Source organism: Neobacillus bataviensis LMG 21833 (assembly GCF_000307875.1).
GTDB classification, from domain to species: Bacteria; Bacillota; Bacilli; order Bacillales; family Cytobacillaceae; genus Neobacillus; species Neobacillus bataviensis.
Window position 1 is genome coordinate 1 of record NZ_AJLS01000059.1, and the last position, 55858, is coordinate 55858.

72 protein-coding genes and 1 other annotated feature (1 of these 73 cut by a window edge) are annotated in these 55858 nt (G+C 40.9%); of the genes, 7 read left to right on the plus strand and 65 right to left on the minus strand.

Annotated elements, in window-relative coordinates; genetic code table 11:
* Positions 1-230 precede the first annotated feature (230 nt).
* On the minus strand, positions 231-461 hold the full coding sequence (locus BABA_RS10905; protein ID WP_007085241.1) for a hypothetical protein: 231 nt from the start codon (positions 459-461) through the stop codon (positions 231-233).
* 141 nt (positions 462-602) lie between these two features.
* Between BABA_RS10905 and pdaB the strand changes: the two genes are divergently transcribed.
* Positions 603-1355 carry a polysaccharide deacetylase family sporulation protein PdaB gene (gene pdaB, locus BABA_RS10910; protein ID WP_007085242.1) on the plus strand — a complete coding sequence of 251 codons (753 nt, stop codon included), beginning with the start codon at positions 603-605 and terminating at the stop codon, positions 1353-1355.
* A gap of 26 nt (positions 1356-1381) precedes the next feature.
* Here the strand turns inward: pdaB and BABA_RS10915 are convergent, their stop codons facing one another.
* Positions 1382-2056, minus strand: a complete 675-nt coding sequence (locus BABA_RS10915; protein WP_007085243.1) for a KinB-signaling pathway activation protein — start codon at positions 2054-2056, stop codon at positions 1382-1384.
* Positions 2057-2206: 150 nt separating this feature from the next.
* Here BABA_RS10915 and gerD point away from each other — a divergent pair, with 150 nt between their 5' ends.
* The gene (gerD, locus tag BABA_RS10920; RefSeq protein WP_040346013.1) at positions 2207-2812 is read left to right on the plus strand and encodes a spore germination lipoprotein GerD; all 606 of its coding nucleotides are present in this window, start codon (positions 2207-2209) and stop codon (positions 2810-2812) included.
* A gap of 49 nt (positions 2813-2861) precedes the next feature.
* Here gerD and BABA_RS10925 read toward each other — a convergent pair whose 3' ends face one another.
* From BABA_RS10925 to BABA_RS10950, 6 genes are all read right to left on the minus strand, one after another.
* Complete coding sequence (locus tag BABA_RS10925; RefSeq protein ID WP_007085245.1) at positions 2862-3914, minus strand: Mrp/NBP35 family ATP-binding protein; 1053 nt, start codon at positions 3912-3914, stop codon at positions 2862-2864.
* 125 nt (positions 3915-4039) lie between these two features.
* The gene (gene cwlD / locus BABA_RS10930) at positions 4040-4741 is read right to left on the minus strand and encodes an N-acetylmuramoyl-L-alanine amidase CwlD (protein ID WP_268870156.1); all 702 of its coding nucleotides are present in this window, start codon (positions 4739-4741) and stop codon (positions 4040-4042) included.
* 99 nt (positions 4742-4840) lie between these two features.
* Complete coding sequence (locus BABA_RS10935) at positions 4841-5284, minus strand: YbaK family protein (RefSeq protein ID WP_007085247.1); 444 nt, start codon at positions 5282-5284, stop codon at positions 4841-4843.
* Positions 5285-5373: 89 nt separating this feature from the next.
* Positions 5374-6489, minus strand: coding sequence for a Ger(x)C family spore germination protein (locus BABA_RS10940; protein WP_007085248.1), 1116 nt, complete (start codon positions 6487-6489; stop codon positions 5374-5376).
* Entirely contained in the window at positions 6486-7586 is a 1101-nt protein-coding gene (locus BABA_RS10945; protein WP_007085249.1) for a GerAB/ArcD/ProY family transporter, read from the minus strand. The genes BABA_RS10940 and BABA_RS10945 overlap by 4 nt, the downstream gene beginning before the upstream one ends.
* Entirely contained in the window at positions 7583-9124 is a 1542-nt protein-coding gene (locus BABA_RS10950; RefSeq protein WP_007085250.1) for a spore germination protein, read from the minus strand. Before BABA_RS10950 ends, BABA_RS10945 begins: the two co-directional genes overlap by 4 nt.
* Before the next feature lie 187 nt (positions 9125-9311).
* On the opposite strand from BABA_RS10950, the gene BABA_RS10955 reads away from it, so the two are divergent.
* From BABA_RS10955 to BABA_RS10980, 5 genes are all read left to right on the plus strand, one after another.
* Positions 9312-10025, plus strand: coding sequence for an SDR family NAD(P)-dependent oxidoreductase (locus BABA_RS10955; protein WP_007085251.1), 714 nt, complete (start codon positions 9312-9314; stop codon positions 10023-10025).
* A 4-nt stretch (positions 10026-10029) separates the two neighbouring features.
* A complete protein-coding gene (locus BABA_RS10960; RefSeq protein ID WP_007085252.1) occupies positions 10030-11061 on the plus strand; it encodes an S-adenosylmethionine:tRNA ribosyltransferase-isomerase in 1032 nt (343 codons plus the stop codon).
* A 13-nt stretch (positions 11062-11074) separates the two neighbouring features.
* Positions 11075-11425 (plus strand): VOC family protein, encoded by a 351-nt coding sequence (locus BABA_RS10965; RefSeq protein WP_007085253.1) that lies wholly within the window; start codon positions 11075-11077, stop codon positions 11423-11425.
* Positions 11426-11762: 337 nt separating this feature from the next.
* Positions 11763-12881 (plus strand): GAF domain-containing sensor histidine kinase, encoded by a 1119-nt coding sequence (locus BABA_RS10975; protein ID WP_007085255.1) that lies wholly within the window; start codon positions 11763-11765, stop codon positions 12879-12881.
* Between the two features lie 13 nt (positions 12882-12894).
* Positions 12895-13524 (plus strand): response regulator, encoded by a 630-nt coding sequence (locus BABA_RS10980; RefSeq protein ID WP_007085256.1) that lies wholly within the window; start codon positions 12895-12897, stop codon positions 13522-13524.
* 59 nt (positions 13525-13583) lie between these two features.
* Here BABA_RS10980 and dcm read toward each other — a convergent pair whose 3' ends face one another.
* The 57 genes from dcm to cysE form a co-directional block, all read right to left on the minus strand.
* On the minus strand, positions 13584-14948 hold the full coding sequence (dcm, locus tag BABA_RS10985; protein ID WP_007085257.1) for a DNA (cytosine-5-)-methyltransferase: 1365 nt from the start codon (positions 14946-14948) through the stop codon (positions 13584-13586).
* A gap of 165 nt (positions 14949-15113) precedes the next feature.
* A complete protein-coding gene (rpsI, locus tag BABA_RS10990; protein WP_007085258.1) occupies positions 15114-15506 on the minus strand; it encodes a 30S ribosomal protein S9 in 393 nt (130 codons plus the stop codon).
* A 20-nt stretch (positions 15507-15526) separates the two neighbouring features.
* Positions 15527-15964, minus strand: a complete 438-nt coding sequence (gene rplM, locus BABA_RS10995) for a 50S ribosomal protein L13 (protein ID WP_007085259.1) — start codon at positions 15962-15964, stop codon at positions 15527-15529.
* Between the two features lie 255 nt (positions 15965-16219).
* Entirely contained in the window at positions 16220-16960 is a 741-nt protein-coding gene (gene truA / locus BABA_RS11000; RefSeq protein WP_007085260.1) for a tRNA pseudouridine(38-40) synthase TruA, read from the minus strand.
* 15 nt (positions 16961-16975) lie between these two features.
* Complete coding sequence (locus BABA_RS11005; RefSeq protein ID WP_040346022.1) at positions 16976-17773, minus strand: energy-coupling factor transporter transmembrane component T family protein; 798 nt, start codon at positions 17771-17773, stop codon at positions 16976-16978.
* A complete protein-coding gene (locus BABA_RS11010) occupies positions 17770-18639 on the minus strand; it encodes an energy-coupling factor ABC transporter ATP-binding protein (protein ID WP_007085262.1) in 870 nt (289 codons plus the stop codon). The genes BABA_RS11005 and BABA_RS11010 overlap by 4 nt, the downstream gene beginning before the upstream one ends.
* Entirely contained in the window at positions 18615-19454 is an 840-nt protein-coding gene (locus BABA_RS11015; protein WP_007085263.1) for an energy-coupling factor ABC transporter ATP-binding protein, read from the minus strand. The genes BABA_RS11010 and BABA_RS11015 overlap by 25 nt, the downstream gene beginning before the upstream one ends.
* 339 nt (positions 19455-19793) lie before the next feature.
* Entirely contained in the window at positions 19794-20156 is a 363-nt protein-coding gene (gene rplQ, locus BABA_RS11020; protein ID WP_007085264.1) for a 50S ribosomal protein L17, read from the minus strand.
* Positions 20157-20211: 55 nt separating this feature from the next.
* Positions 20212-21156 (minus strand): DNA-directed RNA polymerase subunit alpha, encoded by a 945-nt coding sequence (locus BABA_RS11025; protein WP_007085265.1) that lies wholly within the window; start codon positions 21154-21156, stop codon positions 20212-20214.
* A 178-nt stretch (positions 21157-21334) separates the two neighbouring features.
* A complete protein-coding gene (gene rpsK, locus BABA_RS11030) occupies positions 21335-21724 on the minus strand; it encodes a 30S ribosomal protein S11 (protein ID WP_007085266.1) in 390 nt (129 codons plus the stop codon).
* Positions 21725-21746: 22 nt separating this feature from the next.
* The gene (gene rpsM, locus BABA_RS11035; RefSeq protein WP_007085267.1) at positions 21747-22112 is read right to left on the minus strand and encodes a 30S ribosomal protein S13; all 366 of its coding nucleotides are present in this window, start codon (positions 22110-22112) and stop codon (positions 21747-21749) included.
* A gap of 23 nt (positions 22113-22135) precedes the next feature.
* Positions 22136-22249 (minus strand): 50S ribosomal protein L36, encoded by a 114-nt coding sequence (rpmJ, locus tag BABA_RS11040; RefSeq protein WP_000868344.1) that lies wholly within the window; start codon positions 22247-22249, stop codon positions 22136-22138.
* A 36-nt stretch (positions 22250-22285) separates the two neighbouring features.
* Positions 22286-22504: a translation initiation factor IF-1 gene (infA, locus tag BABA_RS11045; protein WP_007085268.1), complete on the minus strand. Its 219-nt coding sequence runs from the start codon at positions 22502-22504 to the stop codon at positions 22286-22288.
* A gap of 292 nt (positions 22505-22796) precedes the next feature.
* The gene (locus tag BABA_RS11050) at positions 22797-23447 is read right to left on the minus strand and encodes an adenylate kinase (protein WP_007085269.1); all 651 of its coding nucleotides are present in this window, start codon (positions 23445-23447) and stop codon (positions 22797-22799) included.
* A gap of 66 nt (positions 23448-23513) precedes the next feature.
* Entirely contained in the window at positions 23514-24809 is a 1296-nt protein-coding gene (gene secY, locus BABA_RS11055; RefSeq protein WP_007085270.1) for a preprotein translocase subunit SecY, read from the minus strand.
* On the minus strand, positions 24809-25249 hold the full coding sequence (gene rplO, locus BABA_RS11060) for a 50S ribosomal protein L15 (protein WP_007085271.1): 441 nt from the start codon (positions 25247-25249) through the stop codon (positions 24809-24811). The genes secY and rplO overlap by 1 nt, the downstream gene beginning before the upstream one ends.
* A gap of 32 nt (positions 25250-25281) precedes the next feature.
* Complete coding sequence (gene rpmD, locus BABA_RS11065; protein WP_007085272.1) at positions 25282-25461, minus strand: 50S ribosomal protein L30; 180 nt, start codon at positions 25459-25461, stop codon at positions 25282-25284.
* Between the two features lie 13 nt (positions 25462-25474).
* Entirely contained in the window at positions 25475-25975 is a 501-nt protein-coding gene (gene rpsE / locus BABA_RS11070; RefSeq protein WP_007085273.1) for a 30S ribosomal protein S5, read from the minus strand.
* A 24-nt stretch (positions 25976-25999) separates the two neighbouring features.
* Positions 26000-26362 carry a 50S ribosomal protein L18 gene (gene rplR, locus BABA_RS11075; protein ID WP_007085274.1) on the minus strand — a complete coding sequence of 121 codons (363 nt, stop codon included), beginning with the start codon at positions 26360-26362 and terminating at the stop codon, positions 26000-26002.
* A gap of 33 nt (positions 26363-26395) precedes the next feature.
* Positions 26396-26932, minus strand: coding sequence for a 50S ribosomal protein L6 (gene rplF, locus BABA_RS11080; RefSeq protein ID WP_007085275.1), 537 nt, complete (start codon positions 26930-26932; stop codon positions 26396-26398).
* A 33-nt stretch (positions 26933-26965) separates the two neighbouring features.
* On the minus strand, positions 26966-27364 hold the full coding sequence (gene rpsH, locus BABA_RS11085) for a 30S ribosomal protein S8 (RefSeq protein ID WP_007085276.1): 399 nt from the start codon (positions 27362-27364) through the stop codon (positions 26966-26968).
* 29 nt (positions 27365-27393) lie between these two features.
* Positions 27394-27579 carry a 30S ribosomal protein S14 gene (gene rpsN, locus BABA_RS11090; RefSeq protein WP_007085277.1) on the minus strand — a complete coding sequence of 62 codons (186 nt, stop codon included), beginning with the start codon at positions 27577-27579 and terminating at the stop codon, positions 27394-27396.
* Positions 27580-27603: 24 nt separating this feature from the next.
* Positions 27604-28143: a 50S ribosomal protein L5 gene (rplE, locus tag BABA_RS11095; RefSeq protein WP_007085278.1), complete on the minus strand. Its 540-nt coding sequence runs from the start codon at positions 28141-28143 to the stop codon at positions 27604-27606.
* 27 nt (positions 28144-28170) lie between these two features.
* Positions 28171-28479 carry a 50S ribosomal protein L24 gene (gene rplX / locus BABA_RS11100; RefSeq protein ID WP_007085279.1) on the minus strand — a complete coding sequence of 103 codons (309 nt, stop codon included), beginning with the start codon at positions 28477-28479 and terminating at the stop codon, positions 28171-28173.
* Positions 28480-28515: 36 nt separating this feature from the next.
* Positions 28516-28884 carry a 50S ribosomal protein L14 gene (rplN, locus tag BABA_RS11105; RefSeq protein ID WP_007085280.1) on the minus strand — a complete coding sequence of 123 codons (369 nt, stop codon included), beginning with the start codon at positions 28882-28884 and terminating at the stop codon, positions 28516-28518.
* A 39-nt stretch (positions 28885-28923) separates the two neighbouring features.
* Entirely contained in the window at positions 28924-29187 is a 264-nt protein-coding gene (gene rpsQ / locus BABA_RS11110) for a 30S ribosomal protein S17 (RefSeq protein ID WP_007085281.1), read from the minus strand.
* Positions 29188-29210: 23 nt separating this feature from the next.
* Complete coding sequence (rpmC, locus tag BABA_RS11115; RefSeq protein WP_007085282.1) at positions 29211-29411, minus strand: 50S ribosomal protein L29; 201 nt, start codon at positions 29409-29411, stop codon at positions 29211-29213.
* Complete coding sequence (gene rplP, locus BABA_RS11120; protein WP_007085283.1) at positions 29401-29835, minus strand: 50S ribosomal protein L16; 435 nt, start codon at positions 29833-29835, stop codon at positions 29401-29403. The genes rpmC and rplP overlap by 11 nt, the downstream gene beginning before the upstream one ends.
* A gap of 2 nt (positions 29836-29837) precedes the next feature.
* Positions 29838-30494 (minus strand): 30S ribosomal protein S3, encoded by a 657-nt coding sequence (gene rpsC / locus BABA_RS11125; protein WP_007085284.1) that lies wholly within the window; start codon positions 30492-30494, stop codon positions 29838-29840.
* 3 nt (positions 30495-30497) lie between these two features.
* Positions 30498-30839 carry a 50S ribosomal protein L22 gene (gene rplV / locus BABA_RS11130; protein WP_007085285.1) on the minus strand — a complete coding sequence of 114 codons (342 nt, stop codon included), beginning with the start codon at positions 30837-30839 and terminating at the stop codon, positions 30498-30500.
* A gap of 17 nt (positions 30840-30856) precedes the next feature.
* Positions 30857-31135 (minus strand): 30S ribosomal protein S19, encoded by a 279-nt coding sequence (rpsS, locus tag BABA_RS11135; protein WP_007085286.1) that lies wholly within the window; start codon positions 31133-31135, stop codon positions 30857-30859.
* Between the two features lie 60 nt (positions 31136-31195).
* The gene (rplB, locus tag BABA_RS11140; RefSeq protein WP_007085287.1) at positions 31196-32026 is read right to left on the minus strand and encodes a 50S ribosomal protein L2; all 831 of its coding nucleotides are present in this window, start codon (positions 32024-32026) and stop codon (positions 31196-31198) included.
* Between the two features lie 29 nt (positions 32027-32055).
* Positions 32056-32340 carry a 50S ribosomal protein L23 gene (gene rplW, locus BABA_RS11145; RefSeq protein ID WP_007085288.1) on the minus strand — a complete coding sequence of 95 codons (285 nt, stop codon included), beginning with the start codon at positions 32338-32340 and terminating at the stop codon, positions 32056-32058.
* Complete coding sequence (gene rplD, locus BABA_RS11150) at positions 32340-32963, minus strand: 50S ribosomal protein L4 (protein WP_007085289.1); 624 nt, start codon at positions 32961-32963, stop codon at positions 32340-32342. The genes rplW and rplD overlap by 1 nt, the downstream gene beginning before the upstream one ends.
* A 29-nt stretch (positions 32964-32992) precedes the next feature.
* Entirely contained in the window at positions 32993-33619 is a 627-nt protein-coding gene (gene rplC, locus BABA_RS11155; RefSeq protein WP_007085290.1) for a 50S ribosomal protein L3, read from the minus strand.
* 39 nt (positions 33620-33658) lie between these two features.
* Positions 33659-33967, minus strand: a complete 309-nt coding sequence (rpsJ, locus tag BABA_RS11160) for a 30S ribosomal protein S10 (protein WP_007085291.1) — start codon at positions 33965-33967, stop codon at positions 33659-33661.
* A gap of 958 nt (positions 33968-34925) precedes the next feature.
* On the minus strand, positions 34926-36113 hold the full coding sequence (gene tuf / locus BABA_RS11165; protein ID WP_007085292.1) for an elongation factor Tu: 1188 nt from the start codon (positions 36111-36113) through the stop codon (positions 34926-34928).
* Positions 36114-36241: 128 nt separating this feature from the next.
* Complete coding sequence (gene fusA / locus BABA_RS11170) at positions 36242-38323, minus strand: elongation factor G (RefSeq protein WP_007085293.1); 2082 nt, start codon at positions 38321-38323, stop codon at positions 36242-36244.
* A 50-nt stretch (positions 38324-38373) separates the two neighbouring features.
* The gene (rpsG, locus tag BABA_RS11175; protein ID WP_007085294.1) at positions 38374-38844 is read right to left on the minus strand and encodes a 30S ribosomal protein S7; all 471 of its coding nucleotides are present in this window, start codon (positions 38842-38844) and stop codon (positions 38374-38376) included.
* A gap of 39 nt (positions 38845-38883) precedes the next feature.
* Positions 38884-39306: a 30S ribosomal protein S12 gene (rpsL, locus tag BABA_RS11180; protein WP_007085295.1), complete on the minus strand. Its 423-nt coding sequence runs from the start codon at positions 39304-39306 to the stop codon at positions 38884-38886.
* A gap of 104 nt (positions 39307-39410) precedes the next feature.
* The gene (locus BABA_RS11185) at positions 39411-39659 is read right to left on the minus strand and encodes a 50S ribosomal protein L7ae-like protein (protein ID WP_007085296.1); all 249 of its coding nucleotides are present in this window, start codon (positions 39657-39659) and stop codon (positions 39411-39413) included.
* A gap of 160 nt (positions 39660-39819) precedes the next feature.
* Entirely contained in the window at positions 39820-43419 is a 3600-nt protein-coding gene (rpoC, locus tag BABA_RS11190; protein ID WP_007085297.1) for a DNA-directed RNA polymerase subunit beta', read from the minus strand.
* Positions 43420-43516: 97 nt separating this feature from the next.
* Positions 43517-47077, minus strand: a complete 3561-nt coding sequence (gene rpoB / locus BABA_RS11195) for a DNA-directed RNA polymerase subunit beta (RefSeq protein ID WP_007085298.1) — start codon at positions 47075-47077, stop codon at positions 43517-43519.
* A gap of 257 nt (positions 47078-47334) precedes the next feature.
* Positions 47335-47934: a class I SAM-dependent methyltransferase gene (locus BABA_RS11200; protein WP_007085299.1), complete on the minus strand. Its 600-nt coding sequence runs from the start codon at positions 47932-47934 to the stop codon at positions 47335-47337.
* A gap of 109 nt (positions 47935-48043) precedes the next feature.
* On the minus strand, positions 48044-48406 hold the full coding sequence (rplL, locus tag BABA_RS11205; RefSeq protein WP_007085300.1) for a 50S ribosomal protein L7/L12: 363 nt from the start codon (positions 48404-48406) through the stop codon (positions 48044-48046).
* Positions 48407-48459: 53 nt separating this feature from the next.
* Positions 48460-48960: a 50S ribosomal protein L10 gene (rplJ, locus tag BABA_RS11210; protein WP_007085301.1), complete on the minus strand. Its 501-nt coding sequence runs from the start codon at positions 48958-48960 to the stop codon at positions 48460-48462.
* Between the two features lie 33 nt (positions 48961-48993).
* Positions 48994-49137: a sequence feature (ribosomal protein L10 leader region), on the minus strand.
* Between the two features lie 53 nt (positions 49138-49190).
* Positions 49191-49889, minus strand: a complete 699-nt coding sequence (gene rplA / locus BABA_RS11215) for a 50S ribosomal protein L1 (protein ID WP_007085302.1) — start codon at positions 49887-49889, stop codon at positions 49191-49193.
* Positions 49890-49990: 101 nt separating this feature from the next.
* Positions 49991-50416: a 50S ribosomal protein L11 gene (gene rplK / locus BABA_RS11220; RefSeq protein WP_007085303.1), complete on the minus strand. Its 426-nt coding sequence runs from the start codon at positions 50414-50416 to the stop codon at positions 49991-49993.
* 182 nt (positions 50417-50598) lie between these two features.
* A complete protein-coding gene (nusG, locus tag BABA_RS11225; RefSeq protein WP_007085304.1) occupies positions 50599-51132 on the minus strand; it encodes a transcription termination/antitermination protein NusG in 534 nt (177 codons plus the stop codon).
* Positions 51133-51410: 278 nt separating this feature from the next.
* Positions 51411-51593: a preprotein translocase subunit SecE gene (gene secE / locus BABA_RS11230; protein WP_007085305.1), complete on the minus strand. Its 183-nt coding sequence runs from the start codon at positions 51591-51593 to the stop codon at positions 51411-51413.
* Positions 51594-51644: 51 nt separating this feature from the next.
* On the minus strand, positions 51645-51791 hold the full coding sequence (rpmG, locus tag BABA_RS26505; RefSeq protein ID WP_007085306.1) for a 50S ribosomal protein L33: 147 nt from the start codon (positions 51789-51791) through the stop codon (positions 51645-51647).
* A gap of 164 nt (positions 51792-51955) precedes the next feature.
* Positions 51956-52606 carry an RNA polymerase sporulation sigma factor SigH gene (sigH, locus tag BABA_RS11240; protein ID WP_007085307.1) on the minus strand — a complete coding sequence of 217 codons (651 nt, stop codon included), beginning with the start codon at positions 52604-52606 and terminating at the stop codon, positions 51956-51958.
* Between the two features lie 69 nt (positions 52607-52675).
* Positions 52676-53185, minus strand: a complete 510-nt coding sequence (locus BABA_RS11245) for an NYN domain-containing protein (RefSeq protein WP_007085308.1) — start codon at positions 53183-53185, stop codon at positions 52676-52678.
* A gap of 3 nt (positions 53186-53188) precedes the next feature.
* Positions 53189-53932 (minus strand): 23S rRNA (guanosine(2251)-2'-O)-methyltransferase RlmB, encoded by a 744-nt coding sequence (rlmB, locus tag BABA_RS11250; RefSeq protein ID WP_007085309.1) that lies wholly within the window; start codon positions 53930-53932, stop codon positions 53189-53191.
* Positions 53929-54354, minus strand: coding sequence for a Mini-ribonuclease 3 (locus BABA_RS11255; RefSeq protein ID WP_007085310.1), 426 nt, complete (start codon positions 54352-54354; stop codon positions 53929-53931). The genes rlmB and BABA_RS11255 overlap by 4 nt, the downstream gene beginning before the upstream one ends.
* Positions 54355-54357: 3 nt before the next feature.
* Positions 54358-55755, minus strand: coding sequence for a cysteine--tRNA ligase (gene cysS, locus BABA_RS11260; RefSeq protein WP_007085311.1), 1398 nt, complete (start codon positions 55753-55755; stop codon positions 54358-54360).
* Positions 55736-55858, minus strand: the end of a protein-coding gene (gene cysE / locus BABA_RS11265; RefSeq protein WP_007085312.1) for a serine O-acetyltransferase. The gene runs 546 nt beyond the window's last position; only the last 123 of its 669 coding nucleotides appear in the window; its start codon lies off the right edge, out of view; the stop codon is at positions 55736-55738. Before cysE ends, cysS begins: the two co-directional genes overlap by 20 nt.

Sequence of the window (55858 nt, forward strand, 5' to 3'; positions counted from 1 at the left end):
TACGTTGGCTTAGTTTCTTAATAGAAACTAAAAATATTGTTTGTTGACGTTTTTGTTTGTTTAGTTTTCAAAGATCAATTTCTCAATCGCCTAAAAGCGACTTTCATAATATATCATCTACAAATCGTAATGTCAACAACTTTTTTTAAGTTGTTTTTGTTACTGTCAGCAGCGACGTTTATTACTATAACAAGATAATAAATATATGTCAACGGTATTTCAAAAAAAGATTACCCCTTTTTTCTATCTTTCTTACCTCGTCTCATATATTTCAAACATTCATTTGGTGAGGCCACTCTTTTAAATAAGGTAAAAAGGATCTTATATCTTTCTTCCATTGCCCTTTTGACAATATGTTCAATCCGCTCATCTTTTAAATCAAATAATATTTCGTCCATTTCCCTTTTAATTAGGTATTCCATTTCTTTTACTTCCCTGTCGTTTATAAGAAGCCCATGCATTGAATTACCTCCGCAAAATTCCTAGTTATAGTAGTCTTTTCCAATTATTGAAATTTTATAATAAAATTTTTAGTTCATATTTAGAAAAATACAAGCATAGGTATGAAGACAAGGAAAGTTTTGGACGAGGTGGGTGCCGTTATGAATTTCTTCTTTATTTTAAATGGAAAGTCTTTGAAAAATGTTTCACTTATATTAATTGCCGCTTTTTTTACAGCATGGTTTCTCTATATAGAGAACCTGTCGCAGATTCCAGTCTTTTCAACGAAAGACGGGGCCAAAGCAATTTATCGAGGTGAAAAGGATCTTGCCCTCACATTTAACATTGGCTGGGGGGATGAAAAGGCAGAGCCGATCTTAGATACATTGAAAAAGGAGAATATTAAGTCAGCTACTTTCTTCCTTGCTGGGTCGTGGGCTGAACAGCACCCTGACATAATCGCTCGAATTGTAAAAGAAGGCTATGAAATCGGGATGCTGGGCTACGATTATGTGGATTACATGGATTTAGAGGATGCTAAGATTTCTAGAGATATCTCCAAAGCCCAAGAGGCCTTTAAAAAGTTAAATGTAAAGGATATAAAGCTTTTACGTGCACCAACAGGACATTTCGATGAGCGTACCTTAAAAATCGCAAAACGGTATGGGTATACCGTTGTTCATTGGAAAATCGATTCTAAGGATTGGCAAAATCCCGGGGTAGCAAAAATTGTGGAAAATGTAAAAAAGGCGGAAAAGGGAGATATTGTTCTTCTGCATGCCTCCGATTCTGCTAAACAAACAGCAAAAGCTTTGCCGCTAATTTTGGAGGATATTCGCCAAAAGGGCTTAAAGCTTGTGTCAGTTTCAGAAATGATTACAAACGGAGAAGTTCATTCTGAAGAAGTAAGATAGTCAGTCTAGAGACGAAAAACCGCCCCTTATTGGGACGGTTTCTTCTTGTTTTTTTTATTTGCCTTAGAACCGGATTGGCTTAAACGTCTTTGTCTATCCTGTTCCGATTGCGCATTCAATTTATGAAGGATTAATATTTGATAGGCATTGCATGCTAGTAAAGCAAACGCCATTGGATAGAACCAGTGCTCCGCATTTTCTCTTAAAACTGGTACCCACTCCACTAACGTGGCAACTATCATAAAGAAAACAGCCGGAATAAATGCTTCGCGGTTGGTTTGCCTGCTTTTTAGCCATGCTACTGTCAGCCCGACGACTAATAGAAACAGGGCAGGTATTAAATAAGGCAGAAAAGAATCGCCTGTTTTCGCAAAGTTTGTATATCGTAAGTAAATGAGATCAAATAGGCCAAAGAGAATAAGGACAATTTGAACAGCATTCCAAAGGGAAACCGATTTAAAAATCCCTAATCCAAAACGATGGATCGTTAAATACGCAAAAAAGCCCATTTGGCTAATCACGCTAAAGAGAAAGCCCATTACCATTAACCAAATTATTGCAGAAATAATATCAATTATTTTAAAGTCAATAAAAAAAGGCTGCAACTCATGCCAGCGTACAAACAGTCCCACAATTATTGTCGTGACCCCGCCAACTAATAATGTATTCCTAAATAATTTCACCAAATTACGGCTTGTCACACTAGAAACCTCCAACAAACAAAAATAAATTCCAACCTGATTGTACCAATCAAAAGATGAAAAATCCATAATTTGATTTACAACGAATAATCTCGCTTGATTTTCTTCATCCTAAAATTAAGGATATATATGTGAAAGGAGCTTTTTGAAATGAGAAGGAAAAGTAGGTTGCTCCTCCTGCCCATCATGTTGTTTCTGACAAGCTGTTCTGCAGATGATACAAGCAGCGGAGGGCAAATTGATTATGATCAAACAAAAAAAATGGTCGTGGATATTCTCAAGACAGATGATGGTAAAAAGGCCATTCAAGATGTGATGTCCGATGATAAGATGAAGGAAAAGCTTGTGATGGATCAGCAGGTTGTTGCTACCACCATTGAACAAACCTTAACATCGGATAAAGCAACGGAGTTTTGGAAAAAGACATTTAGCGATGCCAAATTTGCCAAAGGCGTTGCTAAAAATATGCGTTCCGAGAATGAAAAATTATTAAAGGATTTAATGAACGACCCTGAATATAGAGGTATGATGATTGAGGTTTTTAAAGAACCTGAAATTCAAAAAGAATTGGCGGACGCCTTAAAAAGTAAAGAATACCGTGAACATCTGCAAAAGGTCATTTCCGAAACGATTGACAGTCCGCTTTTCAAAGCGAAAATGGAAGAATTGCTCTTAAAAGCAGCCGAGGAAACAAAAAATAAGGCCAGTGGTAAGGATGAAGGCGGCGACCAAAATAAATCGGGCAGCAGTAGCTAATCTAAAATAAGAATGGCCTCTTCCTAAATAGAGAAGAGGCCTTTTATCCTTACTTCTCGAGCAAGCTAGACATTTTTTCAGCAATTTCTAAATATATTTTTCCAATCTGATGATCTTCCTGGTAGATGGATGGCGCAAAATCTTCATCATTCCAGTCAGGCTGATTTAGCGGTAAGCGGCCAAGAACTTCCGTATTTAACTCTTCGGCTAACTTATCTCCGCCGCCACGGCCGAAAACATATTCCTTTTCGCCGGTAAGCTTACTTTCAAAGTAGGCCATATTTTCAATAACACCCAGCACTTCATGCTCAGTCCGTAATGCCATTGCACCTGCACGTGCGGCAACAAAGGCCGCTGTTGGATGCGGGGTAGTGACGATAATTTCCTTACATGCAGGAAGCATCGTATGCACGTCTAGGGCAACATCCCCTGTGCCTGGCGGTAAGTCTAATAGTAAATAATCAAGATCTCCCCACTCTACTTCATTGAAGAAACTGTTTAACATTTTTCCAAGCATTGGGCCGCGCCATATAATTGGAGCATTATCCTCAACAAAGAAGCCCATCGAAATAACCTGAACGCCAAAACGTTCTACAGGGATAATCTTTTCGCCGCGGACAACCGGGCGTTGTGTAATCCCCATCATATCAGGAACGCTGAATCCGTAAATATCCGCGTCAATAAGGCCGACCTTTTTTCCTAAACGGGCTAATGCAACGGCTAAGTTAACGGAAACGGTTGATTTCCCTACCCCGCCTTTTCCACTAGCAATCGCAATAAAGGTGGTATCTGTCGAATTGAGAAGATTCTTCTCTTTTTCAGGTTCTGCCTGACGATTTGCTGCTAACACTGCTTCAGGAAGCTCACTAAACCGAATTCCTACTGTTGCTGCTCCAGCTTCTTTTAAAAGATTAACGATTTGAGTTTGCAGCTGCAGCTGTTCGCTTGTACCTGTTCTGGCGACCTGCACCTTCACACTAACGTGGTTTTTTTCTTCTTTAATTTTAACTTCCTCGATTGCATTTAATTCTGCTAAAGTCTTATGTAAAAATGGTTCTTTGAGGCCACCAAGAACCTCGCGGATTCTCACTTCTGTTAACATAAAAAAGACACCTCACCTTTTGAATTCGTTTCCATCTCTAAGTATACCATAACCCGCAAATGAAACAGTTATTTGAATCACACTGTTGTCGATGAACATAAAAATGGAAGGTGTTCCCACCTCCCTTAATCTGTTTCTTTTAGCTCTTTTTCATTCGTAAAATAACGCATAATTCCAATATTTATGGATGCGGCTACTTTTTCCTGATAGGAATCCTTTTTTAATAATGCTTTTTCTCCCGGGTTGGAGAGAAAGCCAACCTCCACTAACACCCCTGGTTTTTTGGCATTTTTTAAAATATACACCTGATTAATTGGCTTCGCTTTACGATTTGTATTTTCCAAATTCCTTCTCAGCTCTTCTTGAATAAATTTAGCCGCCCTAGCATTTTCCTTATGCTGTGGTGCATAAAAGGTTTGAGCCCCGCTCCATCTTGAGGAAGGAATGGCATTTAAATGGATACTGACAAAAAGGTCATTATCGGTGCCATTGATCATTTTTAATCTCTTTTTCAAATCCTCTACTTTTCTGCGGCTATAGCCTCTCGTCCCAGGGTCGGCTAAATCTTCATCCTTTTCCCTTGTCATGATGACCAACGCCCCTTGCCCCTGAAGATAATCCCGGACTTTCTTGGTAATTTCAAGGGCTATATCCTTTTCCAAGGTTTCACCTGTTCCTGCTCCGCCATCCGGACCACCATGACCTGCATCTAACAAGATTATTTTCCCAGACAATGGGATGTTCCATGTTTTCGATGAGTCATTCTCAATAAAGTCGTGTTGCAGTATGAAAAATAACGCAAGTAATCCCGCAATAAAACTGATCATTTTCCATTTACGCTTTAACACCCAGATCATCCTTCCCGCTCGTCCATGTTCAATAAAATATATGGGACAGGAAGGGTATTTAGAACTGTAGAATAGATGTTAGTGAAGTCGAAGCTTATGGCGCATCTGGCCTTTTTCGTAGCCCTCGCGCCACCAAACGTGGATATATTGTTCACATAAATAATAAAGCGATTCGCTCATCGTTCCCTCTTCCCCATTTCCCCAATAGAGGAAAAAGTTATAAAGCGTATCAATGAGGTGTTTTTCTTCTCTAAAGCAGCGCAAGCGTACTGCTTCCATATCCTCACCATGATAGCCAAACTTACTGAATTTAGCGCCAAGAAGGAAGGCTTCAAGGGCAACATCATAACACGCCTCTTCTATTCCTGTATTCATGACAAAGCTCGAAGTAATTTTCGTGGAGCCAAAGTATTGTTTTACCCGCTCTTTTAATGTAGTAATCGATAACTCCTTTAGTACGGAGCGTTCGTATTTTATTTGTTTTTCCCGTCTTTTTTCTTTAAAGGTTGTAATCACAGTCACTTCATCTTCACCTCTTAAGAATAGTCTTTATCCGGGGTTCTGAAGAAATGCAAACGTCGTGACTATTTTCATTGCCAATTTTTATATACTTATCTAACAGCTCCATCCGAGTTTAATTTTACGTTGACAGATACATGGATAACGGAATCAGCAAGTGCATTCCCCCAGTCGTTATCCACCTTTTTAAATTGCTCATATTGGTATGCACGTGCATAAAGACCAAATCCGATTGGGTCAATTTTATTTTTTTGAATTTTTTTAAGAAGGGCCTCGAATTGATCTTGCAGTTCTTTTTCCATCAACTTTATTAACTCAGCTTTTTTAACTCTATCCTCCGGAAATATACGTTCTACAATATTTGCCGTCATATTGACTTTAATATCAAAATGAAATTTATTTTGTTTAAATCCCGTTTTTATCTTTGTCTTTACTCTACTAGCATCGAAACTCATCAGGTTTTCATGGAAAATGTTACGTTCCTTTTCCGGTGAGAAAATCGGAATGGTCAGGGTGACTTCACGTCTCTTTTCATTCTTTAACACAAGAAGTAAAGTTGATTCAGGAACATCCAGTGAGGCAGCATATTTCCCTTTATTATAAAGGAGAGTCATTCCCGCTAATTCCAGCTTTTTACCCTTTTTCACTTCGGAAATAGTGGGAGTCAATCCCTTTTCGTAGACCTCTCTGTGTAATTCTTGAAGCGTGCCTTTTACCGCCCTTGTTCGATCATAGCTTTTATCAATCACTGCTTTCAAATGTAAGGATAACTGCGGTTTTTCTCCAGGATTGTAAAATATGACATCCGAGACAGGACCTTTAACCGCTACGACTCTTGTGTTCATGGAAAAATTCGGATTTCGGTACACTGTATCTAAAATAGAAAACCAGCCCGCATGACCCAAGACACGTTTGCCAACAAGTAATACTTGAATTTTTCCAGCGGCTACTTCTCCAGTCGTTAATCCGTCAAATAATCTTCTGGAATCTCGAATTGTTTTTGCCTTTACCTCATATGCCTCATTTCCTTTCTTGGCACCTTTATTAAATACAGGATTTAATTCATAAAAGATTAGATTATTTTCATCATCTAAGTCCACACCAAGGATTAAGGCAAGTGTCAAATCCTCTAAAGGAGCTTTACTACCGCAACTAGAAAGGATGAAGACTAGGAGGATAGACAACAACACAGGTAACCAACGTTTCATAAATGGGCTCTCCTTTTAACGAGATCACGAAGCCAAACATACACCAATAAACAAAACGGAAAAATGTAGGCAAGAGCTATTGTTAATGGCTGAACTAGTTTTTGAAGCTGATCATTTCTATCAAACGATGGTGAAGTAAACAAAAGATACACAAGATTTAGAAGGAGATACCAACCCACATATTTACTGTGATTTTGTGAACCAAATAATTGACTGAAACAAAAAACAGTTGAATACATTAAAGGCAGGACAGTCGTAGAGATGACAAATACATAAAAGGACAAAAAGACAATTTCAATTCTTTCTAAAAACTTAAACTCAACGATTTTTAGCACACTAATGGTCGGTTCTTTAAATTGAGTAATTTCGTCAGGACTAAAAAAGGCGAAAATGACAATCGTTATGGTCAAAAATACAAGTAGTGTAAGTGTATTTGCAATAATCAACCCGCTTGCTGCTTTTTGTTTTTCCTTTAGTGAAGGATAGAGAAAGTAGACTATTTCAAAGCCTGTAAAGGAAAAAATCGTTATCTTAACTGCAATAAAAATGGGGTTCCAGCCTTCTTTTACAATTGGAAGGAGATGGAGCCAGTGTGCCTCCTTTAAAGGCGAAAAATAGAAGAAAACTAACCATATAGTCATAAAAAATACCAATTCGGAGTACCTGGCTAATACCGTAATATTATTCCGCACAATAAGGTAAGTCGGGATGGATAATAATAACATCAAAATAATCAAACCTGTTTGTGGTAAAATCCAAAATTGGATAAAGAGACATTCCCTAACAAAAATGATGGATGCCAAAAAAGCAAAATACAATCCAAAAACGAAAGCAGCCATCTTTCCGACCCACTTTCCAAAACAATGGGTTAGTAGATCAAGAATGGTCCCATTTGGGTATTTTTTCATTACCTGAACAATGAGTAAGCCAGCCAATGTAGATAAGAACCAGCCAATAATTATGGAAATCCAACCGTCCGTCCCTGCTTTTTCAGCTAACTCACTTGGAAGTGTTAATAATCCGACCCCCGCTTGCACACCATGAATTAAAAGAATATATTGCATAAATGTAATTTGGTTCTTTTTATGCTTTATCACTGTTTATCACCTTCAGGACGACGAGAATTTGCCTTTTTCCTTTGAATGGGTTTCGTACTCTCAGGACGCTTTACGATAGACCAGAGTGGAAATCGAATAAATAGATCCTTCCAATCCGTAAATCGTAATGGAGCCATTGGACTGCCATATGGTGTACCCAAGGATTCAAGGGCAACAAAATGGACAATTAAGGTCATTAACCCCACTGTAAGTCCCACGAATCCGAATAATGAAGCGGCAATCATCATCGGAAATCGGAGCATCCTTATCGCTGAACCCATATCATAATTGGGGATTATAAAAGAAGCAATTGCTGTCAGGGCTACGACAATTACCATGATATTACTAACAATACCTGCTTCAACAGCTGCTTGACCAATGACAATACCTCCAACAATGCCAACTGTCTGGCCAATTTTTGCCGGGAGGCGTATTCCCGCCTCGCGAAGCATTTCCAATGTGATCTCCATTATGATCGCTTCAATGAAAGGCGGAAATGGAACTCGCTCTCTCGAGGCACCAACAGATAAAAGCAGCTTTAATGGAATGATTTCAAAGTGAAAGGAAATCACAGAAATATAGGTAGCCGGTAGAAAGATGGCAACTAAAAATCCAAAATACCTCATAAGCCGTAAAAAGGAGGCAGCCATCCAACGAACACTATAATCATCCATACTCTTGAAAAAGGTTTCAAATGTTGCCGGGCCAATGAGGACATTGGGTGATCGATCGACAACGATAACGATCCGCCCTTGAAAAATTTCTGACGCTGCAAAATCAGGACGTTCTGTTATAAATAATTGCGGGAACGGCGAGTACGGGTTGTCCTCAATGTATTCTGCCAACGAAGCCGTATTTAAAAGGCAATCGATTTGCAATTTGTTAATCCGGTCAATTAGCTCTTGCAATACTTCAGGATTGGCAACATCGGCTAAATACATAATGGTAAGCTTCGTTTTTCCTCTTTCACCAATTTTCATTTCTTTTATTTTCAATTCACGGTTTGGAATATGCCTGCGGATTAAGGCAATATTCGTGCTGCCTGTTTCAACAAACCCTTCATGTGCCCCACGTAAAGAAGACTCGATCGACGTATCTTCGATTCCCCTTTGAGGCCATCCTTGTGTATCTAATTGGTAAGCCACTGGCTGCCCATCTATAAATAAGACACTGCATCCTTCTAAAATAGTATCTTCCAATACCGACCAAATGTTACTTTCCTTTATTGAACCCAATGATACCTTTACATCAAAATCCTTGTCCAAATCAGCTTCAAATAATAGTGGCTTTAATACATCATTATTTATCGTTTCTTTATCCGAAAGTCCATTTAAATAAACAAGCGATGCTTGGTTCATTGTTTGTTTTATCAAAAAGTTCTTTATTACTAGATCAGGTGTATCGCTAAATATATCCTGAATAACCGCAAGATTCTCCATTAATTCCGCACTTATAAGCTTTTGACTTAAGATTTTTTGCTGTTTTTGCAATAAAGGTTGATGCTTTTTTTCTCGAGTATATTTTTGAAAAAAAGGCATGGAGGAATCCCACCTATTATGGAATTTGATAGGATAGTTTGTGTTTTTAAATGGATGGATATACCACTCCTAAAAACCCCTTTTTTCAGCCAAAAGTTGTAGATAAAGTTCAAGCTTTTTTCTGAGGAAGGATTTGGAAAGAACCGGTATGCTTAAGACATCAAGTAATGAATGGGAGATGACATTTATGAAAAATAAAGTAGTAATGATAACTGGAGCCTCAAAAGGTTTGGGCAAAGCGTTAACGTTGGCATTCGCAAAAGAAGGAGCAGTGCTAGCGATTTGTGCCAGGACAACGGAAGGCTTGCTAAAGGTAAAGAAAGAGGCTGCTGATTTAGGTGCTGAAGTGCTGGCAGTAACGGCTGATATTTCCAAGTCAAGGGATGTGGAGCGATTCGTTGCAATGGCAGAAGAAGAATTTGGCCATATCGATGTTCTCATTAATAACGCCTCAATTTTAGGGCCCAGCCCCATGCCGTTGCTGCTTGATTACCCTGAAGACGATTTTGACGAAGTGCTCCGGGTAAATGCAGTTTCGCCATTTCTCGTCACAAGAAGGGTTATTCCGGGAATGCTTGAGCGTAATGTTGGCTCCATAATCAATGTGACTTCCGAAGCTGGTCATACGGGCTTCGCCGGTTGGGGCGCCTATGGAATTTCAAAATTTGCTGTTGAGGGTCTTACCCAAACGTGGGCAGATGAATTAAGCGAGACGAATGTTAGGGTCAACATGGTCGATCCAGGAGAAATGGATACAGACATGCATCAATTGGCTGTTCCCTATTGTGATTATCCATTGGCGAAACCGGAGGAGATTGTGGACATATTTTTATACCTGGCTTCCAATCAGGCTGCAGGCATTAATGGACAGCGTTTTGCGGCTCAATCAGAGGAGGTGTAAGGAAATGGCGGCGACTAAAGCGTTGGACTTTTACCTGCCGGATGAACTAAATGCCTCCCATCCTCCTGAAAAACGAGGCTTACGAAGGGATCATGTCCGGATGATGGTTCTAGACCGGTCTATGGGAGATGTACGGCATGACTGTTTCTTTCACTTGGCAGATTATCTCGAGTCAGGTGATCTCGTTATATTAAATAACAGCCGAACGATCCCTGCAGTTTTATATGCAGAATGGTACCGAAACACCGTTCAACTAGCACCTAAAGTTGAGATTCGCTTGGCAAGGCGCCGCGGTGAGGATACTTGGGATGCGCTCGTTGTTGCAAGCCCTGTAATGACGGGCGACAGCTTGCACCTTTCACCTGAATTATCAGCCACTGTACTAGGTGAAAAGGAGAATTCCCCACTAAAGCTCATTCAGTTTTCTAAAAAAGGGGCGGATCTATTCAATATCATCTATGCACTAGGCGAACCGGTACGATATGAATATATTGAACAACCATGGGACTTAGATTTCTATCAAACGGTTTTCGCCAGTCATCCGGGTTCAGTGGAGATGCCTTCTGCTGGCAGGGCATTTAGCTGGGAACTGCTATTTAATTTAAAGCGGAATGATATTCAGGTTGATTATATCCGGCTGCATACGGGATTAAGCTATTTATTAGATGATCAATGGATCCAGACACCCGAAGAGAATGAGGAGGAGTATCATATCTCTGACGGTACAATGGCGCGAATTATTGAAACAAAAGCAGCCGGAAAAAGGGTAATCGCGGTTGGTACGACGGTGGTTAGGGCACTTGAGACTGCAGCTAAGAACGGAGCGCTATCTGGAATGACCAATCTCTATATTAATCAACATTATCCGTTAAAAATAGCTGATGGTATCATCACTGGTTTGCATGAACCAAAGGCCAGCCATCTCGATATGCTATCCGCCTTTGTATCCGAACACCATTTGCTTAAGGCCTATGGTCAAGCAATCGATACCGGTTATTTGTGGCATGAATTTGGAGATATGAATCTTATTTTATGATTGGAGGCACCCCATGCGATTCCACCATTATGCATTAGAGGTGAAAAATATCGAGGAAGCCATCTCATTTTATAAAAGATACTTGGGTTTTCAGGAAGAAAATCGAATGTTGTTCATGGAAGAAGAGATTGTGTTTCTGGTCATGGGTGACTTTAGACTGGAGTTAATTTCCGGTCGACAAGCGGTTGAGCAAATGGCTCACATTTGCTTTGAGGTAAGCAGTCTCTGTGAAGTGATGGATCGGTTCGCTGACGTTCGAAAAATAGAAGGACCCTATGAGTTGGATAATGGCTGGAATACCGTTTTTTATGAAGGGCCCAATCGGGAGATTATTGAGTTTTTGCAGACTAAACCAAATACGTGAGGCTGACTGCTTGTTATGAAGGACGTTTCTCTTGCTCCATTCAGGAGTTTTGGTCTTCATCGGCTTTATGAAGACCTCTTTTTCCGGGTTTTTTAGAGTTTTGGTCTTCATTAGCATTATGAAGACCTTTTTTCCCGGATTCTTTAGAGTTTTGGTCTTCATCGGCTTTATGAAGACCTTTTTTCCCGGATTCTTTAGAGTTTTGGTCTTCATCCGTAATATGAAGGACGTTTCTCTTGGTTCCATTTTAAAATCTGTCCTTCATAAAGAGTGGGAGTCTGAAAATTGTAAATAAGCTATAATAATATATAGAAACTCACTTCGGAGGGGAAACTGGATGTCTGTAGGAACTGGATATGAAGAAATTGGCATCTTAAAGGAAATCGCGGAGCTTTTAAATGAAGGAACGGACACCAAGGATGTGCTTTCTGGTGTACTCAAAAGACTTCTCCATGTAACCGGACTGCAAACTGGTTGGATTTTTCTAATCGATGAAAAAGGTGTGCATCGGCTTGTAGCGGATGAAGCCTTGCCGCCCGCTTTGGCCAATGACCATAAACAGCGGATGTGCCAAGGTAAGTGCTGGTGCGTCAATAAATACAACAATCGACAACTTACAAAAGCATCAAATATTATGGAATGTAAACGAATTGAAGATGCCATTGAAGAGAGAGCCGGAGAAACATGCGGCCTGACTCATCATGCCACCGTCCCGCTTAGGGCCGGACAGGAACGGTTCGGGATCTTAAATGTAGGCTCGCCAAACAAAACCCACTTTGAGAAAAATGAACTTGCATTACTTGAAGCGGTTGCCTTTCAAATCGGCACAGCATTGAAACGAATAAAACTAACCCAGCGGGAACAAGAGACAGCACTTGCCGCCGAGCGGAATCGGCTTGCAAGGGATCTCCATGATTCCGTTAATCAGCTTTTATTTTCCTTAAGCCTTACAGCAAGGGCGGGGGTTGAAATGACCCAAACCAATGAAATCAAACAAACATTTAGCTATATTCAAGATTTAGCCCAGGAAGCCCTTGGTGAAATGAGAGCCTTAATCTGGCAGCTGCGACCGCAGGGTTTGGAAAATGGTCTCGTTAGTGCATTGAGAAGTTATGCTGATATGCTTGGCCTATCCATTGAAACAAAGGTAACAGGAGCTGCAAGTATTCCCGGAAAAGTAGAGGAAGCTATGTGGCGAATCGGACAAGAGGCTCTGGCAAATTGTAAAAAGCATTCCCAGACCACGGCAGCGGTTTTACTTTTTCAAGCTTCCAAAGAAGGAGTAATGATGACCATTAAGGATACGGGCTGCGGCTTTCATTATGATGAACAACTTGAAATCCCCTCATTGGGATTGAAAAATATGAAAGCACGGACAGAAGCATTACATGGGCATTTTCATTTAACAAGCAAACCGGAAATGGGGACAGAAATAGAGATCCATATTCCGTTCTAGGGGGGGGACTTCAATGAGTATACGGATATTAATAGCTGATGACCACCATGTCGTCAGAAGAGGCTTGGTCTTTTTTCTACGGACGCAAAAAGGTCTTGATATTGTAGGAGAAGCCGCAAATGGGGAGGAAGCTGTCCATCTGGCAAAGTCACTAAAACCAGATCTTATTCTCATGGATTTGGCAATGCCAGAAATGGACGGAGTCCAAGCAACAAGGATCATTAAGAAAGAGCAGCCAGAAATCAAAATTATGATGTTGACCAGCTTTTCCGATCAAGATCATGTGATTCCCGCACTTGAAGCAGGTGCTTCCGGATTTCAGCTTAAGGACATCCAGCCTGACGAGCTTGTAGCATCGATCAGAAATATCATGAACGGTGAAAATCAGCTGCATCCCATGGCAACCTCACATTTACTGGCCAATTTGTCCAATAAAGGCAAAACCGATAAAATGGAGGAATTAACAAAAAGAGAGTTGGATGTGTTAAAAGAGATTGCTAAAGGGAAAAGCAACAAGGAAATCGCCTCCTCCCTCTTCATTACCGAAAAGACCGTTAAAACACATGTATCAAATCTCTTAGCAAAGCTTGAACTACAGGATCGGACACAGGCTGCGCTTTATGCAGTCAAAAATAAAATATGAGACTAATCGATAATAAAAAAGGTACCTAAACTCGTTCATAAGAGTTGGTACCTTTTGATTTAATAATTAGCACTAAAAATATCCATTTGCTCCATTATTATTTGTTCTTCTTCGTTTTTATTATATTGAATAAGATTTGGTGTTACTATTTTGTTCATAGTATGAATCATTGCTAGTCCAACATGACGAGCCAATTCAGCAGGAACAGCATTTCCAATTTGTTTATATTGTTCTGTCATGGAACCTTCAAAACTCCATGAATCAGGGAAACTTTGAATCCGTGCATATTCTCTAACTGTAAATGGTCTTGTTTCATCTGGATGACACCGTTCTGTCTGTTTCATGTCAGGTGCTGTTGTTAGTGTTAAACAAGGTTCATCCCATGAAATTCTTCTAGCCATCCCGGTCTTACCTCCACCTAAATAGAAAGAACCCTTCATGTATTCCTTTTGGAGCTCAACTGGAAGGTCTCTCCAGTATCCTCCAGGTGGAACCAACTCCATGATTTGCCGTTTACGTTCTGGATATTGACGTCCTGGTGATTCAGGTACATTTTGTAACACATCACGAAGAACCGGTACATAGTCTCTAGGTGCAGGAAACTTAAATTCTGCATTGAGATCCTTACGAACCCCAATGATAAAAATCCGCTCTCTCTTTTGTGCTACATTGTAATTAGTTGCCTTCAACACTTTATATGTTACGGTATATCCAATCTCATCAAATACATCCAACATGCCTTGAAGTGTTTTACCTTTTTCATGACTAACAAGTCCTCGTACATTTTCAGCAAGGAACATTTTTGGTCTTAATTCATTCAAGAGTTGAGCATACCAATAGAACATTGTTCCACGGGCATCTTTAAGACCTAGCTTCTTTCCTGCAAAACTGAAGGCTTGGCACGGGTAACCACCTGATAAAAGGTCAATTTCTTCATCGCCGATGTAATTTCTAATTCCTTCCTTAACAATCTCAGCAATGTCACCCTCAATAACATTTAAATTAGGTCGGTTTGTACGAAGTGTGGAACAGGCATGTTTATTTATCTCAATTGCTGCTGCAGTTTCAAAACCAGCTTCTTCAAGTCCAAGCATTAAGCCGCCACCGCCAGCAAAAATTTCTAACACCCGATAGGGACGAACAGGTGTAATGGTGTTATCTACTACATCTAGGAAATTATCACTTGCTTCGCGTTCTCTGTAATCAATTTGTGGACGTTCTCTACTATCTAAATCAGTAGGTGTAACCCCCAAAAAGCTACATAAATCATACAGCTCCTCTTGAGATTCCACTTTTCCTGAGTTAATTATTCTATTTAATTTTTCTTCTGTGATTCCTAACTTTTCAGCCCATTCTTGATTATCTGCAAAATTTTTCTCATCAATTAATGTTTGTAAAGTTTCAACTTTTATTTTGATCTCCATTAGATATAGAAGCCTCCCCTCAACCAAACACGCATTCTATATATAATATTTTATCATAGGTTCCTGTCGAAATGTGATAGTAAATACTACTATTATTCCTAGTGACACACTAATATTAAAAAAGACCCTTTCCACAAAAGTGAAAAGAGTCTTGAAACGTTGATATTAACGTTTTGAGAACTGAGGTGCACGACGAGCGCCTTTAAGTCCGTATTTCTTACGTTCTTTCATACGTGGATCACGAGTTAATAATCCAGCGCGTTTTAATGTTGGACGATATTCAGGATCAGCTTTAAGTAATGCGCGAGCAATACCGTGGCGGATTGCTCCAGCTTGACCAGTGTATCCACCACCGCTTACGTTTACAAGAACATCATAGCTGCCTTTTGTTTCAGTAGCTACTAATGGTTGGTTTACAACCATACGTAAAGCTTCAAATGGGATATAATCTTCGATGTCACGTCCGTTAATTGTAATTTTACCTGTACCTGGAACTATGCGCACACGTGCAACAGAGCTCTTACGACGACCAGTACCAATATATTCAACTTGTGCCAAGTAAATTCCCTCCCTCTTTATTAACCGCGAAGTTCGTAAACTTCAGGTTTTTGTGCTTGGTGCGGATGTTCTGCGCCAGCGTATACGTGTAATTTTTTGAAAATTTGACGACCTAGAGAATTCTTTGGAAGCATGCCTTTAACAGCAAGCTCGATCATTTTCTCAGCATAGTTCGTACGCATTTCAAGAGCAGTTCTTTGTTTTAAACCACCTGGGTGCATTGTGTGACGGTAGTAAATTTTGTCATTTAATTTATTACCAGTTAATTCTACTTTAGATGCGTTAAGAATGATTACATTATCACCAGTGTCAACATGTGGTGTAAAAGTTGGTTTGTTTTTACCACGTAAGATTGATGCAACTTCAGAAGCAAGACGTCCAAGAGTTTTGCCCTCAGCATCAATCACGTACCATTTACGCTCGATATTGTTGGCATTTGCCATAAACGTTGTACGCATGAGTTTCCCTCCTAATTAAATCCATTAAAGATTATGATTTTCGCACTATTATAAAGCAACCAGTAATCCATTCTGTTCCGGGAACGAACGACTAATGCCCTTGTGCGCTTAAGTTTCAATTCATATATTTTCAATCACGATGAAGACTTTCCGGGGCTTTATCGTGGGATTAAAAACACACACATATAATATAATAAATACTTACGGGCTAATTGTCAAGAAAATGTTACACCAGGTGGGGTTGCTTTAATTATTTTACTCATAAAAGACTTCCCAGAGATACAAACCGTTAGCTGGCGCTGTTTTCCCGGCTACACGCCGATCTTTTTTTTCCAGAATAACCGGCATATCCTCAGGTAAAAAGTCTCCTGAGCCCACTGCCAATAATGTTCCCACTAAAATGCGAACCATATTATACAAAAAGCCATCCCCGACAAAGCGTAGAGTAAGGTGATCATCCTCTATCATAAAATCAATCGCCTCAATCGTCCGGATTTTATCCGCCACTTCTGTCTTTGCTGAGCAAAAACTAGTAAAGTCATGGCTGCCAAGGAAATATTTACTTGCCGCCTGCATGTCCTCCAAATTTAAAGGATATGGGTAACGGCAGGCATAATTCCGCTGAAACGGATCCCGTTGCGCAGATAAATGAAGTACATAGCGATATTCCTTTCCAACCGCATCAAAGCGGGCATGAAAGGATGATTCAACCTTCATAACCGAGCGAACCGAAATATCCTCAGGGAGCATAGAATTCAAAGCGGTCTCCCATCTTTCTTCCGGTATCAGAAGCGGAGAATCGAAGTGAATTACCTGACCTTTTGCATGGACACCGGCGTCTGTTCGTCCCGAGCCTAATACCTTAATAGGATTCCCCTTATGCATCTTTGCTAAAACCGCTTCGAGCACTGATTGCACCGTTCGTTTATTTGGTTGAACTTGATACCCGGAAAATCCCGAGCCATCATAAGTGATGATGCATTTATACCTTTGCATGTCTTCGCCGCTCCATTATGAACGTAGTATTATTAAAAGAATTGTTATAATTGCTAAAACAATCAGTTGTATGGAATCTGCTGCTTTCCAGCTCAATTGTCGGTATTTCGTCCTACCTTCACCGCCGCGGTAGCCCCGCGCTTCCATCGCAATCGCCAGCTCTTCTGCTCGTTTAAAGGAGCTGACAAACAAGGGGATAAGCAGTGGAATAACAGCCTTAATACGCTCTTTAAATGGACCGCTGGCAAATTCCACTCCACGAGCAATTTGCGCCTTCATAATCTTGTCCGTTTCCTGCATCAAAGTAGGAATAAAGCGGAGCGAAATCGACATCATCAATGCCATTTCATGAACTGGGAAACGAACCTTTTTTAAGGGATTCAAAAGCGTTTCAAGTCCATCAGTAATCTCAATAGGAGTCGTAGTTAATGTCAGTAACGACGTCATTAAGATCAAAAAGAAGAATCTTAATGAGATAAAAATCCCCATCCTTAAGCCCGCTTCATAAATTTTTATCGGGCCTAATTCAAAAAGTAACGCCCCTTCTTTTGTAAAAAACAGCTGCAACACAAATGTAAATAAAACGAGCCATAAAACCGGCTTCAGTCCGCCATACAAAAAACGAACAGGTATCCGGGACATGCCAAGCATAAAAAAGGTATAAACTCCAATTAGTGCATAGGTAATCCAATTATTAGCTAAAAAAATAATACAAACAAAAAGAAAGATAATCATTATTTTTGAACGAGGATCCATCTTGTGAACCAATGAATCCGCAGGAACGTAGCGGCCAAAAATCATTTTCTCCATCATGAGCGCACACCTCTGCTAAAAGATTCTGTTACAGCAGTAGATAATTCCTCTAGAGAAAGGTAGATTTTATCTAATTTCAGTCCTGTCTTCTCTTCAAGCTTAAGCTGGAAACGTACCACCTCGGGAACATCGAGGCCCATTTGCACCAAGTCAACCGGCGATGAAAAGATTTCTTCCGGTGTTCCTCGTTTTACGACCTTCCCTTGCTGCATAATGACAATTTGATCTGCGTATCTTGCAGCATCCTCCATACTGTGCGTGACGAGTATGGTAGATAGGTTTCGTTCCTTATGGAGCGTATAAAACATATCCATAATTTCTTTACGACCACGAGGGTCGAGTCCCGCAGTAGGCTCGTCCAGTACGATCACATCCGGTTCCATTGCCAGGACACCAGCAATCGCGACACGACGCATTTGTCCACCTGACAAGTCAAACGGTGACTTTTCTAAAATTTCTTCTGCAAGGCCCACTTGTTGTAAAGCGAGTCGTGCCCTCTTTTTTGCCTCGGCTTCAGAAACACCAAAGTTCATTGGACCAAAGATAATATCCTTTTCCACTGTTTCTTCAAACAATTGATGTTCGGGAAATTGAAACACAATCCCTACTTTTTGCCGGACTTGCTTTAAGTTCTTATTTTTTTGCTGTGCTTTGATTTCATGTGCACCAATCTTCACGGTTCCTTTTGTAGGCTGCAGGAGGGCATTTAAATGCTGTAAAACCGTTGACTTACCAGATCCCGTATGACCAATAATCGCCATATATGTTCCAGACGGAATATCGATCGATACGTCCTCAATTGCCAAATGTTCAAAAGGAGTATTTGCTTGGTAGCGGTACTCTATTTGCTGAAGTGAGATGTCCATAGCTCTGTCACCAACTCTTCTTCCGATAAATAATGCCTCGATAGCTCTATCCCATTTCGCCTGAACGCTTTGCTCATTTTAACGGAGAAAGGAATATCTAATCCTAACTGAATCAATTGCTCATCCATTGAAAAAATTTCTTCCGGTGTTCCTTCGCGGAATACTTCGCCTTTATTCATTACAATAATCCTGTCTGCCTTTGCTGCTTCCTCTAAGTCGTGAGTAATCGAGATTACGGTTAAAGCCTTCTCTTCTTTTAATAATCTAACCGTCTCTAATACTTCTTCACATCCTCTTGGGTCTAGCATCGAGGTTGCTTCATCAAGAATAATAATAGAAGGTCTTAACGCTAATACACCGGCAATCGCTACCCTCTGCTTCTGTCCACCCGATAGATGGTGGGGCTCTTGATATAGAAATTGATCCATCTTTACTTTTCTTAATGAATCTTCGACCCGCTGCACCATTTCATCTCTAGGTATCCCATTGTTTTCTAGACCAAAAGCCACATCATCCTGTACAGTCGTGCCAACAAATTGATTGTCAGGATTTTGAAAAACCATTCCGATTTTCTTTCGAATATCCCAAATCGATTCCTCGGTAAGCTTTATATCCCCAACAATAATTTCTCCTTGCTGTGGAAATTGCAGACCGTTTAGTAATTTTGCCATCGTTGATTTACCGGAGCCATTATGACCAACAATCGCCAGCCATTCCCCATCATAGATGTCAAAGCTCACGTTATTTAGTGCATAGCGTTCCTGTTCATCATATTGAAAGGAAACTCCTCTAAGCGATACAATTGATTCTTTCATTGATATTCCTCCCCTCAGCTAACCTTTACTCGGGCTTATCTATCTAATAATACAAAAAAAGCCCGCACCTCGTCCCCAGGCAGCAACGAACCAACTGCAAAAAAAGGGATTTCTTTAATAGAAATGGGAGGAGGTGCATGAGCTAGACGGGGCGTGAAAGAGAATAGAAGTAAACTTCCCGAAAATTTAAAATCCTCGCTCCATTGATGGAGTCACGCTCATCATAACACTCGTTTTGGCTTGTGTCGAACGATTATAAAAGATGTGTATTACAGAAAAAGGGCAAAGAACAAGTTTGTTTGTAAACTGTCCAGCGCCCTTGTTGTGTGTAAAAAGGTATTAAACTAACTCGATAATAACCATTGGCGCACCGTCACCGCGGCGTGGTCCAAGTTTCATAATACGAGTGTATCCACCTTGACGCTCTTGATAACGTGGAGCGATATCAGCGAAAAGTTTTTGAACTGCATCTTGACCGTTTTCGGCATTAGCAACTTCGTGACGAACGTATGAAGAAGCTTGACGACGAGCATGTAAATCGCCGCGTTTACCTAGAGTGATCATTTTTTCAACAGTCACACGTAGTTCTTTCGCGCGAGTTTCTGTTGTTTCGATGCGCTCGTTGATAATTAAATCTGTAGTTAAATCACGTAGCATAGCTTTACGCTGTGCACTTGTGCGTCCTAACTTTCTGTATGCCATGAAGGGTTCCCTCCTTTGTTGAAGTCATAAAGCGGATTATGAACAAGTCTAAAGACTAGTCGTCTTTACGCAAGCCTAACCCAAGCTCTTCTAGTTTTGCCTTCACTTCTTCGAGTGATTTGCGTCCTAAATTACGAACCTTCATCATATCTTCTTCAGTTTTATTTGCTAATTCCTGAACAGTGTTGATTCCAGCACGTTTTAAACAGTTATAAGAACGAACAGAAAGGTCTAGTTCTTCAATTGTCATTTCTAGAACTTTTTCCTTTTGATCTTCTTCTTTTTCGATCATAATTTCAGCATTTTGTGCTTCATCAGTTAACCCAACAAAGATATTTAAATGCTCGGTCAAAATTTTCGAACCTAGAGCAATCGCTTCTTTTGGCCCAGTGCTTCCATCTGTCCAAACATCAAGCGTGAGCTTATCAAAATTTGTCATTTGACCTACGCGGGTATTTTCTACTTGATAGGACACACGTGAAACCGGCGTGTAGATTGAGTCAATTGGAATTACACCAATCGGCTGATCTTCTCTTTTGTTGTTCTCAGCAGGTGTATACCCCCGACCGCGTCTAGCCGTTAAACGCATGCGAAGATGACCGTTTGAAGCTAACGTTGCAATATGAAGATCGGGATTTAAAATCTCAACATCACTGTCATGGGTAACATTCATTGCCTTGACAGGTCCTTCACCCTGCACATCAATTTCAAGAGTTTTCTCTTCATCAGAGTAGATTTTTAACGCTAATTTTTTAATGTTTAAAATGATGGATGTTACATCCTCTACGACGCCTTCAATTGTTGAGAACTCATGAAGTACCCCATCCACCTGAATCGATGTAACAGCGGCACCTGGGAGTGAAGATAATAGGATACGACGTAAGGAGTTACCCAAAGTGGTACCATATCCACGCTCAAGTGGCTCTACGACGAACTTCCCGTACTTGGCATCATCGTTGATCTCAATCGTTTCAATTTTTGGTTTTTCTATTTCGATCATCAAATAACCCTCCTTCAAAACGTCGAAACCTCAATTAGACTAAGAATGCTAATTGAAATTCCCCCATGTATACGTTCCCGTTTTGTGCACAACAACTGGAATAATTTATCCTGTATAAGTTGTAAAAAATAGTATCATATCCATTATAGACGCATGATACAAGTTCTATACAGAAAAATTAAACACGACGACGTTTTGGTGGGCGGCATCCATTATGAGGAACAGGTGTAACGTCTTTAATAGCTGTTACTTCAAGACCAGCAGCTTGAAGAGCACGAATAGCAGCTTCACGGCCTGCACCAGGTCCTTTTACAGTAACTTCTAAAGTTTTCATACCGTTTTCAATAGATGTTTTTGCTGCAGTTTCAGCTGCCATTTGTGCTGCGAATGGAGTAGATTTACGAGACCCTCTAAATCCAAGCGCACCAGCACTTGACCAAGAAATTGCATTACCATGAACATCAGTGATAGTTACAATCGTATTGTTAAATGTTGAACGGATATGCGCGATACCTGATTCAATATTCTTTTTAACACGACGTTTACGTGTATTAGTTTTACGTGCCATTTAAATTAACCTCCTTTGCCGATTACTTCTTCTTGTTCGCAACAGTCTTACGAGGACCTTTGCGTGTACGAGCGTTGTTTTTCGTATTTTGTCCACGAACCGGTAAACCACGACGATGACGTAATCCGCGGTAGCAGCCGATTTCCATTAAACGCTTAATGTTAAGAGAAATTTCACGGCGAAGATCACCTTCAACTTTCAACTTGTCGATGATGTCACGGATTTTGTTTAATTCGTCTTCTGTTAAATCACGCACACGAGTATCTTCAGAAACACCAGCTTCTGCAAGTACTTTTTGTGCTGTATTTTTACCAATACCATAAATGTAAGTTAAAGAGATAACTACACGCTTTTCACGTGGAACATCTACACCAGCAATACGTGCCATATTTTAGCGCACCTCCTTCAAAATTAACCTTGTTTTTGTTTATGTTTAGGGTTTTCACAGATAACCATAACTTTTCCGCGTCTACGGATAACTTTACACTTTTCGCAGATCGGTTTAACAGATGGTCTTACTTTCATTAGTATCCTAACCTCCTTAGTAGTACGGAGTGCTGATTATTTAAAGCGGTACGTAATTCTTCCGCGTGTTAAGTCATATGGAGAAAGCTCAACAGTAACCTTATCACCTGGAAGAATGCGAATAAAGTGCATTCGTATTTTACCAGAAACATGTGCTAGCACAGTATGACCATTTTCTAATTCTACCTTAAACATCGCATTTGGCAAAGTTTCAATTACTTTACCTTCAATTTCAATTACATCATCTTTGGCCACAAGTCTCGTCTCCCTTCTTTTTCAAAAATAGCGTTCAATAAAATGCAAGCGAGTCCTAATAGTTCGTTCGACAGTATGCAACCTTATAATAATAACATATTATAGTGCACTTTGTCCGCAAGGAATTTTATCAAAATGAGGAATAGTAAGGTCCTCATGTCATTCTTGCCCAACTCTCGGTCCTGCATACTAAAGCACAATAGAAAAGTCTATCGGCCTTCACATACTTTTGAATCAAATTGGAGAAATTCGAGAGTCGAATGGCAGATTGTTTGAACTTTGCCTTTCACCACTAAGCTAAGCCTCCAAGTAACTGTTCAATATCAGCAAATACCTTTTGAATATCCTGCTGACCATCGATTGTGCGGAGATAGCCTTTTGTTTCATAAAAAGTAAGTAATGGTTCTTGTTGTTTGATATTGACATCTAAACGGTTTTGAACGGTTTCTGCATTATCATCTGCCCTTTGATAAAGCTCCCCGCCGCAGCGGTCGCATACACCCTCTTTTGTAGGAGGATTAAAGACTAAATGATAAGTCGATCCACATTCTTTACAAATCCGACGTCCTGTTAAACGTTCCATTAAAATACTCATATCAACGGTAATGTTGATGACAAAGTCGATCTTTTTATTTAAATCAACCAATAGATTTTCCAAAGCATCTGCTTGAGGCACAGTTCTAGGGAAGCCATCTAATAAGAAACCTTTTTGACAGTCTTCTTTGCTTAATCGGTCACGAACAATGCCGATTGTCACTTCATCAGGTACAAGTTCGCCTTTATCCATGAATGATTTCGCTTGTAATCCTAGTTCCGTTCCTTCTTTCATCGCTGCACGGAACATATCTCCAGTAGAGATATGAGGGATGCCGTATTGTTCGACGATTCTCTCTGCTTGAGTACCTTTACCGGCACCTGGAAGCCCCATTAATACTAAATTCACACGTGTTCCCCCTCGTGCTTAATTTAGGTTCTGGGGACCCCCCAGTAGGGGCCCAAAAACCTTGTACTACTTAATAAAACCTTTATAATGACGTTTAACCAATTGTGCTTCAAGCTGTTTGTACGTATCAAGTGCAACACCGACAACGATCAACAAGCTTGTTCCTCCGATTTGTGCCGATTGCGGTAAATTCGCTATTTTAATAAAAAGCATCGGAAGTACAGCAATGACAGTTAAGAAGATCGCACCAACAAAGGTTAAACGATATAATACGCGAGTTAAGTATTCCTGCGTGCTTTTTCCTGGACGAATGCCAGGGATGTAGCCGCTTTGCTTCTGTAAGTTCTCCGCTGCTTGTTCAGGGTTAACTTGGATAAAAGCATAGAAATAAGTGAACGCGATAATTAAAATAGCATATAACGTCATCCCGATTGGATGTGAGTAGTCTAGATTCTTATTAATCCAAAGTGTAACGTCATTGGTTCCAAAAAACGATGCAATCGTTCTTGGTGTGACAATGAATGAAACCGCAAAGATAACTGGAATAACACCTGCAGCATTAACCTTTAACGGCATGTGTGTGGATTGACCACCTACAGGATTACGTCCAGCCACAACACGCTTTGCATATTGAATTGGAATTTTACGATTGGCTTGTTGGATGAAAATAACACCCACTACGATTGCAATAACAGCAAGAGCGATTAATACAACCGTTACAATACGTAAAAATATGGCTTCTCCTGCGTTTTCAAATTGCTGTACATATATTTGATTAATGACAGAAGGCATACCAGCAACGATCCCCGCAAAGATGATAATGGAAATTCCATTTCCCACACCTTTTTCAGTGATCTGTTCGCCCAGCCACATCAAAAAGGCTGTTCCAGCAGTTAAAGTAACCGCAATTAGGAGATACGTACCAATACCAGGGTTTTCAATCAATTGTCCGCTAGCTAAGTTATTAAAGCCATAAGACATCCCTAATGCTTGGATAAATCCAAGGACTATGGTGAAATAACGGGTGATTTGAGCAATCTTACGACGCCCTGATTCCCCTTGTTTCGACCATTCCGTAAATTTAGGAACAACGTCCATTTGTAAAAGCTGAATGATAATCGAAGCCGTGATATATGGCATAATACCCATTGCAAAGATGGAGAATTGTTTCAATGCTCCACCGCCGAAGGTATTTAAAATGCCGAATACACTTAACTTATCTTGATTAGCAAGAACATCAGCATTTACATTCGGTACCGGAATAAAAGTACCTAGTCGAAAAACGACTAACATTAAAAGGGTGAATATGATCTTACGTCTTATATCACCCACGCGCATAAAATTGGAGATTGTCTGGAACATTAGATCACCTCAGTAGTTCCACCAGCAGCTTCGATTGCTTCCTTAGCAGCAGAGGAGAATTTGTGAGCTTTTACAGTCAACTTTTTCTCTACGTTCCCTTTAGCAAGAATCTTGATTCCTGCCTTCTCGTTGCTTACAACGCCTGTTTCGATAAGAAGTTCTGGAGTAACTTCTGTACCTTCTTCAAAGCGATTTAATGCATCAAGATTAACGATCGCAAACTCTTTACGGCTAATGTTAGTAAAACCACGTTTTGGTAAACGACGGTATAAAGGTGTTTGACCACCCTCGAACCCAGGGCGTACACCACCGCCGGAACGAGCATTTTGACCTTTATGACCTTTACCTGCTGTTTTTCCTTGACCAGAACCGATTCCGCGACCTAAACGTTTGCGTTCTTGACGAGAACCTTCTGCAGGTTTTAATTCATGAAGTTTCATATTGGCACCTCCTTATGAAAGAAAAGAATCAACTATTGTTCTTTAACTGTTACAAGGTGAGCAACTTTAGTAATCATACCGCGAATCGCAGCGTTATCTTGATGCTCAACTGTTTGATTTAATTTACGTAATCCTAGCGCTGTAACTGTTGCACGTTGGTCCTCAGGGCGACCAATTACGCTGCGGTTGAGGGTAATTAATAGTTTCGCCATTTGATTTCCCCCCTTATCCTAACAGTTCTTCTACTGATTTACCACGTAGTTTTGCTACGTCTTCAGCACGTTTTAGTTGTGTAATACCATCAATAGTAGCACGAACCATGTTGATTGGTGTGTTTGTTCCTAATGATTTAGAAAGGATATCAGCTACCCCGCCTAATTCAAGAACAGCACGAACAGGTCCGCCAGCGATTACTCCTGTACCTTCAGAAGCAGGCTTTAGAAGGATTTCGCCAGCACCAAAACGTCCAATTACTTGGTGAGGAATAGTTGTTCCAACCATTGCTACTTCGACTAAGTTTTTCTTTGCATCTTCGATGGCTTTGCGGATGGCATCTGGTACTTCTTGAGCTTTACCAGTACCGAATCCAACATGACCGTTTTTATCGCCGACTACTACAAGGGCAGTGAAGCGGAAACGACGTCCACCTTTAACAACTTTCGCAACACGGTTAACCGTAACTACGCGTTCTTCAAGTTCAAGTTTGTTTGGATCAATACGACGCATCTTTATGTGTCCCTCCTTTGTCTATTAAAATTGTAAGCCGTTTTCGCGGGCAGCATCAGCTAATGCTTGCACACGTCCGTGGTATAGGTATCCTCCACGATCAAAGACAATAGCAGAGATACCCTTTTCTACCGCACGTTTAGCGACTAATTCTCCGACCTTTTGTGCAGCTTCAAGATTGCTTGTAGATTCAAGACCGAAATCTTTTTCTATTGTAGAAGCACTCGCTAAAGTTACTCCATTCATGTCATCGATAACCTGCGCATAAATGTGTTTGTTTGAACGAAACACATTTAGACGTGGACGAGCTGAAGTACCGCTTAGTTTCGCACGGACACGAGCGTGTCTTTTCTTGCGAGTAGCGTTCTTATCAAGCTTCGTAATCATTTACGTCACTCCTTTCGTTTACCCAAAGGGCGATTACTTACCTGTTTTACCTTCTTTACGACGTACGAATTCACCTTCGTAACGAATTCCTTTACCTTTGTAAGGCTCAGGCGGGCGTACTTGACGAATATTGGCTGCTAATGCACCAACACGTTCTTTATCAGTACCTTTTACAATAATTTTTGTATTGCTAGGTACTTCTACTTCAAGACCAGCTTCTGGTTCAATTTCAACTGGATGTGAGTAACCAACGCTTAATACAAGTTTGTTACCTTGCTTTTGCACACGGTAACCAACCCCGATTAATTCTAAGCCTTTTGTAAAGCCGTTAGAAACACCTTCAACCATGTTCGCGATCACCGCGCGAGTTGTACCGTGCAATGCGCGGTGCTCTTTTTGGTCAGATGGACGAGTGATTGTTACTACGTTTTCTTCAATGTTAATTGCGATATCAGGATCAAAAGAACGACTAAGTTCGCCTTTAGGCCCTTTAACCGTAACAGTACTGTTGTTTAATGTAACCGTAACTCCTGCTGGAATTTCGATTGGTTTTTTTCCTATACGAGACATTTAAGTAGCACCTCCATTCATTCAGAAACTCTTTTACCAAACGTAAGCTAATACTTCTCCGCCGACTTGTTTTGCACGAGCTTCTTTATCTGTAATAACACCTGTTGATGTTGAAACTAATGCGATACCAAGACCGTTAAGTACGCGTGGCACCTCATTTGATTTAGCGTAAACTCGAAGTCCAGGCTTGCTTATGCGCTTAAGACCAGTAATAACGCGTTCATTATTAGCACCGTACTTTAAGAAGATACGGATGATCCCTTGTTTGTTGTCTTCGATAAATTCGACATCACGAACGAAACCTTCGCGCTTTAGGATTTCAGCAATTTCTTTTTTCAAATTAGAAGCAGGCACTTCTAATTTTTCGTGACGCACCATGTTCGCATTACGAATGCGAGTAAGCATATCAGCAATTGGATCTGTCATGACCATTATTTTTACCTCCTTCCCAACTTCTAGTTTTACCAGCTAGCTTTTTTAACACCAGGAATTTGTCCTTTGTATGCTAATTCACGGAAACAAATACGGCAAAGCTTAAATTTACGGTATACAGAGTGTGGACGTCCGCAACGTTCGCAGCGTGTATACTCTTGTACTTTGAATTTAGGCGTGCGTTGTTGTTTCGCAATCATTGACTTTTTAGCCACGTTTTCGCCTCCCTTATTTAACGATTACTTTTGGAATGGCATTCCAAATTGAGTTAAAAGTTCACGTGATTCTTCATCAGTGTTTGCAGTCGTTACGATAACGATATCCATACCACGAACTTTGCTTACTTTATCGTAATCAATTTCAGGGAAGATTAATTGTTCTTTAATACCCAATGTATAGTTACCGCGACCATCGAAAGCTTTTTTAGAAACCCCACGGAAGTCACGTACACGAGGTAAAGAAACGGAAACTAATTTATCCAAGAATTGGTACATGCGCTCACCGCGAAGGGTAACCTTTGCACCGATTGGCATACCTTCACGAAGACGGAAGCCAGCGATAGATTTTTTCGCACGAGTTACGACTGGCTTTTGACCAGTAATTGTTGCAAGCTCTTCTACAGCATTGTCAAGCGCCTTCGCATTTGCAACAGCGTCACCAACACCCATGTTAATAACGATTTTATCAAGTTTCGGAACTTGCATAACTGATTCATAGTTGAATTTGCTCATAAGAGCAGGAGTTACTTCTTTAACGAATTTTTCTTTTAGGCGGTTCACTTATGGTACCTCCCTTCTAAATTTTTACTATTTATCTAAAACTTCACCGGATTTTGCTACGCGTACTTTCTTGCCATCAACCGTTTTGTAACCTACGCGAGTCGGGTTACCTGATTTAGGGTCGATAGGCATAACGTTTGATACATGAATTGGAGCCTCAAAACTGATAATTCCGCCTTGTGGATTCACTTGTGAAGGTTTAGAGTGTTTTTTCACGATGTTTACGCCTTCTACTAGTACACGGCTGTCTTTAGGATAAGCTGCGAGGATTACGCCTGTTTTGCCTTTATCCTTGCCAGACATAACTCTGACTTTATCACCTTTTTTTACATGCATCAGTAAGCACCTCCTTAAAGGCAATTGATTTTAAAATTATAATACTTCTGGAGCTAAAGATACGATTTTCATAAAGTTGTTATCGCGAAGTTCGCGGGCAACTGGTCCAAAGATACGAGTTCCACGTGGGCTCTTGTCATCTTTGATAATAACACATGCGTTTTCATCAAAACGAATGTAAGAACCATCTGGACGACGTGCACCAGTCTTTGTACGAACAATAACTGCCTTAACAACGTCACCTTTTTTAACAACGCCACCTGGTGTTGCTTGTTTTACGGTACAAACGATCACATCACCAATATTAGCAGTTTTGCGACCAGAACCACCAAGAACTTTAATCGTAAGTACTTCACGAGCACCAGAGTTGTCAGCAACTTTTAAACGTGATTCTTGTTGAATCATGTGTGTAACCTCCCTTCGGAATGAAGCTTATCCGAACAATTAAATGATAACTGCTTTTTCTACTACTTCGACTAAACGGAAGCGTTTAGTAGCTGAAAGTGGGCGAGTTTCCATAATACGTACTACATCGCCGATTTTAGCTTCGTTTTGCTCATCATGAGCTTTAAACTTTTTAGAGTACTTAACGCGTTTACCATATAAAGGATGCTTTTTATGTGTTTCGACAAGAACAGTAACGGTTTTATCCATTTTGTCAGAAACCACGCGTCCTGTGTAAACTTTGCGCTGGTTGCGTTCACTCATTGTGTGAACCTCCTCTCAGGTAATTACTTATTAACGCTGATTTCTCTTTCACGAACAACTGTCTTCATGCGAGCAATCGCTTTACGAACTTCACGAATACGAGCTGTGTTTTCAAGTTGTCCTGTCGCCAATTGAAAGCGAAGGTTGAAAAGCTCTTCTTTTAGAGATTTTACTTTTTGTTCAATTTCAGCAGTGGTAAGGTCACGTAGTTCATTAGCTTTCACTTGATTCACCACCAATTTCTTCTCGTTTTACAAACTTACACTTTACAGGTAGTTTGTGCATTGCAAGTCGAAGTGCTTCACGAGCGATCTCTTCAGAAACGCCAGCAATTTCGAACATGATTTTCCCAGGCTTCACTACAGCTACCCAGCCTTCTGGTGCCCCTTTACCGGAACCCATCCGCACTTCTAATGGTTTAGCAGTGTAAGGCTTATGCGGGAAGATTTTAATCCAAACTTTACCGCCACGTTTCATGTAACGTGTCATCGCAATACGAGCTGCTTCAATTTGACGGTTTGTAATCCAAGAAGCTTCAGTTGCTTGTAAGCCGTATTCACCGAAAGTTACTTCAGTGCCGCCTTTTGCGTTACCACGCATTTTACCACGGTGTTGACGGCGATATTTTACGCGTTTTGGCAATAACATAATTATTTGCCTCCTTCCGCATTTTTCTTCTTAGTAGGAAGGATTTCTCCCTTATAGATCCACACTTTTACGCCAAGCTTACCATAAGTGGTATCAGCCTCAGCAGTAGCATAGTCGATATCTGCACGAAGTGTATGAAGTGGAACAGTTCCTTCGCTATAATGTTCAGCACGAGCAATATCCGCTCCGCCAAGACGACCAGATACTTGTGTTTTGATACCTTTCGCACCAGCGCGCATTGCACGTTGAATAGCTTGCTTTTGTGCACGACGGAAAGATACACGGTTTTCTAATTGACGAGCAATATTTTCAGCAACTAGTTTCGCATCAAGATCAGCTCTCTTGATTTCAAGAATGTTGATGTGAACTCGTTTGCCAGTTAATTGGTTTAATGCTTTACGAAGTGCTTCCACTTCCGTACCGCCTTTACCGATTACCATACCAGGCTTAGCTGTATGGACTGTAACGTTCACACGGTTAGCAGCACGTTCGATTTCTACTTTAGAAACAGAAGCATCTTTTAAACGTTTCGTGATATACTCACGAACTTTAAGGTCTTCGTGTAAAAGAGTAGCGAAGTCTTTACCTGCGTACCATTTAGATTCCCAATCACGGATGATTCCGATACGCAAACCGACTGGATTTACTTTTTGACCCACAGCTTATCCCTCCTTCTTTTCTGTTAAAACGATTGTAATGTGGCTTGTGCGTTTGTTAATTTGGCTTGCACGGCCCATAGCGCGCGGACGGAAACGTTTCAACGTTGGTCCTTCGTCAACGAATGCTTGTTCAACAACTAGATTATTAACGTCCATTTCATAGTTGTGTTCAGCATTTGCCATAGCTGACTTTAATACTTTTTCAACGATTGGAGAAGCAGCCTTAGGTGTGAGATTTAAAATCGCCACAGCTTCACCAACTTGCTTTCCTCGGATTAAATCAACGACTAAACGTGCTTTACGAGGAGCAATACGAACTGTTCTTGCAACAGCTTTAGCTTGCATTTGGATGCCCTCCTCTCTTAACGTCTTGTTTTCTTGTCATCATTGCCATGCCCTTTGTAAGCACGTGTTGGAGCGAATTCTCCAAGTTTGTGTCCTACCATGTCTTCAGTACAATATACAGGCACATGTTTGCGACCATCATAAACAGCAATTGTATGACCGATAAATTGTGGGAAAATCGTAGAACGGCGGGACCAAGTTTTAATAACTTGTTTACCCTCGGTTTCATTTAACTTTTCAACCTTAACCATTAAATGATCATCAACAAATGGTCCTTTTTTTAAGCTGCGACCCATGAAGGAACCTCCCTTCGTGACTGTTCTACGGTTCTATCTGTGAACCGTAGGAAAGCCCCGTTATTTTTTACGACGACGTACAATAAACTTATCTGATTTGTTTTTCTTCTTACGAGTTTTGAATCCAAGAGTTGGTTTACCCCATGGAGACATTGGTGATTTACGTCCGATTGGTGAACGTCCTTCACCACCACCGTGTGGGTGATCGTTAGGGTTCATAACAGATCCACGAACAGTTGGGCGTTTGCCTAACCAGCGAGAACGACCTGCTTTACCAATTTTAATAAGTTCGTGTTGTTCGTTTCCTACTTGACCGATAGATGCACGGCATTCAGCAAGAATCATACGAACTTCACCGGAAGTTAAACGTACTAATACGTATTTTCCTTCTTTACCAAGTACTTGTGCGCTTGTTCCAGCAGAACGAACTAACTGGCCGCCTTTTCCTGGTTTTAATTCGATGTTGTGTACAACAGTACCAACAGGGATGTTAGCAAGTGGAAGTGCATTACCCACTTTAATGTCAGCCTCTGGACCTGACATTACCTGCATACCAACTTCTAAGTTTTTAGGAGCTAAGATATAACGCTTTTCTCCATCAACATAATTAATCAACGCAATATTTGCGGAACGATTTGGATCGTATTCGATAGTAGCAACGCGTCCTGGAATGCCATCTTTGTTACGTTTAAAGTCAATTAAACGATATTGACGCTTATGGCCGCCACCTTGATGACGAACAGTTAACTTACCTTGGTTATTACGGCCGCCTTTTCTCGTTAAAGGAGCTAAAAGAGACTTTTCTGGAGTGCTAGTTGTGATTTCAGCGAAATCAGAAGTAGTCATTCCACGACGACCATTGGAGGTAGGTTTGTACTTTTTAATCGCCATTTTATTTCCCTCCTCTTCTTGTTAGGTTCTTATGCTTCAAAGAATTCAATTTCTTTGCTGTCAGCAGTTAATTTTACAATTGCTTTACGACGTTTGTTAGTGTATCCGCCGAATTTACCCATGCGTTTGAATTTACCTTTATAGTTCATGATGTTTACCTTGTCAACTTCAACGCCGAAGATTTCTGTAACAGCATCTTTGACTTGAGTTTTGTTGGCTCTAACATCAACTTCAAACGTATATTTCTTTTCAGCCATTAGGTCAGTAGAACGCTCAGTGATAACGGGGCGCTTAATGATATCGCGTGCATCCATTATGCAAGCACCTCCTCTACTTTTTCAACCGCTGCTTTAGTCATGATTAATTGATCATGATTGACAACGTCTAATACGTTGATTCCATCAGCTGTTACAACTGTTACTCCAGGGATGTTACGTGCAGATAATGCTACGTTTTCATCTAGATCAGCAGTAACAATAAGTGCTTTCTTCTCGACAGAAAGGCCACCTAAAACTGATTTGAATTCTTTTGTTTTTGGAGCTTCGAAAGCTAGGCTTTCTAATACCAAAATGTTTTCTTCTAATACTTTAGAAGACAAAGCCGATTTAATCGCTAAACGGCGAACTTTTTTCGGTAATTTGTAGCTGTAACTGCGTGGTGTAGGACCGAAAACAGTACCACCTCCGCGCCATTGTGGAGAACGAATTGACCCTTGACGTGCACGGCCAGTTCCTTTTTGACGCCATGGTTTACGACCACCGCCGCGTACTTCAGAACGAATTTTTGTTTTATGAGTTCCTTGACGTAAAGAAGCTCTTTGCATCACAATCGCTTCGAATAATACGTGTTGATTAGGCTCAATACCAAAAACTGCTTCATTAAGTTCGATTTCACCAACTTGTGAACCGTTTTGGTTTAATAATGCTACTTTAGGCATTCCTTTGTTCCTCCTTTCTTAAAAGGTAATTATGCTTTAACCGCACCTTTAATTTTTAGTAATGCTTTTCTAGCACCTGGTACGTTACCTTTGATTAAAAGCAAGTTGCGTTCTGTGTCAACCTTAACGATTTCAAGGTTTTGAACTGTAACTTGATCTCCACCCATGCGTCCTGGTAATAATTTACCTTTGAATACACGGTTTGGAGCAACAGGTCCCATTGAACCAGGGCGACGATGATAACGTGAACCGTGAGCCATTGGACCGCGAGATTGTCCGTGGCGTTTAATTACACCTTGGAAACCTTTACCCTTTGAGATTCCTGTTACATCTACGATATCGCCTGCAGCGAAAATATCAACTTTGACTTCTTGACCAACTTCATATGCTGCTAAGTCGTCTCCGCGGAATTCGCGAATGAAGCGCTTAGGAGCAGTATTTGCTTTTGCAACGTGGCCTTTTTCAGGTTTGTTAGATAACTTTTCACGTTTGTCTTCAAAACCAACTTGAACAGAAACATATCCGTCGCTATCAACTGATTTCTTTTGAAGAACTACGTTTGGAGCTACTTCAACTACTGTTACAGGGATTAAGTTGCCGTTTTCTGCAAATACTTGAGTCATACCAATCTTTCTTCCTAAGATTCCTTTGGTCATGTAAGTCACACCTCCTGAATATTGTTTTATTTATCTTGATTATAGTTTGATTTCGATATCAACACCTGATGGTAAATCTAAACGCATTAACGCATCAACTGTTTGTGGAGTTGGGTTAACGATGTCGATTAGACGCTTATGTGTCCGCATTTCGAATTGCTCACGAGAATCTTTGTACTTATGAACCGCACGAAGAATCGTATATACAGATTTTTCAGTTGGTAGTGGAATTGGACCAGACACAGCCGCACCTGAACGTTTTGCTGTTTCAACGATTTTTTCTGCAGATTGATCAAGGATTCTGTGATCATATGCTTTTAAACGGATACGAATTTTTTGTTTTGCCATTATTTTCCCTCCTTTATTCGCCTATTTTCAAAATAGACATTCTCAGTGGAAATTTCCCACACACTCGCCATGGCAAAGCGGCCGGGTGTGTCAGCAACCTTCCACATCATCGCAGTCAAAGACCAACATTGTCTATTATACATAAAACATAAATCAAACGCAACATTTATTACGATTATTTTTTTACGTTTCTGTGCTGAACACTTTTACTATTATAAAGGCTGAAGTTCATGTTTACAACACTTAAATCAAATCTCCAGAAATCTCCTAATTAGAATAGCAGAATGTTTCACAGAGTCAGCACAATTATATATATAGAAGAAACCCGTTATTATGCAATGGCTTATTTCTAAAAGATTATTGTTTTTGTTATTGGCTTTGCGAAATCAAACTATTGATTGCGGTTGATGGAGCGGAAGGTGCAGGCACCTGCGGGAGCAGCGGGACAAGTGACCTTCCTTGAGCGAAGATCAAACAATCTAGTTCATTAGAAACAAGGTTTACGAAAACAGCCTTTAAACATCACCTGATTAGTCCTTCATCAGGGCTATGAAGGACTAATCTTTTAAATATCACCGAGTTTTGTCCTTCATCAACGCTATGAAGGACTAATCTTTTAAATATTGCCGGGATTTGTCCTTCATCGACGCTATGAAGGACTAATCTTTTAAATATTGCCGAGTTTAGTCCTTCATCAACACTATGAAGGACTAATCTTTAAAAAAGGTTTTTCTAAAAGATTATCTCTATTGTAATAGGCTTTGTGAAAACAAACTATTGATAAGTGGTTGATTGGAGCGGAAAATACAAGACTCTTAGGGGGAGCGGGTAGAGGTGAGCATCCTAGAGGGGAAATCAACAACATTGATTTTTGATAAATAAAAACAGAGTTTACGAAAACAGCTTAGGCAATAAAAAAAGCAGGTGGATCGTCACCCACCTGCTTTTTCTATATTAATTACTCTTGGATTGTTGTGATTGAACCTGAACCAACTGTACGTCCGCCTTCACGAATAGAGAACTTAGTTCCTTCTTCGATAGCAACTGGAGCGATTAGTTCAACAGTCATTTCAATGTGATCGCCAGGCATAACCATTTCTACGCCTTCTGGAAGATTACAAATACCAGTAATATCAGAAGTACGGAAATAGAATTGTGGGCGATAGTTTGAGAAGAATGGAGTATGACGTCCGCCTTCTTCTTTAGATAAAACGTAAACTTGTGCTTTGAACTTTGTGTGTGGAGTGATGGATTTTGGCTTAGCCAAAACTTGTCCACGCTCGATTTCTTCACGAGCTACACCACGAAGAAGGGCACCAATGTTGTCACCAGCTTCAGCAAAGTCAAGAAGCTTACGGAACATTTCTACACCTGTTACAGTAGTAGATTTTGGCTCTTCAGTGAAACCAACGATTTCAACTACGTCACCAACTTTAACTACACCACGCTCAACACGTCCTGTAGCAACTGTTCCACGACCAGTAATTGAGAATACATCCTCAACTGGCATCATGAAAGGCTTGTCAGTGTCACGAGTTGGAGTTGGGATGAATTCGTCAACAGCAGTCATAAGCTCAAGAACTTTCTCTTCCCAAGCAGCTTCGCCTTCTAATGCTTTAAGAGCAGAACCTTTGATAACTGGAGTGTCATCGCCAGGGAAATCGTATTCAGTTAATAGATCACGAATTTCCATTTCTACTAATTCAAGAAGTTCTTCGTCGTCAACCATATCACACTTGTTCATGAAAACAACTAGGTATGGAACACCTACTTGACGAGAAAGAAGGATATGCTCACGAGTTTGTGGCATTGGGCCATCAGTTGCAGATACTACTAAGATACCGCCGTCCATTTGTGCAGCACCAGTGATCATGTTTTTAACATAGTCAGCGTGTCCTGGGCAGTCTACGTGTGCGTAGTGACGTGCATCTGTTTCATACTCAACGTGTGAAGTAGAGATTGTGATACCACGCTCTTTTTCTTCTGGAGCTCCGTCGATTTGATCGTATCCGCGAGCTTCTGCTTTACCTGTTTTAGCAAGAACAGAAGTGATTGCAGCTGTTAAAGTAGTTTTACCATGGTCAACGTGTCCGATTGTACCAATGTTAACGTGTGGCTTTGAACGGTCGAATTTAGCTTTTGCCATTTGGAAAATCCTCCTTTGGATTATAAAAGTTTAAGTATATTTTATAGAAACTGTGATAATGGTTGTCCATATTTCACAGTTTCTATACTTACATTAGTAGTTATACTTTAAAGATTGGTGAAAATCAATTATTCACCTTTATTTTTTTTGATGATTTCTTCAGAAATTGATTTTGGTACTTCTTCATAGTGATCAAAGTGCATGGAGAATACTCCACGGCCTTGTGTGCTTGAACGAAGTGCTGTTGCATAACCAAACATTTCTGATAGTGGAACCATTGAACGAACTACTTGAGCATTACCACGAGCATCCATTCCTTCAACGCGGCCACGGCGTGCAGTGATTTGTCCCATGATATCACCAAGATATTCTTCTGGGATTACAACCTCTACCCTCATGACAGGTTCAAGGATACATGGTTGACATTTTGTAGCAGCATTTTTAAGAGCCATAGAAGCAGCAATCTTAAACGCCATTTCAGAGGAGTCAACATCATGGTAAGATCCGTCGAACAATCTTGCTTTAATATCCACTAATGGATAGCCAGCAAGAACACCGCGACCTAATGAATCTTCTAGTCCAGCTTGAACAGCAGGGATGTATTCACGAGGAACTACACCACCGACAATACCGTTTTCGAATTCGAAGCCTTTACCAGCTTCATTTGGTGAAAATTCGATCCAAACGTGTCCGTATTGTCCGCGTCCACCAGATTGACGTGCAAACTTACCTTCAACTTGCGCTGAACCTTTGAAAGTCTCACGGTATGCAACCTGTGGAGCACCTACGTTAGCTTCAACCTTAAATTCACGACGCATACGATCAACAATGATATCAAGGTGAAGTTCACCCATTCCGGCAATAATTACTTGTCCAGTTTCCTGGTCAGTGTGTGCGCGGAATGTCGGATCTTCTTCTTGAAGTTTTTGTAATGCAGTCGTCATTTTGTCTTGGTCTGCTTTTGATTTTGGTTCAACTGAAAGTTCAATTACTGGCTCAGGGAATTGCATTGACTCAAGGATGACAAGGTTTTTGTCATCACATAGTGTGTCACCAGTAGTTGTATCTTTCAGACCTACAGCTGCAGCAATGTCACCAGCAAAAACCTTTGAGATTTCTTGACGGCTGTTTGCATGCATTTGCAGGATACGTCCGATACGTTCACGCTTGCCTTTAGTTGAGTTTTGGACATATGATCCAGACTCTAAAGTACCAGAGTAAACGCGGAAGAACGTTAATTTACCAACATAAGGATCTGTCATAACTTTGAACGCAAGAGCTGAGAATGGCTCTTCATCATCTGAATGACGTTCAACAATTACTTCTTCATCATCCACATCATGACCTTTAATTGCAGGTACATCTAATGGGGATGGAAGATAATCGATGACAGCGTCCAACATTAATTGAACACCTTTGTTTTTGAAAGCCGATCCACAGATAACAGGGTAGAATTCAACATTAACAGTACCTTTACGAATTCCAGCTTTAAGCTCTTCCTTCGTAATTTCTTCACCACTAAGGTATTTCTCCATTAATTCTTCATCTAATTCCGCAACTGCTTCTACTAATTTTTCACGGTACTCTTCAGCAAGTTCACGGTGTTCCTCCGGAATTTCACCCACTTCAATATCAGTACCTAAATCGTTGCCGTAAAATACGGCATTCATTTCCACGAGGTCAATGATTCCTGAAAATTGATCTTCAGCACCGATTGGTAACTGAATTGGGTGTGCATTCGCTTGCAAGCGATCATGGATTGTTCCTACAGAATATAGGAAGTCAGCTCCAATTTTGTCCATCTTGTTTACGAATACAACACGTGGTACTCCGTAAGTTGTTGCTTGACGCCAAACTGTTTCAGTTTGTGGCTCAACACCTGATTGTGCATCTAGTACGGCTACCGCACCATCAAGAACACGTAGGGAACGTTCAACTTCAACTGTGAAGTCTACGTGTCCTGGTGTGTCGATGATGTTTACGCGGTGATTTTTCCATGCTGCAGTTGTTGCTGCGGAAGTGATTGTGATTCCGCGTTCTTGTTCCTGCTCCATCCAGTCCATCTGAGATGCACCTTCGTGTGTTTCACCGATTTTATGAATCTTACCAGTGTAATAAAGGACACGCTCAGTGGTCGTCGTTTTACCAGCATCAATGTGTGCCATGATACCGATATTACGAGTGTTTTCTAAGGAGAACTCTCTTGCCATTGGGTCTTTCTCCTTCCTAGTATGAAAGTGTTTTTATATTGAAGGTTAAATTACCAACGATAGTGAGCAAACGCTTTGTTTGCTTCTGCCATTTTGTGTGTATCTTCACGTTTCTTGACAGCTGCACCAGTGTTGTTAGCTGCATCCATAATTTCGTTAGCTAATCGCTCTTCCATCGTTTTTTCACCGCGATTACGTGAATAATTCACCAACCAACGAAGACCAAGAGTTGTACGGCGATCAGGGCGCACCTCAACTGGAACTTGATAGTTAGCACCACCTACACGGCGAGCTCTAACTTCTAGTACTGGCATGATGTTTTTCATTGCTGCATCAAATACTTCCATTGGCTCTTTGCCAGAACGTTCACGAATAGTGTTAAACGCTGAGTAAAGAATTTCTTGAGATTTACCTCTTTTACCGTCAACCATCATTTTGTTGATTAGACGAGTAACTAATTTTGAATTGTAAAGCGGATCTGGTAAAACGTCTCTTTTTGCTACAGGACCTTTACGTGGCATGTATTTTCCTCCTTTCAAAGAAGCTTCTATTTAGAATAATTATTTTTTCGCTGCTTTTGGTCTCTTAGTACCATATTTAGAACGACTTTGCATACGGTTGTTTACACCAGCCGTATCAAGTGCTCCACGTACGATGTGATAACGTACCCCCGGTAAGTCCTTTACACGTCCTCCACGAATAAGAACAACACTGTGCTCTTGAAGGTTATGGCCAATACCAGGAATGTATGCAGTCACCTCAATACCGTTTGTCAAACGTACACGAGCATATTTACGTAACGCTGAGTTCGGTTTCTTTGGAGTCATTGTACCAACACGAGTACATACTCCGCGTTTTTGTGGTGAAGATACATTTGTTTGTGATTTTTTAAAGCTGTTATAACCTTTATTTAGCGCAGGAGATTTTGACTTCTCTGTCACTGATTGACGTGGCTTGCGCACTAGTTGGTTAATAGTAGGCATTTTTGTTTCCTCCCTTCATTATTTGTAAGTCCACACATCCAGGTGGTTCATTTTTTTGCAAAAAACAAAGTTCTTGCAGACTTCTCTATCTACAAAAACAGTTTTTAACGGATAATTGCAACGGCTGCTGCACCCACTTCAATCCCACATGCTTTGCCGAGCTTTTTCATCGAATCAACATATAGAACCGGAACATCGAACAAGTTAGCCTCTGCAACAACTTTTGCTGTAACCTTTGGTTCAGCATCATTTGCTACGACTAATTCTTGTACTTGACCATCCTTAAGTGCTTTAACCGTTTGTTTTGTTCCTATAACGACTTTCTGTGCCTGTAATACTTTTTCATAAGACATCGTTCATATCCTCCAAAGTATCAGGTGAATAGGAGCACCTTTGATATAGTAACATCTTAATAAAAAGATGTCAACCGATGTTTTTACTTTTTTATACAAACAAAGTATATTCTCTTAAAATACGGTACCTGCTTTTGATCGCAGGTACCGCGAAATTCACTTAGTCAATTGCCACTGTTTCTTCTGAAGTTGTATCACGAAGGACTGGCTCCGCTTTACGGTAGCGCTGCATTCCTGTCCCAGCTGGAACGAGTTTACCAATGATAACATTTTCCTTCAAGCCGAGTAATTCATCGCGCTTGCCTTTGATCGCCGCATCAGTAAGAACTCTCGTTGTTTCCTGGAATGATGCTGCAGACAAGAATGAATCAGTTTCAAGTGACGCTTTTGTAATACCAAGTAATACTGGACGTCCTGTTGCCGGTAATTTACCAGCAAGCAATGCTTTTTCGTTTGCATCGGTAAACTGGTGAATATCAAGGAGTGTACCTGGAAGCACATCCGTTTCACCTGCATCGCTTACCCGAATTTTACGGAGCATTTGACGAACCATTACTTCGACGTGTTTATCGCCAATTTCTACCCCTTGCATGCGGTAAACTTTTTGTACTTCACGCAATAGGTACTCTTGAACAGATGTCACGTCTTTTACTTTAATTAATTCCTTCGGATCAATCGAACCTTCTGTTAGTTCTTGACCGCGTTCAACATGGTCATTAACTGCCACTTTCACGCGTGCTGTATATGGTGCATTGTAGGTACGAGATTCAACCTCGCCCTGAACCACGATTTCATGCTGGCGGTCTTTTCCTTCGTTAATGCCAACAACGACACCCTCAATTTCAGTAATAACAGCTTGACCTTTAGGGTTACGTGCTTCAAAAATCTCTTGGATACGCGGTAAACCTTGAGTAATATCGTCTCCAGCAACCCCGCCTGTATGGAACGTACGCATGGTTAACTGCGTTCCTGGCTCACCGATTGATTGGGCAGCAATAATACCAACTGCTTCGCCGACTTCAACCTCTTGACCGGTTGCCAAGTTGCGTCCATAACACTTCTTACATACGCCATGACGAGTATTACATGTAAATGCAGAGCGAATTTTTACTTCTTCAATTCCTGCTCCGACAATCACTTCGGCTAAATCTTCAGTAATCAGTCCGTTTTCAGGAACGAGTACTTCTTTTGTTTCAGGATGCTTGATAGCTTTACGTGCATAACGGCCAATTAAGCGTTCATCTAATCCTTCGATGATTTCTGTACCGTCTTTTAAGGCACTGATGATAAATCCTCTATCGGTACCACAATCGTCTTCACGAACAATGACATCCTGAGCCACATCTACAAGACGGCGGGTCAAGTATCCAGAGTCAGCTGTTTTAAGTGCGGTATCGGCAAGACCTTTACGAGCACCGTGTGTTGAGATAAAGTACTCTAACACTGTTAATCCTTCACGGAAACTTGATTTGATCGGTAATTCGATAATCCGTCCAGCCGGGTTGGCCATCAAACCACGCATACCCGCAAGCTGCGTAAAGTTAGAGGCGTTACCACGGGCACCGGAATCACTCATCATAAAGATTGGATTCGTTTTATTCAAGGATTTCATCAGTTTCCCTTGAATGGTGTCTTTTGCCGCACTCCAGATGGCAATAACGCGATCGTATCGCTCGTCTTCCGTAATTAAACCACGTCTGAATTGCTTCATTACGTTATCTACTTTACCTTGGGCATCATGGAGAATTTGCTGCTTTTCTCCCAATACGACGATATCAGCTACACCAACGGTAATACCTGCCTTAGTAGAATGTTTAAATCCTAAGTCCTTCATCCGGTCAAGCATTTTAGACGTTTCGGTAATTTTGAAACGTTTGAATACTTCCGCAATGATATTTCCAAGGATTTTCTTTTTAAACGGATCGATCAATGGCATTTCTTTAATCTTCGCCTTGATGTCCTCGCCTTTTTCAACAAAATACTTCTCAGGTGTCTCGACTTCTAAATTATGTCTTGTCGGTTCATTGATATATGGGAATGACTTCGGAAGAATTTCGTTAAAAATAAGCTTACCAACAGTTGTGATTAATAGCTTATTATTTTGTTCTTCGGTAAAAGTTTCATTTCCTAGTGAACCGGCATGGACAGCGACACGTGTATGATAATGGACATATCCATTTTGATAGGCAAGGATGGCTTCGCTTGTATCTTTAAAAATCATCCCCTCACCGACAGTACCTTCACGCTCTAAGGTCAAGTAATAGTTACCTAATACCATATCCTGAGAAGGAGTAACAACCGGCTTCCCATCTTTAGGGTTCAAGATGTTTTGAGCTGCAAGCATCAAGAGACGAGCTTCCGCCTGTGCTTCTGATGAAAGTGGCACGTGAACAGCCATTTGGTCACCATCGAAGTCCGCGTTATATGCCGTACATACAAGAGGATGGAGGCGGATTGCCCGGCCTTCAACAAGTGTTGGTTCAAATGCCTGAATTCCTAATCTATGCAATGTAGGGGCACGGTTTAATAGAACCGGATGCTCTCTGATTACATCTTCAAGCACGTCCCATACATCTGGAGATACCCGTTCAATTTTACGTTTTGCTGATTTAATGTTGTGAGCTAATCCTTTTTCAACAAGCTCTTTCATCACAAACGGCTTGAATAATTCCAACGCCATTTCTTTTGGAAGACCACATTGGTACATTTTTAAATTCGGACCTACAACGATAACGGAACGGCCGGAATAGTCAACCCGTTTACCTAGTAAGTTCTGACGGAAACGACCTTGTTTTCCTTTTAACATATGTGAAAGTGATTTCAACGGACGGTTACCAGGACCCGTAACCGGGCGACCGCGGCGGCCATTATCAATCAAGGCATCTACCGCTTCCTGAAGCATCCGCTTTTCGTTCTGTACGATAATGCTTGGTGCGCCAAGGTCTAACAAACGCTTTAAGCGGTTGTTACGGTTGATCACACGGCGATATAGGTCATTTAAATCTGATGTCGCAAATCGTCCTCCATCCAATTGAACCATTGGACGAAGTTCTGGAGGAATAACCGGCAGCACATCAAGAATCATCCATGATGGCTCATTTCCTGAATTACGGAATGCTTCCAGCACTTCAAGACGTTTAATCGCACGCGTACGGCGCTGACCTTGAGCCGTTTTTAATTCCTCTTTTAAACCGTCGACTTCTTTATTTAAATCAATATCGGAAAGAAGCTTTTTAATCGCTTCAGCACCCATGGCAGCTTGGAATTTATTCCCGTACTTTTCACGATAGGCACGATATTCTTTCTCGGATAAAAGCTGTTTCCTATCTAGAGCAGTATCACCTGACTCTGTAACAACATAGGAAGCAAAATAAATCACTTCCTCCAATGCACGCGGGGACATGTCTAATACAAGACCCATTCGGCTTGGAATCCCTTTAAAATACCAAATATGTGAAACAGGTGCAGCTAGTTCGATATGACCCATACGTTCACGGCGAACCTTTGCACGTGTTACTTCAACACCACAGCGGTCACAAACAACACCTTTATAACGGACGCGCTTGTACTTTCCACAATGACATTCCCAATCCTTCGTCGGACCGAAAATTCGTTCACAGAATAAGCCGTCTTTTTCAGGCTTTAATGTACGATAGTTAATGGTTTCTGGCTTTTTCACTTCTCCGAACGACCATGAACGGATTTTATCCGGTGAAGCAAGACCAATTTTCATATACTCAAAATTATTAACGTCCAGCAAGGGGCCTACCTCCCTTTTGATCTCCAGGTTTTACCCTTATTGCGTTCCATAATCCCCAAGCGCACGGCCCTGCGTACGCTTGGGAAAGGATGAATAATTACTCTTTTGAACCGACCTTTTCAGATTCAAGGTTTTGTGACTCAGGAGCAATATTTAATGTGTCGACTTGCTGTAAGTCGTCATCGTCTTCCGTATCGCGCATTTCAATTTCCTCTTCATCACCGGATAGAATTTTTACATCCAAACCAAGGCTTTGAAGTTCTTTAATTAATACCTTGAATGACTCAGGGACGCCTGGCTCTGGAACATTTTCACCTTTAACGATGGCTTCATATGTTTTCACTCGCCCTACAACGTCATCTGATTTAACAGTAAGAATTTCTTGAAGCGTATATGCCGCACCGTATGCCTCAAGCGCCCAAACCTCCATCTCACCAAAACGCTGTCCGCCAAATTGAGCTTTACCGCCAAGTGGCTGCTGCGTAACAAGTGAATAAGGTCCAGTTGAACGGGCATGCAATTTATCATCAACCATGTGAGCAAGTTTAATCATGTACATGACACCAACAGAGACACGGTTATCAAATGGTTCTCCGGAACGTCCGTCATAAAGGACCGTTTTCGCATCACGCGCCATGCCGGCTTCTTCAATTGTTTCCCAAACATCTTCCTCAGTGGCTCCGTCAAATACCGGAGATGCCACGTGAATACCAAGGTAGCGGGCAGCCATACCAAGATGAAGTTCTAACACCTGACCGATATTCATCCGTGATGGAACCCCTAACGGATTTAACATGATATCAACAGGAGTGCCGTCTGGTAAATATGGCATATCTTCTTCAGGTAAAATTCGGGAGATAACCCCTTTGTTACCGTGGCGTCCTGCCATTTTATCCCCTTGATGGATTTTCCGTTTTTGAACAATGTAGACACGAACAAGCTGGTTTACACCTGGTGGCAGTTCGTCGCCATCTTCACGATTAAAGACTTTGACATCATGAACAATACCACCGCCGCCGTGCGGAACTCTAAGTGATGTATCACGGACTTCACGAGCTTTTTCACCAAAAATAGCATGTAAGAGACGTTCTTCCGCCGTTAATTCTGTTACACCCTTAGGCGTTACTTTACCAACGAGAAGGTCACCGTCTTTTACTTCTGCACCAGTGCGAATAATACCGCGCTCATCCAAATTACGAAGGGCATCTTCCCCAACGTTTGGAATATCGCGGGTGATTTCTTCCGGTCCAAGCTTTGTATCACGAGATTCTGATTCGTATTCCTCAATATGAATTGACGTATAAACATCGTCTTTAACAAGACGTTCGCTCATAATGATGGCATCCTCATAGTTATAGCCATCCCATGTCATAAACGCTACAAGTACGTTTCTTCCTAGGGCAAGTTCACCTAACTCCATTGATGGTCCGTCAGCAAGGATTTCTCCTTTTTTCACGCGGTTGCCGACAGCCACGATTGGACGTTGGTTATAGCAAGTACCTTGGTTGGAACGAATAAATTTTAGTAGTCGGTATTTTTTAAGGTCGCCTTTTACTTCTTGGCCATCTACCTCTTTTGTTTCTCGAACCCATACTTCACGAGCCTCTACATGCTCGACAATACCTTCATGCTTACAAATAACTGCTGCACCGGAGTCTTTACCTGATACGTATTCCATTCCTGTACCAACTCGAGGAGATTCTGGCTGCATAAGCGGAACGGCTTGTCGCTGCATGTTCGCACCCATCAAGGCACGGTTAGAGTCATCGTTTTCAAGGAATGGGATACATGCTGTCGCTGCAGAAACAACCTGCTTCGGCGATACATCCATGTAGTCAATCCGGTCACGGTTTACAACCGTGTTTTCACCACGGAAACGAGCAACAACTTCATCATCCAAGAAGGTACCATCGTCACCCAGACGAGAATTCGCCTGCGCTACCACATAGTTATCTTCTTCGTCAGCTGTTAAGTAATCAATTCGGCTGGTTACTTTACCGGTATCCGGATCTACTCGGCGGTATGGTGTTTCAATAAAGCCAAATCGGTTTACCTTTGCATACGATGATAACGAGTTAATTAATCCAATGTTTGGACCTTCCGGTGTTTCAATCGGACACATACGGCCATAGTGAGAATAGTGAACGTCACGCACTTCCATCCCGGCGCGTTCACGTGTTAAGCCACCAGGTCCTAGTGCAGAAAGACGGCGCTTGTGAGTTAATTCAGCAAGCGGGTTGGTTTGGTCCATGAATTGTGATAATTGAGAGCTTCCAAAGAATTCTTTGATTGAAGCAATTACTGGACGAATATTAATCAATTGCTGTGGTGTAATCGTTGCTGTGTCTTGAATCGACATTCTTTCACGAACCACACGTTCCATCCGGGACAGCCCGATACGGAATTGATTCTGCAGCAGTTCACCTACAGAACGAAGACGTCTGTTACCTAAGTGGTCGATATCATCGGTATCGCCTACTCCATGTAATAAATTGAAGAAGTAGCTAATCGATGCAATGATATCAGCTGAAGTGATATTTTTTATCGGTTCTGCCACATATGCATTACCCAATACATTAATGACTTTTTCATTTTCATCGCCAGGAGCGTAGATTTTAATAGTTTGAAGGATTACATCATCCGACACTACACCGCCAACAGGATTAAAGCTTTTGAAATTGATATTCTTTTCAAGAGCCGGCAAAATTCTGTCGAGGTTTCTTCTATCTAGAAGTGTTCCTTTTTCAGCAATAATTTCACCTGTTTCCGGGTCAGCCAGTGACTCCGCTAAGCGCTGGTTAAATAAGCGATTCTTAATATGAAGCTTTTTATTAATTTTATAGCGGCCTACATTTGCTAAATCATAGCGTTTAGGGTCGAAGAAACGAGATACTAATAAGCTCTTTGCATTATCAACGGTTGGTGGTTCACCCGGACGAAGTCGCTCATAAATTTCTAAAAGCGCTTTGTCAACCCCTTCCGTGTTGTCCTTCTCAAGCGTATTACGGATATACTCGTTATCCCCAATCAAATCAATGATTTCTTGATCGGAACCGAACCCAAGCGAACGCAAAAGAACCGTAACGGGCAGTTTCCGAGTACGATCTATTCTCACATATACGACATCCTTGGCATCTGTTTCATATTCAAGCCAAGCGCCGCGGTTCGGAATGACAGTCGCAGTAAAGCCCTTCTTGCCATTTTTATCAAGTTTTCCACTGAAGTAAACGCTCGGTGATCGCACTAATTGGGAAACAATGACACGTTCTGCCCCATTGATGACAAACGTACCTGTTTCCGTCATAAGCGGAAAATCACCCATGAACACATCTTGATCTTTTACTTCGCCTGTTTCTTTGTTTACAAGACGCACTTTTACACGTAATGGAGCAGAATATGTAACGTCCCGTTCTTTTGATTCTTCAACAGAATATTTTGGATCGCCAAGACTGTAATCAATAAATTCTAGTGATAGGTTACCAGTAAAGTCTTCAATCGGTGAAATATCCTGGAACATTTCACGCAATCCCTCATCCAGAAACCATTGATATGAAGAGGTTTGGATTTCAATAAGATTTGGTAATTCTAAAACTTCACTGATTCGTGCGTAACTTCTTCGTTGGCGGTGTCGTCCATACTGAACTAGTTGACCTGTCAACTGATTCACCCCTCAAATCAAGCGTTATTTAATAAATCTATTTACGTCTATCAGGAGAACTTTTAGGTTCAGCCTATTAGACAAAAAGAAAAAGGGTTTTTTACTCAAAAACCACATTTTCACATTTCGACTATTATTTTGTCATCATTTCCTTCAAATTCCATTTTTATACTTAAAAAATAAGTATTTAAAGGAATAAATCGGAAATTATTATGATGGCATTTTATAATGCTACCACAAATGACATTTCAGGTCAACTATTTTATCGCTCTAATAATAAAATAGCCTTTTGACTTGTTAATAGTCTCAACCTCGGAAAATAGTGACTGCAATTTTTCTAGCGTAGATGGTGCTCCTTGTTTCTTTTGAATAACTACCCAAAGAGCACCCGTTGAAACAAGATGTTCGTAGCTTTGTTCAAAAATATCATGAACTGTTTTTTTTCCCGCCCTAATCGGTGGATTTGTTAAAATAGCAGCGAAGTTATTTCCCTTAACAGATAACAACCGGTCACTTTCATAAATTTCAACATTTTCAATCCGGTTTAGGGATGCATTTTCACTCGCTAACTGGATTGCTCGTTCATTTACATCAACCATGTGAACCGTACGCCCTGGGTTGTCTTTAGCAATCGATAAGCCAATCGGCCCGTAGCCGCAGCCTACATCAAGCACAAATCCTTCAGCCTCCGGCATCACAAAAGACTCAATGAGTAATCGTGAGCCAAAATCTACTTCTCCTTTTGAAAAAACACCGTTATCGGTTTTAAAGCGAAAAGGATGATTTCTCAAGGTGTAATCCCAAAATTTCGGATTGCTCTCAACCTTCTGGGTTCGAGAATAGTAGTGTTCAGTCACCTGACTCACCTCCTGAGGAGAAAATAATTGAAGATAATTGAGGACTTTCCATTAAAATAATTTAAGCCAAAAAAAGCCCGCTTATACAGCGAGCTTTTCTATAGAAAAATTACTTAACTTCAACGTTAGCTCCAACTTCATCAAGCTTAGCTTTGATTGCTTCAGCATCTTCTTTAGAAACGCCTTCTTTAACAGCTTTTGGAGTGTTGTCAACAAGGTCTTTTGCTTCTTTAAGTCCAAGACCAGTGATTTCACGAACAACTTTGATAACTTTGATTTTTTGATCGCCAGCGCTAGCTAGGATTACATCAAATTCAGTTTGCTCTTCAACAGCAGCAGCACCAGCTCCGCCTACCATTGCTACAGGAGCAGCAGCAGTTACGCCGAATTCTTCTTCGATTGCTTTTACAAGATCGTTAAGTTCTAAAACAGTCATAGATTTAACTGCTTCAATGATTTGTTCTTTAGTCATGATTAAGTTTCCTCCTTAGTTTTCGTTCATATTAGTTTAGCGATAAGATTAACTTACGCGCCTTGTTCTTCTTTTTGATCTGCCACAGCTTTTGTAGCAAGAGCAAGATTGCGAATTGGAGCTTGTAGTACGCTGAGTAGCATAGAAAGCAAGCCTTCGCGTGATGGTAGATCTGCAAGAGCTTTAATCTCTTCTGCTGTTGCGACATTTCCTTCGATTACACCTGCTTTAAGTTCAAGTGCCTCGTGTTTTTTCGCAAAGTCATTTAAGATTTTAGCTGGTGCTACTACATCTTCAGTACTGAACGCGATCGCGTTCGGACCTGTTAAAGCTTCATTTAAGCCAGAAAGTTCAGCTGCTTCAGCCGCACGACGTGTCATCGAGTTCTTGTAAACTTTGAATTCAACGCCTGCTTCGCGGAGTTGTTTACGTAGTTCAGTCACTTCAGAAACTGAAAGACCACGGTAATCAACAACAACAGTTGATACACTATTCTTTAATTTACCAGCGATTTCGTCAACGATCTGTTTTTTTACTTCGATTGCACTGCTCATCTTTACACCTCCTGTAGATTTTCTACATTTATACCAGGCATGTAAATGCCTCCATATCGGTCTAGACATGGAGGCAGGATACAACAGCTGATTACACAGCTGAATCTATTCGCTACACCTCGGCAGGACATTAAGCCTAATGGCACCTGCTGTCTACAGTACAAATGTTTTTTATTTAAACAACAAAACTGATTATAGTAAATCTATTTTGTTTTGTCAATTGGGAAATATTACTTAACTGTAACAGATGAAGGGTCTACCTTCACACCAGGTCCCATTGTTGAAGCAACTGTTACGTTCTTCATGTAGGTTCCTTTTGCAGCTGCAGGTTTAACTTTTACCATTGTTTCAAATATAGTGTTGAAATTTTCAACAAGCTTTTCGTTTTCGAAAGATGCTTTACCGATTGGCACATGAATATTACCAGATTTATCTACACGGTATTCAACTTTACCTGCTTTGATTTCATTGATTGCTCTTGTTACATCAAATGTAACAGTGCCTGTTTTAGGGTTTGGCATTAAGCCTTTAGGTCCTAATACACGACCAAGCTTACCAACTTCACCCATCATGTCAGGAGTTGCTACGATTACATCAAAATCAAACCAACCTTGTTGGATTTTGTTGATGTATTCTGAATCTCCAACATAATCAGCACCAGCTGCTTCCGCTTCTTTCACTTTCTCACCCTTCGCGAATACTAAAACGCGTTGAGTTTTACCAGTTCCGTTTGGAAGTACAACTGCACCACGAATTTGTTGGTCAGCTTTCTTAGGGTCAACACCTAAACGGAAAGCTACTTCAAGAGTCGCATCAAATTTTGTGTAGTTTGTTTTCTTAGCAAGATCAATTGCTTCTGCAATTGGATATGCTTTTAAGCGATCTACAAGCTTTGAAGCTTCTAAATACTTTTTACCTTTTTTAGCCATGTTTATTTCCTCCTAGAATGTGGTTTTAGCGAATTATTCTCCCACGAATAAAGGTTGCGCAGAACGCAACCCCACTCATTAAACACTAACAGTTACATGGATTAGTCTTCGATGACGATACCCATGCTGCGTGCAGTACCTTCAACCATGCGCATTGCTGCTTCAACGCTTGCTGCGTTTAGGTCAGGCATTTTTTGTTCCGCAATCTCGCGTACTGTATCACGCTTTACTGTTGCTACTTTATTACGGTTAGGTTCACCAGAACCAGACTGAATTCCAGCTGCTACTTTTAAAAGAACGGCAGCAGGAGGAGTTTTCGTAATAAATGTAAATGAACGGTCTTCAAAAACCGTGATTTCAACAGGAATGATCAATCCAGCTTGATCTGCTGTACGAGCGTTAAATTCTTTACAGAATCCCATGATGTTAACACCGGCTTGACCTAATGCAGGACCAACTGGCGGCGCTGGGTTTGCTTTACCAGCAGGAATTTGTAATTTAACGACTTTAATTACTTTTTTAGCCACGAGACACACCTCCTTAAAGTCCGTGATGTGGTAACTGGGATCCTTTAGGAACCCTCCCACTCAGGCATCTGTCTTTATATACTAATCATAAAGAACTTAAACATTAGTCTAGTCTCAAATTGGAGACATACTGACCTATGAAATAGTAACATTATTTAAAAATGATTTCAAGTTTTTTTACATTATAATTTCTCAATTTGTGTAAATTCGAGTTCTACCGGTGTATCACGGCCAAACATATTGACTAAAACTTTAAGCTTAGATTTATCCTTGTCCATCTCTTCAATAGACCCGGTAAAGTTTGCAAACGGGCCTTCTTTCACGCGAACCGTTTCACCAATTTCATAGTCAAAATCCACTCGTTTTTCTTCTACGCCCATGCGCTTTAGTAAATGAGTCACTTCTTCCGGAAGCAATGGAGTCGGCTTTGAACCCGAACCAGATGAGCCAACAAATCCTGTTACACCAGGTGTGTTTCGCACAACATACCAAGAATCATCTGTCATGACAATTTCCACTAATACATAACCAGGGAAAACCTTTCGTTTTACAACCTTTTTCTTGCCGTTTTTGATTTCTGTTTCTTCTTCTTCTGGTACAACAACACGGAAGATTTTATCTGCCATGCCCATTGATTCTACCCGCTTTTCTAAATTCGCCTTAACTTTATTTTCATAACCTGAGTACGTATGGACTACATACCAATTCTTTTCCATATAAGAGGACTAGATGTCCGTCCCTCCCTATCTACTATCGATATACTGCTTTTTTATTGAACTTTGATAATCATCTAGCTCCAGCGCCTAGGGGCTCGGGGTCATAAGCCAATCAGTCAAGAAGGCTAAAGAGCAGCCTTCTCGCCTGCTCGTCTTATGCCTGTCGCCCCTGAGCAAGGCGCTTCCGCTTTTGTAATCCAAATTAAAAAACCCGTCAAAACGGGCTTTTAGCTGAAATTTCCTTTATTGATTACCATTATACCATGAATGATAACTATTTATTCAAGAATTAAGCGAATCAATTTTGAAATTCCTAAATCGAGAACCGCAAAGAATACTCCAAAAAATACAACAGTTGATAAAACAGTAATGGTAGAACGAGTCAGTTCGCTTCGTTTTGGCCAGCTAACCTTTCCCATTTCGCGGACAATATCACTGAAGAACTTCTTTAAGCGTTTCATTATTCGTAACCCCCAACTATCTTAAGTAGCTTTTGCTAGCCTCAATTAACATTATTTTGTTTCCCGGTGCAGGGTGTGGGTTGCGCAAGTTTTACAGAATTTCTTTATTTCCAATCGTTCGCTCTGCTCTTGCTTGCTGGTGGTCGAATAATTCCGCGAGCCACAATCTACACAGGCAAGGATGACTTTTTTGCTCAAATTCGACACCTTCAACCAGTTTTTTTAAAGAATAAACTAGGAAACACCTCAAAAATCGGGCAATACCGCTTATCCTTTTTCCCTCAAAATGTAACACGACCCCTAATTATTGTCAATATCTGCTGTGAGCAGATTCATACTTATGACAAAAATCTGCAATAAAATTAGAATGAAAATTCCCGGATTTCCAAGTAGCGTTCAAGCTTTCTTTTCACCCGCTGCAGGGCATTATCAATAGATTTCACATGACGATTAAGCTCCTCAGAAATCTCCTGATAGGATTGGCCATCTAAATAAAGTGCTAATACTTTCCGTTCTAAGTCACTTAATAATTCAGTCATTTTGACTTCTATATGGTCAAATTCTTCTTGATTGATGATTAATTCTTCCGGATCCAGTACTTTAGTGCCAGACAACACATCCATCAATGTTCGGTCTGATTCTTCGTCGTAAATAGGCTTGTCCAAGGACACATAGGAATTTAGCGGAATATGTTTTTGCCGTGTTGCCGTCTTAATTGCTGTGATAATTTGCCGAGTGATGCATAGCTCAGCAAATGCCTTGAAGGAGGTAAGCTTGTCCTCACGAAAGTCACGAATCGCCTTATAAAGGCCAATCATCCCCTCCTGGACAATATCCTCTTTATCTGCCCCAATTAAAAAATAGGATCTTGCTTTTGCACGCACAAAATTACGATACTTATGGATTAAATAATCCAATGCTTCACTATCACCTTGGTGCACCAAATCAACAATTTCTTCATCTTCCATTACGATAAAGTGTTCGTTGATCTTCGTCCCGAAGTCTGTACTCAAAGTAGATCCCCTCCACCGAACATGCATAGATATTACTAGTATACAGTACATATATATTGAAGTCGATGCTTATTTCTGCCCTCTGCGCCACTTTTCAAAAATTTCTGCCATTTCATCACTAATCGGAATTTTAGTACCTGGTTTCTTTTCTTGGATCTTTTTTACTTTCTTTTCAATGCCTTTTTCAATCGTTGACATTTCTAGAAGCAGCTCACGAGCGGACTTGCGTAAGGCGCCTTGTCCAAAAATCGCCCATTGCTCCGTAAAATCGGAGGTAGCCACATGGATTTGCGTTCTTCGATTACTTAAACTGATGGCCATTTTTTCAATCCGCTCATCTGCTGTTTCATTTTCCTTCGTGAAGATGACCTCTACTTTATGATTTTTATATTTTTTCTCTATCCCTTGCACATAATAGGCATCAAATACAACAATGACGCGGTAACCGGAAAAGGCTTGATATTCTGCCATTCTTTCCACCAAACGATCCCTTGCAGCAGGTAAATCTCGCTCTTTCAACGCCCTTAGCTCCGGCCAGGCACCAATAATGTTATATCCGTCGACAAGCAGGATATCCATATGCTACCTCGCAAGCGGGTGCCGTTTTCGATAAACCTCATACATGAGTAAGGATGCCGCTACTGAAGCATTTAACGAGGTCACTTTTCCGACCATCGGCATTTGAATCAGAAAATCACATTTATCTCGAATTAATCGTCCCATTCCTTTTCCCTCACTACCGATCACTAAGCCAAGTGGGAGCGTACCATCCAATTGCCGATAATCTTCCTTTCCTTTCGCATCTGTTCCAGCGATCCATACGCCCCGTTCTTTTAATTCATCAATCGTTCGCGCCATATTTGTCACACGGACAACTGGTATATACTCAATCGCGCCTGTTGAGGCCTTCGCAACGGTTGCTGTTAGGCCGACAGCCCTTCGCTTTGGAATAATAATGCCATGTGCCCCGACAGCGTCTGCCGTCCTCATAATCGATCCCAGGTTATGCGGATCCTCGATTTCATCCAGCAATAAAAAGAAAGGTGATTCATTTTTCTTTTCAGCTGCGGTAAATAAATCATCTAATTCTGCATATTGATAGGCAGCCACATAGGCTAAGACACCTTGATGATTTTGATCGCTGATTTGATCAATTTTTTTCTTGGGGACATATTGGACAATGACATGTGCTTCCTTTGCCAATTGTGTAATTTGCTGCATTTGACCGCGCTGCGAACCTTCCGCAATTAAGATTTTATTAATATCCCGCTCCGATTTAAGTGCCTCAATGACAGGGTTTTTCCCAACGATATAGTCCTCATTCACTGTACCGTTCCTCCTTTCTGTTCTTCAACATATAAAAATGCTTTTTCCACGAGCTCTTCTAAGCGCTCTTTCTTTTCTTCCAAAAATAAATAGCCCATTAATGCTTCAAACGCGGTGCTGTAACGATACGTCTGGACATCGGTATTTTTCGGAACCGTGCCGGACTTTGCATTTCTGCCGCGCATCACCACAGCTAATTCTTCTTCAGTTAATAGTTGTTCGTCCATCAGTTGAAAAAGAACTTGGCACTGGGCCTTCGCGGAGACGTACGTTGTCGCTAAGCGGTGCAATTGGTGCGGTCTTACCTTACCGTTATAAAGAAGGTGCCGTCTCACATATGACTCAAAAACCGCATCGCCCATGTAGGCCAAGGCGAGGCTATTCAATTGTTTGGCATTGACGTTGTTCTCATAATCAAGCATGAATTAGCCTCTTTTCCACCTTGTACCTTGTGCGGTGTCTTCTAAAATGATATTCATTTCCTTTAGCTGATCCCTGATTTGATCAGATAGTTGGAAATTTCGATCCTTACGTGCCTGATTGCGTTTTTCGATCAGTGCATCAATTTCTTCGTCCAGCATTTCTTCGCTGCCGAGTGTTAGCCCAAGCACACGGAATAGCTCTTCAAATTGGTTTGTAAAGGCATCAATGACCTCTATCGCAGTATTTTTTTCTAATAGATAATAATTAGCTTGCTTGGAAAGCTCAAATAATACAGAAATGGCTAAAGCGGTATTAAAGTCATCATCCATTGCCTCAACGAATGAGCCTTGTAAGGCAGCTATTTTATCCAGCCACTCTTGATTATTATCGGTTAAGTCTGTGCTCGCTTCTTTCCGATGTTTTAAATTTTGATAGGAAGTAGTTAGACGTTCATAGGCCGCCTTTGTGTTCTCCAATAATTCTTCACTGTAATTAATCGGATTACGATAATGAACGGATAACATAAAGAAGCGCAGCACTTGCGGATTATGCCTTTTTATAATGTCATGCACTAGCACGAAATTCCCCAATGATTTTGACATTTTTTCATTATCAATATTGATGTAACCGTTATGCATCCAATAACGGGAAAACAACTTCCCTGACAGGGCTTCTGATTGGGCTATTTCATTTTCATGGTGCGGGAAGGTTAAATCCTGACCGCCTGCATGGATATCAATCGTTTCACCCAGATACTTTTTCGCCATTGCTGAGCACTCGATATGCCAGCCAGGCCGGCCCGGCCCCCAAGGGCTATCCCAGAAGATTTCCCCTTCCTTCGCCGCTTTCCATAAAGCAAAGTCCAAATCATCTTGTTTCTTATCACCCACTTCAATCCGTGCACCGACTTGCAGGTCGTCAATCGATTGGTGGGAAAGCTTGCCGTATTCATCAAATCTTCGTGTCCGGAAGTAAACATCGCCTTCTGATTCATAGGCAAAGTCTTTTTCTACTAATTTCTGAATGAAATCGACGATTATATCCATATTTTCCATTACCCGCGGGTGAACATCCGCTTTTTCACAGCCCAATGCAGAAACATCTTCAAAGTAGGCATTGATGAAGCGGTCAGCAATTGTTGGGACATCTTCCCCTAACTGATTGGCGGCGCGAATCAATTTATCGTCCACATCAGTAAAATTAGAGACATATTGGACAGCAAAGTCGCGGTACTCCAAGTAGCGGCGAACCGTATCAAATACAATCGCCGGACGGGCATTGCCGATGTGGATATAATTATAGACGGTCGGCCCGCAGACATACATTTTTACCTTTCCTTCTTCTAGCGGGATGAAGGCTTCTTTTTTTCTTGTGAGTGTATTATAAATTTGAATGGCCATTGACTTTAATTCCTTCCTCTTTTAATTCAAACAGTTCCTCCTGGAGCTGACTTAGTTCTGCTTGCATTTCCTTTAAGCGGTCGGCAACCGGATCCGGCAGGTC

What these genes read in the sequence shown, in the direction of transcription:
- nusG (WP_007085304.1), bottom strand. Translation starts at nt 51,132, where the DNA reads ATGGAAAAGAATTGGTATGTAGTCCATACGTACTCAGGTTATGAAAAT.
- BABA_RS11245 (WP_007085308.1), bottom strand. Translation starts at nt 53,185, where the DNA reads ATGGATATCCTGCTTGTCGACGGATATAACATTATTGGTGCCTGGCCG.
- truA (WP_007085260.1), bottom strand. Translation starts at nt 16,960, where the DNA reads ATGCAAAGGTATAAATGCATCATCACTTATGATGGCTCGGGATTTTCC.
- rplP (WP_007085283.1), bottom strand. Translation starts at nt 29,835, where the DNA reads ATGTTATTGCCAAAACGCGTAAAATATCGCCGTCAACACCGTGGTAAA.
- rpsK (WP_007085266.1), bottom strand. Translation starts at nt 21,724, where the DNA reads ATGGCACGTAAAACTAATACACGTAAACGTCGTGTTAAAAAGAATATT.
- rplA (WP_007085302.1), bottom strand. Translation starts at nt 49,889, where the DNA reads ATGGCTAAAAAAGGTAAAAAGTATTTAGAAGCTTCAAAGCTTGTAGAT.
- BABA_RS10975 (WP_007085255.1), top strand. Translation starts at nt 11,763, where the DNA reads ATGTCTGTAGGAACTGGATATGAAGAAATTGGCATCTTAAAGGAAATC.
- rpmJ (WP_000868344.1), bottom strand. Translation starts at nt 22,249, where the DNA reads ATGAAAGTAAGACCATCTGTTAAACCGATCTGCGAAAAGTGTAAAGTT.
- rplR (WP_007085274.1), bottom strand. Translation starts at nt 26,362, where the DNA reads ATGATTACGAAGCTTGATAAGAACGCTACTCGCAAGAAAAGACACGCT.
- BABA_RS11010 (WP_007085262.1), bottom strand. Translation starts at nt 18,639, where the DNA reads ATGGACATCTCACTTCAGCAAATAGAGTACCGCTACCAAGCAAATACT.
- BABA_RS11005 (WP_040346022.1), bottom strand. Translation starts at nt 17,773, where the DNA reads ATGATGGAGAAAATGATTTTTGGCCGCTACGTTCCTGCGGATTCATTG.
- rplC (WP_007085290.1), bottom strand. Translation starts at nt 33,619, where the DNA reads ATGACCAAAGGAATCTTAGGAAGAAAGATTGGTATGACTCAAGTATTT.
- tuf (WP_007085292.1), bottom strand. Translation starts at nt 36,113, where the DNA reads ATGGCAAAAGCTAAATTCGACCGTTCAAAGCCACACGTTAACATTGGT.
- cwlD (WP_268870156.1), bottom strand. Translation starts at nt 4,741, where the DNA reads ATGATCAGTTTTATTGCGGGATTACTTGCGTTATTTTTCATACTGCAA.
- rpsH (WP_007085276.1), bottom strand. Translation starts at nt 27,364, where the DNA reads ATGGTCATGACAGATCCAATTGCTGATATGCTTACTCGCATTCGTAAT.
- BABA_RS10960 (WP_007085252.1), top strand. Translation starts at nt 10,030, where the DNA reads ATGGCGGCGACTAAAGCGTTGGACTTTTACCTGCCGGATGAACTAAAT.
- BABA_RS10955 (WP_007085251.1), top strand. Translation starts at nt 9,312, where the DNA reads ATGAAAAATAAAGTAGTAATGATAACTGGAGCCTCAAAAGGTTTGGGC.
- BABA_RS11185 (WP_007085296.1), bottom strand. Translation starts at nt 39,659, where the DNA reads ATGTCTTATGAAAAAGTATTACAGGCACAGAAAGTCGTTATAGGAACA.
- BABA_RS10980 (WP_007085256.1), top strand. Translation starts at nt 12,895, where the DNA reads ATGAGTATACGGATATTAATAGCTGATGACCACCATGTCGTCAGAAGA.
- BABA_RS11025 (WP_007085265.1), bottom strand. Translation starts at nt 21,156, where the DNA reads ATGATCGAAATAGAAAAACCAAAAATTGAAACGATTGAGATCAACGAT.
- cysS (WP_007085311.1), bottom strand. Translation starts at nt 55,755, where the DNA reads ATGGCCATTCAAATTTATAATACACTCACAAGAAAAAAAGAAGCCTTC.
- BABA_RS10940 (WP_007085248.1), bottom strand. Translation starts at nt 6,489, where the DNA reads ATGAAACGTTGGTTACCTGTGTTGTTGTCTATCCTCCTAGTCTTCATC.
- rpmD (WP_007085272.1), bottom strand. Translation starts at nt 25,461, where the DNA reads ATGGCGAAACTATTAATTACCCTCAACCGCAGCGTAATTGGTCGCCCT.
- rplD (WP_007085289.1), bottom strand. Translation starts at nt 32,963, where the DNA reads ATGCCTAAAGTAGCATTATTAAACCAAAACGGTTCACAAGTTGGTGAA.
- rplM (WP_007085259.1), bottom strand. Translation starts at nt 15,964, where the DNA reads ATGCGTACAACGTTTATGGCAAATGCCAACAATATCGAGCGTAAATGG.
- secY (WP_007085270.1), bottom strand. Translation starts at nt 24,809, where the DNA reads ATGTTCCAGACAATCTCCAATTTTATGCGCGTGGGTGATATAAGACGT.
- secE (WP_007085305.1), bottom strand. Translation starts at nt 51,593, where the DNA reads ATGAAACGCTTAAAGAAGTTCTTCAGTGATATTGTCCGCGAAATGGGA.
- rpsS (WP_007085286.1), bottom strand. Translation starts at nt 31,135, where the DNA reads ATGGGTCGCAGCTTAAAAAAAGGACCATTTGTTGATGATCATTTAATG.
- rpsE (WP_007085273.1), bottom strand. Translation starts at nt 25,975, where the DNA reads ATGCGTCGTATTGATCCAAACAAACTTGAACTTGAAGAACGCGTAGTT.
- dcm (WP_007085257.1), bottom strand. Translation starts at nt 14,948, where the DNA reads ATGGAGATCAAAATAAAAGTTGAAACTTTACAAACATTAATTGATGAG.
- rplO (WP_007085271.1), bottom strand. Translation starts at nt 25,249, where the DNA reads ATGAAACTTCATGAATTAAAACCTGCAGAAGGTTCTCGTCAAGAACGC.
- rpsM (WP_007085267.1), bottom strand. Translation starts at nt 22,112, where the DNA reads ATGGCACGTATTGCTGGTGTAGATGTTCCACGTGAAAAGCGTGTAGTT.
- rplB (WP_007085287.1), bottom strand. Translation starts at nt 32,026, where the DNA reads ATGGCGATTAAAAAGTACAAACCTACCTCCAATGGTCGTCGTGGAATG.
- pdaB (WP_007085242.1), top strand. Translation starts at nt 603, where the DNA reads ATGAATTTCTTCTTTATTTTAAATGGAAAGTCTTTGAAAAATGTTTCA.
- BABA_RS10965 (WP_007085253.1), top strand. Translation starts at nt 11,075, where the DNA reads ATGCGATTCCACCATTATGCATTAGAGGTGAAAAATATCGAGGAAGCC.
- rplW (WP_007085288.1), bottom strand. Translation starts at nt 32,340, where the DNA reads ATGGATGCACGCGATATCATTAAGCGCCCCGTTATCACTGAGCGTTCT.
- rplN (WP_007085280.1), bottom strand. Translation starts at nt 28,884, where the DNA reads ATGATTCAACAAGAATCACGTTTAAAAGTTGCTGACAACTCTGGTGCT.
- rpsL (WP_007085295.1), bottom strand. Translation starts at nt 39,306, where the DNA reads ATGCCTACTATTAACCAACTAGTGCGCAAGCCACGTCAATCAGTGACA.
- rplL (WP_007085300.1), bottom strand. Translation starts at nt 48,406, where the DNA reads ATGACTAAAGAACAAATCATTGAAGCAGTTAAATCTATGACTGTTTTA.
- BABA_RS10905 (WP_007085241.1), bottom strand. Translation starts at nt 461, where the DNA reads ATGCATGGGCTTCTTATAAACGACAGGGAAGTAAAAGAAATGGAATAC.
- rplQ (WP_007085264.1), bottom strand. Translation starts at nt 20,156, where the DNA reads ATGGCATACAGAAAGTTAGGACGCACAAGTGCACAGCGTAAAGCTATG.
- BABA_RS10950 (WP_007085250.1), bottom strand. Translation starts at nt 9,124, where the DNA reads ATGCCTTTTTTTCAAAAATATACTCGAGAAAAAAAGCATCAACCTTTA.
- rplX (WP_007085279.1), bottom strand. Translation starts at nt 28,479, where the DNA reads ATGCATGTAAAAAAAGGTGATAAAGTCAGAGTTATGTCTGGCAAGGAT.
- gerD (WP_040346013.1), top strand. Translation starts at nt 2,207, where the DNA reads ATGAGAAGGAAAAGTAGGTTGCTCCTCCTGCCCATCATGTTGTTTCTG.
- rpsQ (WP_007085281.1), bottom strand. Translation starts at nt 29,187, where the DNA reads ATGAGTGAACGCAACCAGCGCAAAGTTTACACAGGACGCGTGGTTTCT.
- fusA (WP_007085293.1), bottom strand. Translation starts at nt 38,323, where the DNA reads ATGGCAAGAGAGTTCTCCTTAGAAAACACTCGTAATATCGGTATCATG.
- BABA_RS11015 (WP_007085263.1), bottom strand. Translation starts at nt 19,454, where the DNA reads ATGAAAGAATCAATTGTATCGCTTAGAGGAGTTTCCTTTCAATATGAT.
- rplF (WP_007085275.1), bottom strand. Translation starts at nt 26,932, where the DNA reads ATGTCTCGTATAGGAAAAAAACCAATCGAAATTCCAGCAGGAGTTACG.
- rpsG (WP_007085294.1), bottom strand. Translation starts at nt 38,844, where the DNA reads ATGCCACGTAAAGGTCCTGTAGCAAAAAGAGACGTTTTACCAGATCCG.
- BABA_RS10925 (WP_007085245.1), bottom strand. Translation starts at nt 3,914, where the DNA reads ATGTTAACAGAAGTGAGAATCCGCGAGGTTCTTGGTGGCCTCAAAGAA.
- rplV (WP_007085285.1), bottom strand. Translation starts at nt 30,839, where the DNA reads ATGCAAGCTAAAGCTGTTGCAAGAACAGTTCGTATTGCTCCTCGTAAA.
- BABA_RS11255 (WP_007085310.1), bottom strand. Translation starts at nt 54,354, where the DNA reads ATGCTTGATTATGAGAACAACGTCAATGCCAAACAATTGAATAGCCTC.
- rpsJ (WP_007085291.1), bottom strand. Translation starts at nt 33,967, where the DNA reads ATGGCAAAACAAAAAATTCGTATCCGTTTAAAAGCATATGATCACAGA.
- rplJ (WP_007085301.1), bottom strand. Translation starts at nt 48,960, where the DNA reads ATGAGCAGTGCAATCGAAGTAAAAAAACAGATCGTTGACGAAATCGCT.